Origin of the sequence: Streptomyces sp. NPDC046931, assembly GCF_040644655.1 — a bacterium.
Taxonomy (GTDB): domain Bacteria; phylum Actinomycetota; class Actinomycetes; order Streptomycetales; family Streptomycetaceae; genus Streptomyces.
The window spans coordinates 54,841-111,465 of sequence record NZ_JBEYWX010000006.1 but is presented as its reverse complement, the minus strand read 5'-3'; the positions used below and the strand labels follow the sequence as shown (position 1 = coordinate 111,465).

Annotated in this window: 54 protein-coding genes and 2 pseudogenes (2 of these 56 cut by a window edge); 21 read left to right on the top strand and 35 right to left on the bottom strand. The window is 72.1% G+C overall.

Going from position 1 to position 56,625, the window contains the following annotated elements; translation table 11 throughout:
- From ABZ876_RS14210 to ABZ876_RS14185, 6 genes are all read right to left on the bottom strand, one after another.
- Positions 1–162: the start of a universal stress protein gene (locus ABZ876_RS14210; RefSeq protein WP_361779370.1), read on the bottom strand. It extends 759 nt beyond the left edge of the window; only the first 162 of its 921 coding nucleotides appear in the window; its start codon is at positions 160–162; the stop codon falls past the left edge of the window.
- A 130-nt stretch (positions 163–292) separates the two neighbouring features.
- A complete protein-coding gene (locus tag ABZ876_RS14205) occupies positions 293–535 on the bottom strand; it encodes a DUF397 domain-containing protein (RefSeq protein WP_361779367.1) in 243 nt (80 codons plus the stop codon).
- 83 nt (positions 536–618) lie between these two features.
- On the bottom strand, positions 619–1,785 hold the full coding sequence (locus ABZ876_RS14200; protein ID WP_361779364.1) for a thiolase domain-containing protein: 1,167 nt from the start codon (positions 1,783–1,785) through the stop codon (positions 619–621).
- A complete protein-coding gene (locus ABZ876_RS14195) occupies positions 1,782–2,852 on the bottom strand; it encodes a thiolase domain-containing protein (RefSeq protein ID WP_361779361.1) in 1,071 nt (356 codons plus the stop codon). Before ABZ876_RS14195 ends, ABZ876_RS14200 begins: the two co-directional genes overlap by 4 nt.
- Positions 2,849–3,790 (bottom strand): OB-fold domain-containing protein, encoded by a 942-nt coding sequence (locus ABZ876_RS14190; RefSeq protein ID WP_361779358.1) that lies wholly within the window; start codon positions 3,788–3,790, stop codon positions 2,849–2,851. The genes ABZ876_RS14195 and ABZ876_RS14190 overlap by 4 nt, the downstream gene beginning before the upstream one ends.
- A 21-nt stretch (positions 3,791–3,811) precedes the next feature.
- Entirely contained in the window at positions 3,812–4,612 is an 801-nt protein-coding gene (locus ABZ876_RS14185) for a crotonase/enoyl-CoA hydratase family protein (protein WP_361779355.1), read from the bottom strand.
- Between the two features lie 186 nt (positions 4,613–4,798).
- Between ABZ876_RS14185 and ABZ876_RS14180 the strand changes: the two genes are divergently transcribed.
- On the top strand, positions 4,799–6,418 hold the full coding sequence (locus ABZ876_RS14180; RefSeq protein ID WP_361779352.1) for an acyl-CoA synthetase: 1,620 nt from the start codon (positions 4,799–4,801) through the stop codon (positions 6,416–6,418).
- Here the strand turns inward: ABZ876_RS14180 and ABZ876_RS14175 are convergent.
- Positions 6,412–7,117, bottom strand: a pseudogene (locus tag ABZ876_RS14175) (alpha/beta fold hydrolase). The gene ABZ876_RS14180 and the pseudogene ABZ876_RS14175 sit on opposite strands and share 7 nt — an antisense overlap.
- Positions 7,118–7,323: 206 nt before the next feature.
- On the opposite strand from ABZ876_RS14175, the gene paaK reads away from it, so the two are divergent.
- The gene (gene paaK / locus ABZ876_RS14170) at positions 7,324–8,619 is read left to right on the top strand and encodes a phenylacetate--CoA ligase PaaK (RefSeq protein WP_361779349.1); all 1,296 of its coding nucleotides are present in this window, start codon (positions 7,324–7,326) and stop codon (positions 8,617–8,619) included.
- A 6-nt stretch (positions 8,620–8,625) separates the two neighbouring features.
- Here the strand turns inward: paaK and ABZ876_RS14165 are convergent, their stop codons facing one another.
- Positions 8,626–10,125: an acyl-CoA synthetase gene (locus tag ABZ876_RS14165; RefSeq protein WP_361779346.1), complete on the bottom strand. Its 1,500-nt coding sequence runs from the start codon at positions 10,123–10,125 to the stop codon at positions 8,626–8,628.
- An 80-nt stretch (positions 10,126–10,205) separates the two neighbouring features.
- Positions 10,206–10,922, bottom strand: coding sequence for a MerR family transcriptional regulator (locus tag ABZ876_RS14160; RefSeq protein WP_361779343.1), 717 nt, complete (start codon positions 10,920–10,922; stop codon positions 10,206–10,208).
- A 201-nt stretch (positions 10,923–11,123) separates the two neighbouring features.
- On the opposite strand from ABZ876_RS14160, the gene ABZ876_RS14155 reads away from it, so the two are divergent.
- Complete coding sequence (locus ABZ876_RS14155) at positions 11,124–11,321, top strand: hypothetical protein (protein WP_361779340.1); 198 nt, start codon at positions 11,124–11,126, stop codon at positions 11,319–11,321.
- Between the two features lie 7 nt (positions 11,322–11,328).
- Here the strand turns inward: ABZ876_RS14155 and ABZ876_RS14150 are convergent, their stop codons facing one another.
- The 6 genes from ABZ876_RS14150 to ABZ876_RS14125 all read right to left on the bottom strand — a co-directional run bounded on the left by ABZ876_RS14150 (position 11,329) and on the right by ABZ876_RS14125 (position 18,367).
- On the bottom strand, positions 11,329–12,879 hold the full coding sequence (locus tag ABZ876_RS14150) for an acyl-CoA synthetase (protein ID WP_361779337.1): 1,551 nt from the start codon (positions 12,877–12,879) through the stop codon (positions 11,329–11,331).
- Positions 12,876–13,985, bottom strand: coding sequence for a nitronate monooxygenase family protein (locus ABZ876_RS14145; RefSeq protein WP_361779334.1), 1,110 nt, complete (start codon positions 13,983–13,985; stop codon positions 12,876–12,878). Before ABZ876_RS14145 ends, ABZ876_RS14150 begins: the two co-directional genes overlap by 4 nt.
- Before the next feature lie 60 nt (positions 13,986–14,045).
- Positions 14,046–15,623: an NAD(P)/FAD-dependent oxidoreductase gene (locus tag ABZ876_RS14140; RefSeq protein WP_361779331.1), complete on the bottom strand. Its 1,578-nt coding sequence runs from the start codon at positions 15,621–15,623 to the stop codon at positions 14,046–14,048.
- A gap of 103 nt (positions 15,624–15,726) precedes the next feature.
- Entirely contained in the window at positions 15,727–16,638 is a 912-nt protein-coding gene (locus tag ABZ876_RS14135; RefSeq protein ID WP_361779328.1) for an oxygenase MpaB family protein, read from the bottom strand.
- Positions 16,639–16,672: 34 nt separating this feature from the next.
- A complete protein-coding gene (locus tag ABZ876_RS14130) occupies positions 16,673–17,851 on the bottom strand; it encodes an acyl-CoA dehydrogenase family protein (RefSeq protein WP_361779325.1) in 1,179 nt (392 codons plus the stop codon).
- 147 nt (positions 17,852–17,998) lie between these two features.
- Positions 17,999–18,367, bottom strand: coding sequence for a ferredoxin (locus ABZ876_RS14125; protein ID WP_361779322.1), 369 nt, complete (start codon positions 18,365–18,367; stop codon positions 17,999–18,001).
- Between the two features lie 133 nt (positions 18,368–18,500).
- Here ABZ876_RS14125 and ABZ876_RS14120 point away from each other — a divergent pair, with 133 nt between their 5' ends.
- The 7 genes from ABZ876_RS14120 to ABZ876_RS14090 all read left to right on the top strand — a co-directional run bounded on the left by ABZ876_RS14120 (position 18,501) and on the right by ABZ876_RS14090 (position 22,521).
- Positions 18,501–18,902 (top strand): ChaB family protein, encoded by a 402-nt coding sequence (locus ABZ876_RS14120; RefSeq protein WP_361779319.1) that lies wholly within the window; start codon positions 18,501–18,503, stop codon positions 18,900–18,902.
- Positions 18,903–18,966: 64 nt separating this feature from the next.
- Positions 18,967–19,179 (top strand): DUF6479 family protein, encoded by a 213-nt coding sequence (locus ABZ876_RS14115; protein ID WP_361779316.1) that lies wholly within the window; start codon positions 18,967–18,969, stop codon positions 19,177–19,179.
- 10 nt (positions 19,180–19,189) lie between these two features.
- Entirely contained in the window at positions 19,190–19,357 is a 168-nt protein-coding gene (locus ABZ876_RS14110) for a hypothetical protein (protein ID WP_361779313.1), read from the top strand.
- Positions 19,358–19,362: 5 nt separating this feature from the next.
- A complete protein-coding gene (locus tag ABZ876_RS14105) occupies positions 19,363–19,719 on the top strand; it encodes a hypothetical protein (protein ID WP_361779310.1) in 357 nt (118 codons plus the stop codon).
- Positions 19,720–20,451: 732 nt separating this feature from the next.
- Complete coding sequence (gene dhaK, locus ABZ876_RS14100; RefSeq protein ID WP_361779307.1) at positions 20,452–21,444, top strand: dihydroxyacetone kinase subunit DhaK; 993 nt, start codon at positions 20,452–20,454, stop codon at positions 21,442–21,444.
- 68 nt (positions 21,445–21,512) lie between these two features.
- A complete protein-coding gene (gene dhaL / locus ABZ876_RS14095) occupies positions 21,513–22,112 on the top strand; it encodes a dihydroxyacetone kinase subunit DhaL (protein WP_361779304.1) in 600 nt (199 codons plus the stop codon).
- Positions 22,105–22,521, top strand: a complete 417-nt coding sequence (locus tag ABZ876_RS14090) for a PTS fructose transporter subunit IIA (RefSeq protein WP_361779301.1) — start codon at positions 22,105–22,107, stop codon at positions 22,519–22,521. Before dhaL ends, ABZ876_RS14090 begins: the two co-directional genes overlap by 8 nt.
- A 28-nt stretch (positions 22,522–22,549) precedes the next feature.
- On the opposite strand, the gene ABZ876_RS14085 is transcribed toward ABZ876_RS14090, so the two are convergent.
- Positions 22,550–23,227, bottom strand: a complete 678-nt coding sequence (locus ABZ876_RS14085; protein WP_361779298.1) for a glycoside hydrolase family 75 protein — start codon at positions 23,225–23,227, stop codon at positions 22,550–22,552.
- 517 nt (positions 23,228–23,744) lie between these two features.
- Here ABZ876_RS14085 and ABZ876_RS14080 point away from each other — a divergent pair.
- Positions 23,745–26,774, top strand: coding sequence for a SpoIIE family protein phosphatase (locus tag ABZ876_RS14080; RefSeq protein ID WP_361779295.1), 3,030 nt, complete (start codon positions 23,745–23,747; stop codon positions 26,772–26,774).
- 170 nt (positions 26,775–26,944) lie between these two features.
- Here ABZ876_RS14080 and ABZ876_RS14075 read toward each other — a convergent pair whose 3' ends face one another.
- The 3 genes from ABZ876_RS14075 to ABZ876_RS14065 form a co-directional block, all read right to left on the bottom strand.
- On the bottom strand, positions 26,945–27,490 hold the full coding sequence (locus ABZ876_RS14075) for a PadR family transcriptional regulator (protein WP_361779292.1): 546 nt from the start codon (positions 27,488–27,490) through the stop codon (positions 26,945–26,947).
- Between the two features lie 33 nt (positions 27,491–27,523).
- On the bottom strand, positions 27,524–29,539 hold the full coding sequence (locus tag ABZ876_RS14070; protein WP_361779290.1) for an NADPH-dependent 2,4-dienoyl-CoA reductase: 2,016 nt from the start codon (positions 29,537–29,539) through the stop codon (positions 27,524–27,526).
- Positions 29,540–29,708: 169 nt separating this feature from the next.
- Positions 29,709–30,485, bottom strand: a complete 777-nt coding sequence (locus tag ABZ876_RS14065) for a putative protein N(5)-glutamine methyltransferase (RefSeq protein WP_361779287.1) — start codon at positions 30,483–30,485, stop codon at positions 29,709–29,711.
- A gap of 356 nt (positions 30,486–30,841) precedes the next feature.
- Here ABZ876_RS14065 and ABZ876_RS14060 point away from each other — a divergent pair, with 356 nt between their 5' ends.
- Complete coding sequence (locus tag ABZ876_RS14060) at positions 30,842–31,246, top strand: MarR family winged helix-turn-helix transcriptional regulator (protein ID WP_361779937.1); 405 nt, start codon at positions 30,842–30,844, stop codon at positions 31,244–31,246.
- Between the two features lie 63 nt (positions 31,247–31,309).
- On the opposite strand, the gene ABZ876_RS14055 is transcribed toward ABZ876_RS14060, so the two are convergent.
- Both ABZ876_RS14055 and ABZ876_RS14050 read right to left on the bottom strand, forming a co-directional pair.
- Positions 31,310–32,029: a GNAT family N-acetyltransferase gene (locus ABZ876_RS14055; RefSeq protein ID WP_361779284.1), complete on the bottom strand. Its 720-nt coding sequence runs from the start codon at positions 32,027–32,029 to the stop codon at positions 31,310–31,312.
- Complete coding sequence (locus ABZ876_RS14050) at positions 32,026–32,949, bottom strand: NADP-dependent oxidoreductase (RefSeq protein ID WP_361779281.1); 924 nt, start codon at positions 32,947–32,949, stop codon at positions 32,026–32,028. Before ABZ876_RS14050 ends, ABZ876_RS14055 begins: the two co-directional genes overlap by 4 nt.
- A gap of 234 nt (positions 32,950–33,183) precedes the next feature.
- Between ABZ876_RS14050 and ABZ876_RS14045 the strand changes: the two genes are divergently transcribed.
- The 6 genes from ABZ876_RS14045 to ABZ876_RS14020 all read left to right on the top strand — a co-directional run bounded on the left by ABZ876_RS14045 (position 33,184) and on the right by ABZ876_RS14020 (position 38,880).
- Positions 33,184–33,789, top strand: coding sequence for a sulfite oxidase-like oxidoreductase (locus ABZ876_RS14045; RefSeq protein ID WP_361779278.1), 606 nt, complete (start codon positions 33,184–33,186; stop codon positions 33,787–33,789).
- 7 nt (positions 33,790–33,796) lie between these two features.
- The gene (locus ABZ876_RS14040) at positions 33,797–34,555 is read left to right on the top strand and encodes a ferredoxin reductase (RefSeq protein ID WP_361779934.1); all 759 of its coding nucleotides are present in this window, start codon (positions 33,797–33,799) and stop codon (positions 34,553–34,555) included.
- A 475-nt stretch (positions 34,556–35,030) separates the two neighbouring features.
- Entirely contained in the window at positions 35,031–35,615 is a 585-nt protein-coding gene (locus ABZ876_RS14035; RefSeq protein ID WP_361779275.1) for a hypothetical protein, read from the top strand.
- A gap of 103 nt (positions 35,616–35,718) precedes the next feature.
- On the top strand, positions 35,719–36,684 hold the full coding sequence (locus tag ABZ876_RS14030; protein ID WP_361779272.1) for an acetylxylan esterase: 966 nt from the start codon (positions 35,719–35,721) through the stop codon (positions 36,682–36,684).
- Positions 36,685–36,850: 166 nt separating this feature from the next.
- The gene (locus tag ABZ876_RS14025) at positions 36,851–38,017 is read left to right on the top strand and encodes a serine hydrolase domain-containing protein (RefSeq protein ID WP_361779269.1); all 1,167 of its coding nucleotides are present in this window, start codon (positions 36,851–36,853) and stop codon (positions 38,015–38,017) included.
- Positions 38,018–38,145: 128 nt separating this feature from the next.
- Positions 38,146–38,880, top strand: a complete 735-nt coding sequence (locus tag ABZ876_RS14020; RefSeq protein WP_361779266.1) for a GntR family transcriptional regulator — start codon at positions 38,146–38,148, stop codon at positions 38,878–38,880.
- Here the strand turns inward: ABZ876_RS14020 and ABZ876_RS14015 are convergent.
- Positions 38,858–39,625, bottom strand: coding sequence for a class I SAM-dependent methyltransferase (locus ABZ876_RS14015; protein WP_361779263.1), 768 nt, complete (start codon positions 39,623–39,625; stop codon positions 38,858–38,860). The two genes, ABZ876_RS14020 and ABZ876_RS14015, sit on opposite strands and share 23 nt — an antisense overlap.
- A 192-nt stretch (positions 39,626–39,817) precedes the next feature.
- Here ABZ876_RS14015 and ABZ876_RS14010 point away from each other — a divergent pair, with 192 nt between their 5' ends.
- Positions 39,818–40,966 (top strand): glycoside hydrolase family 19 protein, encoded by a 1,149-nt coding sequence (locus ABZ876_RS14010; RefSeq protein WP_361779260.1) that lies wholly within the window; start codon positions 39,818–39,820, stop codon positions 40,964–40,966.
- Positions 40,967–41,012: 46 nt separating this feature from the next.
- Here ABZ876_RS14010 and ABZ876_RS14005 read toward each other — a convergent pair whose 3' ends face one another.
- Positions 41,013–42,257, bottom strand: coding sequence for a cytochrome P450 (locus tag ABZ876_RS14005; protein WP_361779257.1), 1,245 nt, complete (start codon positions 42,255–42,257; stop codon positions 41,013–41,015).
- Between the two features lie 370 nt (positions 42,258–42,627).
- Here ABZ876_RS14005 and rho point away from each other — a divergent pair, with 370 nt between their 5' ends.
- Together rho and ABZ876_RS13995 are read left to right on the top strand one after the other, a co-directional pair.
- Complete coding sequence (gene rho, locus ABZ876_RS14000) at positions 42,628–43,767, top strand: transcription termination factor Rho (RefSeq protein ID WP_361779254.1); 1,140 nt, start codon at positions 42,628–42,630, stop codon at positions 43,765–43,767.
- A 106-nt stretch (positions 43,768–43,873) separates the two neighbouring features.
- Positions 43,874–44,749 (top strand): annotated as a pseudogene (locus tag ABZ876_RS13995) (serine hydrolase); the annotation flags it as partial.
- Positions 44,750–44,784: 35 nt separating this feature from the next.
- Here ABZ876_RS13995 and ABZ876_RS13990 read toward each other — a convergent pair.
- From ABZ876_RS13990 to ABZ876_RS13935, 12 genes are all read right to left on the bottom strand, one after another.
- Positions 44,785–46,143 carry a glycosyltransferase 87 family protein gene (locus ABZ876_RS13990; protein ID WP_361779251.1) on the bottom strand — a complete coding sequence of 453 codons (1,359 nt, stop codon included), beginning with the start codon at positions 46,141–46,143 and terminating at the stop codon, positions 44,785–44,787.
- Positions 46,140–47,528 (bottom strand): polyprenol phosphomannose-dependent alpha 1,6 mannosyltransferase MptB, encoded by a 1,389-nt coding sequence (gene mptB, locus ABZ876_RS13985; protein ID WP_361779248.1) that lies wholly within the window; start codon positions 47,526–47,528, stop codon positions 46,140–46,142. Before mptB ends, ABZ876_RS13990 begins: the two co-directional genes overlap by 4 nt.
- 173 nt (positions 47,529–47,701) lie before the next feature.
- Entirely contained in the window at positions 47,702–48,625 is a 924-nt protein-coding gene (locus tag ABZ876_RS13980; protein ID WP_361779246.1) for a glutaminase, read from the bottom strand.
- Between the two features lie 2 nt (positions 48,626–48,627).
- Complete coding sequence (gene aspA, locus ABZ876_RS13975; RefSeq protein WP_361779243.1) at positions 48,628–50,040, bottom strand: aspartate ammonia-lyase; 1,413 nt, start codon at positions 50,038–50,040, stop codon at positions 48,628–48,630.
- A complete protein-coding gene (locus tag ABZ876_RS13970; RefSeq protein WP_361779931.1) occupies positions 50,037–51,098 on the bottom strand; it encodes an asparaginase in 1,062 nt (353 codons plus the stop codon). Before ABZ876_RS13970 ends, aspA begins: the two co-directional genes overlap by 4 nt.
- An 11-nt stretch (positions 51,099–51,109) precedes the next feature.
- Complete coding sequence (locus ABZ876_RS13965) at positions 51,110–52,552, bottom strand: amino acid permease (RefSeq protein ID WP_361779241.1); 1,443 nt, start codon at positions 52,550–52,552, stop codon at positions 51,110–51,112.
- Positions 52,549–53,226, bottom strand: coding sequence for a FadR/GntR family transcriptional regulator (locus ABZ876_RS13960; RefSeq protein WP_361779928.1), 678 nt, complete (start codon positions 53,224–53,226; stop codon positions 52,549–52,551). The genes ABZ876_RS13965 and ABZ876_RS13960 overlap by 4 nt, the downstream gene beginning before the upstream one ends.
- Before the next feature lie 175 nt (positions 53,227–53,401).
- Positions 53,402–54,235 carry an undecaprenyl-diphosphate phosphatase gene (locus tag ABZ876_RS13955; RefSeq protein WP_361779238.1) on the bottom strand — a complete coding sequence of 278 codons (834 nt, stop codon included), beginning with the start codon at positions 54,233–54,235 and terminating at the stop codon, positions 53,402–53,404.
- Positions 54,236–54,317: 82 nt separating this feature from the next.
- A complete protein-coding gene (crcB, locus tag ABZ876_RS13950; RefSeq protein WP_361779235.1) occupies positions 54,318–54,695 on the bottom strand; it encodes a fluoride efflux transporter CrcB in 378 nt (125 codons plus the stop codon).
- Positions 54,692–55,084, bottom strand: a complete 393-nt coding sequence (locus ABZ876_RS13945; protein ID WP_361779232.1) for a DUF190 domain-containing protein — start codon at positions 55,082–55,084, stop codon at positions 54,692–54,694. The genes crcB (ABZ876_RS13950) and ABZ876_RS13945 overlap by 4 nt, the downstream gene beginning before the upstream one ends.
- Positions 55,085–55,118: 34 nt before the next feature.
- Entirely contained in the window at positions 55,119–55,595 is a 477-nt protein-coding gene (gene crcB / locus ABZ876_RS13940; RefSeq protein WP_361779229.1) for a fluoride efflux transporter CrcB, read from the bottom strand.
- Positions 55,596–55,807: 212 nt separating this feature from the next.
- Positions 55,808–56,625, bottom strand: partial view of an SMP-30/gluconolactonase/LRE family protein gene (locus tag ABZ876_RS13935; protein WP_361779226.1) — the 3' portion only. 148 nt of this gene lie beyond the right edge of the window; only the last 818 of its 966 coding nucleotides appear in the window; its start codon lies beyond the right edge, outside the window — the gene reads right to left on this strand; the stop codon is at positions 55,808–55,810.

Genomic DNA, 56,625 nt, shown 5'->3' with positions numbered 1-56,625 from the left:
GCCCGCCCTGGGCACGTCGGGCTGCGCCCAGGGCGCGTACTGGCGTGCGTGGACCACGCGCAGCGGCGCCTTGCGCAGCCGGGCCGCGGTCAGCGCCCAGTCCAGGGCGCGCAGGCTGTCGTCCGACCCGTCGACGGCCGCGACGACCGGCAGGGTGCTCATGGAATGTCGCCTCCGGCGCACAGCTGTGATCGTTCAGGTGCCAGCCTGGCGCAGACGGCGGCCCCGGGACGGTTTTCACGACCGCGTGTCCGGAAATTCCGGGCCGGGGGAGACAACCCGAGCGGCGGACTCAGGTGAGGTCGAACTCACCCTCCCGCGCCCCGGACACGAACGCGCCCCACTCGGCCGGGGTGAAGATCAGGGAAGGGCTCTCGGGGCGGCCGCTGTTGCGCATCGCGATGAAGCCCTCGACGAAGGCGATCTGGACATCTCCGAGCCCGCGGCTGCCGGACTGCCAGTCGGCGTTGCTCAGGTCCAGCTCCGGCTTGTCCCAGCCCGCGAGCGGGTGCTGCTGGGTGGTGGTCTCGGCCACGTCCGTGCTCCTCCCGGTTCGTCGTCCGCGGCCAGCCTAGCGAGCGTGTCCCCCGGCCGACAGGGCGTCGGGGTCCGATGCACTCAGGAGGTCGGCGGCCGGTCGCCGACCAGCCACATGGAGAAGAACTGCGAGCCGCCGCCATAGGCGTGCCCGAGCACCCTGCGGGCTCCCTCCACCTGGTGTTCTCCGGCCTGGCCGCGCGCCTGGAGGGCGGCTTCGGCGAAGCGGATCATGCCGGAGGCGCCGATGGGATTCGTGGAGAGCACCCCGCCGGACATGTTGACGGGCAGATCCCCGTCGAGTTCGGTGACCCCCGACTCGGTGAGCTTCCAGCCCTCGCCCTCCTCCGCGAAACCGAGATTCTCCAGCCACATCGGCTCGTACCAGGAGAAGGGCACGTACATCTCGACCGCGTCGATGTCCCGGCGCGGGTCGGCGATGCCCGCCTGACGGTAGACGTCGGCGGCGCAGTCCTTGCCGGCCTGCGGCGACACGAAGTCCTTGCCCGCGAACAGGGTCGGCTCGCTGCGCATCGCGCCGCCGAGCAGCCACGCGGGGGGCCGGGGGGAACGGGCGGCTCCGACGCGGTCGGTGAGCACCATGGCGCAGGCGCCGTCGGAGGACGGGCAGGTCTCGGAGTAGCGGATCGGGTCCCACAGCATGGGTGAGGACTGCACCTTCTCCAGGGTGATGTCGTGCTCGTGGAGGTGTGCGTACGGGTTCTTCAGCGCGTTGCGCCGGTCCTTGTAGGCGACCAGGGAGCCGATGGTGTCGGGGGCGCCGCTGCGCCGGATGTACGCGCGGACGTGCGGCGCGAAGAATCCGCCGGCGCCGGCCAGCAGCGGCTGCTGGAAGGGGATCGGCAAGGACAGGCCCCACATCGCGTTGGACTCGGACTGCTTCTCGTACGCGAGGGTCAGCACGGTGCCGTGGACGCGGGCCGCGACGAGGTTCGCGGCGACGAGCGTGGTGGAGCCGCCGACCGATCCGGCCGTGTGCACCCGGAGCATGGGCTTGCCGGCCGCGCCGAGCGCGTCGGCGAGGTACAGCTCCGGCATCATGACGCCCTCGAAGAAGTCCGGGGCCTTCCCGATGACCACGGCGTCGATGTCGGACCAGGTCAGCTCTGCGTCGTCCAGTGCCCTTCGGGCCGCCTCCCGGACGAGCCCGGCGATCGACACGTCCCGGCGCGCCGCGACGTGCCTCGTCTGGCCGATGCCGATGACGGCCACGGGCTCCTTGCTCATCGCGGGTCTCCTTCGAGTACGGCGACCAGGTTCTGTTGCAGGCACGGACCGGAGGTGGCGTGGGCGAGCGCGCGGTCGGAGTCGCCGCGGTGGACGCGGGCGGCGGCCTCGCCGATGCGGATCAGTCCGGTGGCCATGACCGGGTTGGCGGCGAGGGCTCCCCCGGAAGGGTTGACCGTGACGCCCGCGTCGAGCCGTAGCGCCTTGCGCAGGATCACCTCCTGTGCGGTGAACGGAGCATGCAACTCGGCGGTGTCCACGGGCCGTTCGAAGGCTCCGGCCCGCTCGGCGGCGAGCCGTGCGGACGGCGCGTCGGTCAGATCGCGCACCCCGGGCGCATGGGCTTCGATGCGGTGGTCCACCCCCCGGATCCAGGCGGGCCGTGCGCACAGCTCGCGCGCCCGCTCGCCCGCCGCGAGGATCACGGCGGCGGCGCCGTCACCGATCGGCGGGCAGTCTCCGGTGCGCAGGGGCCTTACGACGTAGTCCCCGGGCGGCACCGGACCCCTCAGCTGGGCGTGCGGGTTGGCGGCGGCGGCCTCGCGGTTGCGGGCCGCGATCCCGGCGAGGGCGCTCTCGTCGGCCTCGCCCGCGTCGATCAGCGCCTGTGCCTGCAAGGCGGCGAGCGCGACCGAGTCCGGCCACAGCGGTGCCAGGTAGTAGGGGTCGAGCTGGCGGGTGAGGACGTCGCGCACGGATCCGGGTGAGGACTTGCCGTACGCGTAGACCAGCGCGGTGTCCGCGTCGCCCGTGAGCAGCTTGGTCCATGCCTCGTACAGCGCCCAGGCGCCGTCCATCTCGACGTGCGACTCGGAGATCGGCGGCCAGGCACCCACTCCGTCGAGGGCGAGGGTGAAGGAGAAGGCGCGGCCGGCGAGATAGTCGCTGGAGCCGGAGCAGGTGAAGCCGATGTCGGCGGTCCTGAGACCGGTCTGGGCGAGGACGTCGTGCAGAACCGGCATGAGCATCTCCACCTCGGAGAGCTCGTCGCTGGTGCGGCGGTGTTCGGTCTGCGCGAATGCGACCACGGCGATCTCGCGGGCCCACGGCGTGCCGTCGCGTGTCACAGCAGCTCCTTGTAGGTGTCGTAGTCCGCGTCCGGTTCGCCGGTCGGCCGGTAGTGGTCGGGGTAGCGGGCCCCTTCGGTCCACACGGGCTCGACGCGCAGGCCCATGCGCACCTGGTCGTAGGGGATGCCGCCGATGCGCCCGTGCAGCGCGAGATCGGCGCCGTCGAGGGCGATGTGGGCGTACACGTACGGCACCTCGATGTCGAGGTTCCTGGCTTTGATGTTGACGATGCAGAAGGTGGTGACGGTGCCGCGGGGCCCGGCCTCGACCTGTTCGGAGGTGGCCACACCACAGGTGGGGCAGGCGCCCCGGGGCGGGACGTACACCTTGCGGCACGACGGGCAGCGCTCGCCGACGGTGCGCCGCCCGGACAGGGCGTTGATGTAGGCGGACTGGGCGCGGCCGGGCGCGTAGGTGTAGTCGAGGCGGGCGGGGGTGACGATGCCGGTGAGCGGGTCGTCGAACTCGCCGGTGTGGTCGCCCGGTTGCTCCGGTTCGCCGTCGTAGGGCTCGAAGCAGGCGATGTCGGTGATGGCGCCGGTGCGGTCGTCGGCCCAGCGGATGCGCACACGCATGCCGGTGTGGACGGCGTCGGGTCCGGGGGCGTCGAGGGCGTGCAGCAGGGCGGTGCCGGCTCCGTCGAGGCGGACCAGGACCCAGGCGAAGGGGGTGGCGAGGGGCTGGCCGCGGCGGGGTGCGTGGTTCCAGGCCCAGGTGGTGACCGTGCCCGTGGGGGCGACCTCGACGAGGTCGCGGATCTCCTCCGCGGTGACGGGGTCGTACTCGACGGGCGGGACGAGCGTGCGGTCGTCGGTGGTCTTGACCCCGAGGACGACGCGCTCGCGCAGACCGGTGAGGAAGGCGCTCTGCACGGGGCCGAGGGAGCGGGTGAAGGGGAACTCGACGACGAGGGGGGCTTTGAGGACTTCGGGCATGCCAAAGGCTCCTTCGACGGTTCAGGCGCGCTTGTAGGCGGGGGGCCGTTTCTCGGTGAAGGCACGGGCGCCTTCCTTGGCGTCGGCGGTGTCAAAGACGGGCCATCCGCGGGTGAGCTCGGCGGCGAGTCCATCGCTCTCGGTCATCTCGGCGGTCTCGTACACCGACGCCTTGACGGCTTCGACCGCGAGCGGTCCGCAGGCGTTGATCTGCTCGGCGATCTCCAATGCCCTGGCCAGTGCGGCGCCGTCGGGGACGACGTGCCCGATCAGCCCGATGCCGGCGGCCTCCCGGGCGCTGTACGGCCGTCCGGTGAGCAGCATCTCCAGGGCGTGCGTGCGGGGGATCTGACGCTGCAACCGGACGGTCGAGCCGCCGATCGGGAACAGGCCTCGGCGGACCTCGAACAGGCCGAAGGTCGCGGACTCACCCGCGACCCTGATGTCGGTCCCCTGGAGCATTTCGGTGCCGCCCGCGACGCAGTACCCCTCGACGGCGGCGATCACCGGTTTACGGGGGCGATGGTGCCGCAGCATGGCCTTCCAGTGCAGGTCGGGGTCGGCCTTGAGCCGGGCCCGGTGGTGCTGCCCGTCCATGCCGCCCCCCGCCAGCGCCTTGAGGTCCATTCCGGCACAGAAGGAACCGCCGGCGCCGGTGAGCACGATCGAGCGGATCGCGTCGTCCCCGTCGGCCTCGATCCAGCCGTCGTAGAGCCCCACCAGCATCGGCAACGAGAGCGCGTTCCTGGCCTCCGGCCTGTTGAGCGTGAGCACGAGTGTGGCGCCTTCGCGCCGTACGGAGAGGTGTTCCGTCCCGCCCATCGCTTCCTCCCGTCTCCGGAACGAGAACAGGTTGCAGGAGGCGCGGGGACAGGGCAAGGGTTTTCTGACAGTCAGTCAGATTTCTTGGCCCAGGGGCCTTCACAGTTGCGTCCGCCTTTGCTCTGATGACCGGCGAACCGATGGGCGCGCCTTTCTGCACAAGCCTCGCCGGGGACAGGAGGAGCGGTGGAGTACAACCTTGCCGACCTGTTCGAGTCGGTCGTCGACGTGGTCCCGCACCGCGAGGCGCTCGTCTACCTCGACCACCCGGGCACGGGAGCGGAGCGCCGCCTGACCTACGCGGAACTGGACGCGGCGGCCAACCGCATCGGACACCATCTGCTCGACCGCGGGATACGGCCGGGGGAACACCTCGGGCTGCACTTGTACAACGGGGTGGAGTACCTCCAGACGGTACTGGGGTGTCTGAAGGCGCGTATCGTGCCGGTCAACGTCAACTACCGCTACGTAGAGGACGAGCTGGTCTATCTCTACCGGGACGCGGACCTGGTGGCCCTGGTCTTCGACGCGGAGTTCACCGACCGGGTGGCGGCTGCGCTGCGCCGGGTCCCGGGGCTGCGGCACGTGCTGCGGGTGGGGACCCCGGCACCGGGCGCCGCCCCGATGCCCGCCGTGGACTTCGCCGGCGCCGATGCCGCCGGATCACGGGAGCGCGGATTCCCGGCCCGATCGGCGGACGACCGGTTCATCATCTACACCGGCGGCACGACCGGGATGCCGAAGGGGGTGATGTGGCGGCAGGAGGACCTTTTCTTCTCCGGGCTCGGCGGCGGCGCCCCGACCGGAGAGCCGGTCAGCAGTCCGGCGGAGCTGGCCCGGCGGGTCGCGGCCGGCGGTGAGGGCCTCACCTTCTTCCCGACCGCCCCGCTGATGCACGGCACGTCCACGCTCACGGCGTTCGTCGGCTTCAACTTCGGCCAGCGGCTCGTGCTGCACCGCAAGTTCGTGGCCGAGGAGGTGCTGCGGACCGTGGAGAGGGAGAGGGTCACCAGCATCTCGCTGGTGGGCGACGCGATGCTCCGGCCGGTGATCGACGCGCTGAGCGGACCGATGAAGGGCACGGACTGCTCGTCCCTGCTCAGTGTGTCGTCGTCGGGGGCGATCATGTCGGACACCGTGCGCGCCCAGCTCCAGGAGCTGGTGCCGAACGCGCTGCTGCTGAACAACTTCGGTTCCTCGGAGTCGGGCTTCAACGGCACCGCGACCCCCGACTCGGGACCGGACAAGGGCTTTCGCATCCGGGTCAACTCCCGTACCCGTGTGGTGGATCCGGTCACCCGCGAACCGGTCGCGGCCGGGGAGCCGGGCCGGCTCGCACAGCGGGGGCACGTGCCTCTCGGCTACTACAACGACCCCGCGAAGACCGCCGAGACGTTCTTCCGGAAGGACGGCGAGCGGTGGGTGCTGCTCGGCGACATGGCGACGGTCGACGAGGAGGGCGTGGTCACGGTCCTCGGCCGCGGCTCGCAGTGCATCAACACCGGTGGTGAGAAGGTCTACCCGGAGGAGGTGGAGCAGGCCCTGAAGTCACATCCGGACGTGTACGACGCGCTGGTCGCCGGGGTGCCGGACGCGACCTGGGGCCATCGTGTGGCGGCGGTGGTGCAACTCCGCAAGGGCGCGCCCCGGCCGACCCTGGAGGACATCCAGGCGCACTGCCGGCCGCGTCTGGCGGGCTACAAGGTGCCCCGTCAGCTGGTGATCACCGACACCGTCCGCCGCTCGCCCAGCGGCAAGGCGGACTACCGCTGGGCCAAGGAGGTGGCGGTGGCGGCGGCTCACTGAACGCCCCGCACGGAGGTGAAGAAGTCGCCGGCCCGGGCGGTGAACCCAGCGGGATCGTCCAGCCACGGGTAGTGGCCGGCGGACGGCTGGACGACGAACTCGATATGCGGGACACACTCGGTGACTCGCCGGGCCAGTCCGGGGCGCGGACCGCCGTCGAGTTCGCCCGCGTACATCAGGACCGGACCGGCCAGACCGGCGAGCGCCGCGCGGGTCGCGGGCGGGTCGTAGGCGCCCGGCGTCCTGAAACCAGGGTTCGCCCTTGCGCAGCCGGGCCGCGGTCAGCCGGTGTTCGGGGGCGGCGGGCATGCCGAGGGCCCAGGGGGTGGTGGTGATCAGGGCCGGCGCGGACACACGCTCCGGGTACCGGGCGGCGTGGAGCAGAGCGAGGCTCCCGCCCGCCGAGTGACCGAGCAGGTCCATCCGGTCGAGGCCGAGGTGCGCGCGGAGCGCCTCCACGTCCTCGACGAGCCGGTCGCATCGGTACGACCCGGGGTCCGCCGGGGCGCCGAGTCCCCGGTGCCGCGCAGATCGAGCAGCACCAGCCGGCGCCGGGCCACCAGCCCGCCGAGATCCCCGAGATCCCCGAGATCCCCGAGATAGTTGTCAGGCCCGAATGGGCCCTGCGGGCAGCACGATGAGCGGCTCCCCTTCTCCCCGCAGGTGGTACGCGAGTCGGGTCCCGTCGTACGCGATCAAAGCTCGGCATGTACCTGACCCTCGCGGCGGGGCGACTCGGGCCGCAACGAGGATTCCAGGAGCGTGGGGGGGGAGCGCGGACATGCCGCAGAAAGTCGAAACCGTCCCCTTGCCTTCGACCCGGTGAGCTGAATTACTAATGCCCACATGATCCGACCGAATGATCGGTCGCCCGGAATGATGTGACTGACGAGGGAGATGCCCTCATGGCGAACGTGCACGATCTGCTGGACGCGGGAGAACGGCTCGACCCGAAGGCGCTGCGGGACCTCCAGCTCGAGCGGTTGCGGGCCTCGCTGCGGCACGCGTACGCGCATGTGCCCTTCTACCGGGAGGCCTTCGACAAGGCAGGGGTTCACCCGGACGACTGCCGGTCGCTCGCCGATCTCGCCCGGTTCCCGTTCACCGTGAAGGCCGATCTGCGGGAGAACTACCCGTACGGCATGTTCGCCGTGCCCCGCGAGCGGATCCGGCGTATCCATGCCTCCAGCGGCACCACCGGGCGCCCCACCGTCGTCGGGTACACCGACAACGACCTGTCGCTGTGGGCGGACATGGTGGCCCGGTCGATCCGCGCGGCGGGCGGGCGCCCCGGCGACACGGTGCACGTGGCCTACGGCTACGGCCTCTTCACCGGCGGGCTCGGCGCCCACTACGGCGCCGAACGCCTCGGATGTACGGTGATCCCCGCCTCCGGCGGCATGACCGCACGGCAGGTGCAGCTGATCCAGGACCTCAAGCCGGGCGTCATCATGGTGACCCCGTCGTACATGCTCACCCTCCTCGACGAGTTCGAACGCCGGGGCGTCGACCCGCGCTCCACCTCTCTGCGCGTCGGCATCTTCGGCGCCGAGCCGTGGACCGAGGAGATGCGGCACGAGATCGAGGAGCGGTTCGCCATCGACGCCGTCGACATCTACGGACTGTCGGAGGTCGTCGGACCCGGCGTGGCACAGGAGTGCGTCGAGACCAAGGACGGCCTGCATGTGTGGGAGGACCACTTCTACCCCGAGGTCGTCGACCCCCTCACGGGTGAGGTGCTGCCCGACGGTGAGGAGGGCGAGCTGGTGTTCACCTCCCTGACCAAGGAGGCCATGCCTGTCATCCGCTACCGGACCCGGGACCTGACCCGCCTGCTGCCCGGCACCGCCCGGGCCTTCCGGCGGATCGAGAAGATCACGGGCCGCAGCGACGACATGGTCATCCTGCGCGGGGTCAACCTCTTCCCCACCCAGATCGAGGAGATCGTGCTGCGCACCGCGGGCGTGGCACCGCACTTCCAGCTGCGGCTGACCCGCGAGGGGCGGCTCGACGCGCTGACCGTGCGAGCCGAGGCCCGGGCCGGTGCCACCCCCGGGCAGCGGGATGCGGCGGCGCTCGCCATCGCCGCGGCCGTGAAGGACGGGATCGGCCTCACGGTCGGCGTGGAGATCGTCGAGCCGGAGTCGCTGGAGAGGTCGGTGGGCAAGATCCGGCGGATCGTGGATCTACGGCCGCGTTGACCCGGCTCAGGCCTGTGCGAAGCGTTCCCGCAGCTCCCGCTTGAGGATCTTTCCGCTTGCGTTGCGTGGCAGCTCGTCCACGAACAGCACTCGCTTGGGAGCCTTGAAGTGGGCGAGCCTCTCGCGCGCGTGCGCGAGGAGTTCGGCCTCGGTCACCTCCCCGCACGGCACGACCACGGCGGTGACCGCCTCGATCCACCGCTCGTCGGGCAGGCCGATCACCGCCACCTCGGCGACCCGCTCATGCGTGTACAGAGCGTCCTCGACCTGCCGCGAGGCGATCAGCACACCACCGGAGTTGATGACGTCCTTGACCCGGTCCACGACCGTGAAGTAGCCCCGGGTGTCGCGCACCGCGAGATCGCCGGAGTGGAACCAGCCGTCGCGGAAGGCCTCGGCGGTCTCCTCGGGTTTGTCCCAGTACCCCTCGCACAACTGCGGTGACCGGTAGACGATCTCGCCCCGCTCCCCGTCGGGCACGTCCTGGCCGGCCTCGTCGACGAGCTTGGCCTCCACGAACAGCACCGGGCGCCCGCACGAGTCCATGCGACCCTTGTGCTCATCGGGCCCGAGGACCATGGCCAGCGGGCCGATCTCGCTCTGCCCGAAGCAGTTGTAGAACGCGAGCTTCGGCAGCCGCTCCTTCAGGCGCTCCAGGACGGGCACGGGCATGATCGAGGCACCGTAGTAGGCCTTGCGCAGCCCGCTCAGGTCGCGGGTGGCGAAGTCGGGGCGGTTCGCGAGGCCGATCCACACAGTGGGCGGCGCGAACAGGCTGTCCACGCCGCCGGTCTCGATCAGGTCGAAGAGCCGGTCGCCGTCGGGCGCGCCGAGGATGATGTTCTGCGCGCCGACGGCGAGACAGGGCAGCAGGAACACGTGCATCTGCGCCGAGTGGTAGAGCGGCAGTGCGTGCACGGGCCGGTCACCCGCGCTCAGGTCGAGTGCGGTGATCGCGCTGAGGTACTCGTGCACCAGCGCCCGGTGCGTCATCATCGCGCCCTTGGGCAGCGCGGTCGTACCGGATGTGTAGAGCAGTTGCACCAGATCCTCGCCGCGCGGCTCCTCGCCGTCGTAAGGCTCGGTGACGGCGAGACGGGCGAGCAGGGAGTCGTCCGCGTCACGCAGCGGCCGCACACGTACGCCGCCGGGGAGGTTCCCGGCGAGGTCCGGATCGGCGAGGACAAGGGCGCAGCCGGACTGGTCGACGAGGTACGCCAGGTCCTCGCCGGTCAGGTTCTGGTTGACCGGCACATGCACCAGCCCTGCGCGTGCGCAGGCCAGGAAGCCGATCAGATACGCGTCGGAGTTGTGACCGTAGGCGCCGACCCGGTCCCCGGGGCCGAGCCCGCTCTCGCGCAGGACGCGGGCGGCGCGGGAGACTGCGTCGTCGAGTTCGGCATAGGTCCACGACCGGTCCTCGTACCGGATCGCGACGCGCTCCGGGGTGCGCCGGGCGCTGCGCCGCAGTGTGCCGTCGACCGTGACGCTTCGTCCCGCCGTCATGAACCGCCCCTTCGTCCGCCCCTGGTCCTGGCGCGATCCTCGTGGCCTCGCGCGCGGCGGGTCAAGCCCGTCGCGCGGTGTCACGGGGCCTGTCCGAGGTACCGCAGATAGGCGTACAGGGCCGCGGACGCCTTGAGCCGGTGAAGGCTGCGGCGGTGCAGGTCCTGTTCCCGGTGGGTCAGTTCCTCCAGGACGCGCTCGGGGCTGCCCGTCGCCCGCAGTTCGTCCAGGACCGCGTCGATGGTGGCGAGCGGGTGGTGGCCCCGGCGCAGCAGCGCGACGACGTGCGCGGCGATCTGCTCGGAGCGGGGGTAGAGGCGGTATCCGGTGGCGGGCTCCCGGTCGGGCCGCAGCAGACCGCGGGTTTCCCAGAGCCGGAGTACGGGCGGTTTGACGCCGACGGCACGGGCGACCTGGCCGATGCGCAGGTGCCGATGCCCGGTGGCCGGGAGGGTCGTGTGGTCCGTCAGGAAGGTCTTCAGGGCGTCGTGGACGGCCGCCAGTTCACCGCGTTCCCGGTCCAGCCGGGCATGGCTTGCGTCCAGCGCCGCCAGTGCGGCCTCCGGGTCACCGGTGTGCACGGCACGCAGAACGAGACGGGCGGTGCCCCAGCCGTGGCCGGCGGCCAACTGGCGTGCGGCCGCCAGGGCTTCGGCGTGTGCGCCGGTGAAGACGCGGTAGCCGCCCGCCGTCCGTTCGACCGGGGGCAGCACCCCTGTGTCCGCATAGGTGCGGATCTGCTGGACCGAGATCCCAGCCGAACGCGCCAGATCGCTGACGCGCAGCCGGTCCGCCACGCTGCCCTCCCCCGCCGTCGGCTTCCGGGCGCACTCACCCTAACGCCTCACCCCCGGTTGAGACTTTTCCGGCAACGTGAAGGGACGACCCGTGGTGATGCTCGTCAAAGTCTCTGGTAGCACTTGAATGAAACAATTGAAGCCGCAGGTCCCGCCCGGCGGCCCCGGGCGGAACGGATCCATGAGCGGAAGGCGGCGTAGATGAAGTTTCTTCTTGAAGTGAACATGGTTGAGGGGTGGTCCTCGGAGGATGCCGCGCGCGAACTGGGGCGCATCCTCCGCTACTGGGGTGGCAATCTCGGCCACTACGCCCTGAAGCCCGGCGACGGCGCGGCCGTCTACGACTCGGGCCACCGGGAGGCCGGCCGGTGGCGCATCGTCGCGGCCACCGGGGCCTGACCCCGCCTCACACCGGGCGGGTGCGGTTCTCCCAGTAGGGTTCGCGCAGTCGGCGCTTGTACAGCTTGCCGTTCGGATCGCGGGGCATCGTCTCGATGAAGTCGACGCTCCTGGGCCGCTTATAGCCGGCGAGCCGACGGGCGCAGTGCTCCAGGATGTCCGCGGCGAGGGCGGGGCCGGGCTCATGCCCGGGGGCGGGCTCGACGACCGCCTTCACCTCCTCGCCCCAGTCGTCGTGCGGAATACCGAAGGCGGCGGCGTCGGCCACGGCGGGGTGCCCCAGCAGGGCGGCCTCGACCTCCGCCGGATAGACGTTGACCCCACCGGAGATGATCAGGTCGATCTTGCGGTCGCGCAGGAAGAGGTAGCCGTCCTCGTCGAGACAGCCGAGGTCGCCGACGGTGAAGAAGTCGCCGATGCGGTTCTTCCGGGTCTTGGCCTCGTCCTTGTGGTACGAGAATCCGCCGGTGCTCATCTTCATGTAGACGGTGCCGAGTTCACCGGGCGGCAGCCGGTTGGCGTCGTCGTCGAAGATCGCCAGTTCGCTGATGGGCCAGGCCCTGCCTACCGTGCCGGGCTTCTTCAGCCAGTCCTCGGCGGTCGCGAAGGCGCCGCCGCCCTCGCTCGCCGCGTAGTACTCCTCGACGCATTCGCCCCACCACTCGATCATCGCCCGCTTCACATGGTCGGGACAGGGCGCGGCGCCGTGGATGGCGTGCCGCATGGAGGAGACGTCGTAGCGCGCCTTCACGTCGTCGGGCAGGGCGAGCAGGCGGTGGAACTGGGTGGGGACCATGTGCGTGTGCGTGCACGCGTGGGTGTCGATGAGACGGAGCATCTCCTCCGGCGTCCACTTGTCCATCAGGACCAGCCGGTGCCCGAGGTGCAGGGAGGCGCCCGCGAACTGGAGCACGGCGGTGTGGTAGAGCGGCGAGCAGACGAGGTGGACGTTGTCGTCGTACGGCCTGATGCCGAAGATGCCGAGGAAGCCCCCGAGGTAGGTCTCCTCGGGGGGTATGCCGGGCAGCGGGCGGCGGATGCCGCGCGGGCGGCCCGTGGTGCCCGAGGTGTAGTTCATCACCCACCCGAGGGTGCGTCCCTCGGGCGCCGACCCGGGCTGTCCGGCGAGGAGTTCGGCGTACGGGCAAAAGCCCTCCGCCTCGCCGACCGCGTACCGGCGGCCGGCCGGCAGCTCCGCCTGGTCGGCGGCGCTCCGGGCCGCGTCGGCGAACCGCTCGTGCGCGATGAGCACCTTGGCGCCGGAGTCGGCGACGATCCAGGCGATCTCGGGCCCGACGAGGTGGTGGTTGACCGGCACGAGGTAGAGGCCGGCCTGGGTGGCGGCCAGGTACGCGGTGAGGAACTCGACGCCGTTGGGCAGCACGACGGCGAAGGAGTCACCGCGTTCGAGCCCCGCGGCGCGCAGCCCGTGCACCAGTTGGTGGGCCGAGGCCAGCAACCGCCCGGCGCTCCACTCCTGCCCGTCGGGAGCGACGAGGACCGTGCGCTCGGGGTCCGCCGCTGCCTGGGCCCAGAAACCGTTGGCGGCCTGGCTCACTGCTGGCTCCTTCCGGCGATCCGGTTGATGCGGTCGACGGCCTGCTCAAACCCTCGGGTGAGGTCGTCGACGACGGCCTGGACACTGCGTTCGCTGTTCATACGGCCGACGATCTGGCCGACGGGCGTGCCGAGCAGGGGGTCCACCTCGTACTTCTGGATGCGGCTGACGGCCTCGGCGACCAGCAGCCCCTGCAACGGCATGGGCAGGGCGCCGGGCCCCTCCGGGTCGTCCCAGGCGTCGGTCCACGCGGTACGCAGCTGCCGGGCCGGCTTGCCGGTCAGCGCCCGCGAGCGGACCGTGTCGCCGGATCCTGCGGCGAGCAGCTTCCGCACCAGGAGGGGCGAGGGGAGTCCGGCCTCCGTGGTGGTCAGCCAGACCGAGCCGAGCCAGACACCCTGCGCGCCGAGCGCCAGGGCGGCGGCCGCCTGCTCGCCGCTGCCGATGCCTCCGGCGGCCAGCACGGGCAACGGGTGCACGGCGTCCACCACTTCGGGAGTGAGCACCATCGTGGTGATCTCCCCGGTGTGGCCGCCCGCCTCGTATCCCTGGGCGACGACGACGTCGATGCCCGCCTCCCGGTGCTTGCGGGCGTGCCGGGCGCTGCCGGCGAGCGCTGCGACCAGGATGCCCTTGTCGTGGGCGCGGGCCACGACGTCGGCCGGTGGGGAGCCGAGAGCGTTGGCGAGCAGCCTGATCGGGTGGTCGAAGGCGACGTCGAGCTGGGTGCGGGCCACCTGCTCCATCCAGCCGGTGATCCGCCACCCGGCCGCCTCGCCCTCGGCCAGTTCGGGCACCCCGTACGCGGCGAGGGTGTTCTCGACGAACTGGCGGTGCCCTTCCGGGATCATCGCCTCGACATCGGCCTCCGTGACGCCGTCGACCTTCTTCGCGGGCATGACGACGTCGAGGCCGTAGGGCCTGCCGTCCGCGTGCTCCTCGATCCAGTCGAGATCGCGCTCGAGTTCGTCGGGGGCGGTGTAGCGGACCGCGCCGAGCACCCCCAATCCGCCCGCTCTGCTGATGGCCGCGGCGACGGCGGGAAACGGGGTGAAGCCGAAGAGTGCGTGCTCGACGCCCAGCCGCTTGCTCAGCTCCGTCTGCATGCGCGCAGGATGCCGCAGCGGCCGGAAGGTGGGAAGAGCTTTCCTGATAGTGCGTCAGATTTACCGGGCGGCGGCGTCGGGCCCCTCGAGGACCGCCATCGCCGCGTTGTGCCCCGGCACCCCGCTCACACCGCCACCGCGCACCGCGCCCGCGCCGCACAGCAGGACGTTGGCGTGGCGCGTCTCCACGCCCCAGCGGCCCGTGCCCTGCTGTGCGTACGGCCAGGCCAGCTCACGGTGGAAGATGTTGCCGCCGGGCAGCCGCAGCTCCCGCTCCAGGTCGAGCGGGGTCTTCGCCTCGATACAGGGGCGCCCTTGCGCGTCCGTGGCGAGGCAGTCCTCGAGCGGCTCGGCGAGGTGGGCGTCCAACTGGGCCAGCGTCGACTTCACCAGTTCCTCCCGCACCCCGTCGTTGTCGCGTTCGAAGAGCCGTGCGGGCGTGTGCAGGCCGAAGAGGGTGAGGGTCTGGTAGCCCCGCTCGACGAGGTCGGGGCCGAGGATGGTCGGGTCGGTGAGCGAGTGGCAGTAGATCTCCGAGGGCGGCGCGGTGGGCGGCGCCCCCGCGGCCGCCTCGGCATACGCGGTGGCCAGCTGCTCGTACCCCTCGGCGATGTGGAAGGTCCCGGAGAAGGCCTCGCGCGGATCGACGGAGGGGTCGCGCAGCGCGGGCAGCCGGGTGAGCAGCATGTTCACCTTCAGCTGGGCGCCCTCGGCCGGCGCGGGAGGGGTGCCGCCGGTGAGCTGGGCCAGGGCCTGCGGCGAGGCGTTCACAAGGACGTGCCGGGCGGAGACGGTGCCGTCGCCGTCCTCGGTGCGGAACGCGACCTCTGCGGTGTGCCCGTCGCTCTCGATCCGAACCGCCTCGTGTCCGGTGGCGATCACCACGCCCGCGGCACGCGCTGCCCTCACCAGCGCGTCGGTCAGCGCCCCCATGCCGCCGACCGGGACGTCCCAGGCGCCCGTGCCGCCGCCGATCACGTGGTAGAGGAAGCAGCGGTTCTGCCGCAGCGAGGCGTCGTGGGCGTCGGCGAAGGTGCCGATGAGCGCGTCGGTCAGGACGGCCCCGCGGACCAGGTCGTCGGCGAAGTACTCCTCGACGGCGGCGCCGATCGGCTCCTCGAACAGCACCCGCCACGCCTCCTCGTCGTCGACACGGCGCCGCAGCTCGTCCCGGGTGGGCAGAGGCTCGGTGAGGGTGGGGAAGACACGCTGGGCGACCCGGCCGGTCATCCCGTAGAAGCGCTGCCACGCCTCGTACTCACGGCCGGAACCGGTGAGCCGGGCGAACGCCTCCCGGGTGCGCCGTTCGCCGCCGCCGACGAGGAGGCCGGTGGGGCGTCCGCCGCGCTCGACGGGGGTGTACGAGGACACGGTGCGCCCACGCACCCGGAAGTCCAGGTCCAGATCCCGGACGATCTTCCGTGGCAACAGGCTGACCAGGTACGAGTAGCGCGACAGCCGCGCGTCGACTCCGTCGAACGGGCGGGTGGAGACGGCGGCTCCCCCGGTGTGGTCCAGCCGCTCCAGCACCAGTACGGATAGCCCGGCCCGGGCGAGATAGGCGGCGGCAACCAGCCCGTTGTGCCCGCCGCCGACGATCACAGCGTCGTATTCCTCGCGTCCCTCGTGTGCAGCCATGTCTCTTGGTAGCACGCCATGATCCGCCCGGGCCAGAGCGGGGCCGCACAGGACCCGGTCGAGGCGGGAGACCGCTCGGCCGGGTGCCGCCCAGGGGTGCCCGTCATGTGTCCGCCGGCGGCGGCGAGGCCATACGGCGCTGCGCGGCGGCGTGGATTTCGGAGGGACCGCGTGCCCACTCGAGCGTGCGTCCGACCGCCGTCGCCACCGGCCGGTCCCAGCAGGAGCGAACGGCGGTCGGACGATGAATGCCGAGTTCGGCCCGCGCCCAGTCGGGAAGGAGCCCGACCGAGGCATTCATCAGCACGTCCACGACCATCCGCTCCCGTGCGCTGCGGCCGAAGCGGCGCAGAAACCGCACGGAGTCCAGCGCGGCCGGAGTGGCACGGAGTTGGGGGCGGATCCGGGACAGATAACGCTCGATCTCCCGCGAGCTGCGCGGCACCCTCCGTGCGCCCAGTGCCTCGGCCACCGGGGCGACCTGGCGGTAGTAGGTGTCGCACTCGGCGGGCGTGAGCCGGGCCCTCCGGGACGCGTACGTCTGATAGCCCGCCAGGAAGCTGCGCGCCTCGGCGGTGTGCACCCAGGTCAGCAGCTCGGGGTCGTCCGCGCGGTACGGCCGGCCGTCCGGAGCGGTGCCGCGCACCCGGGTGTGGATACGGCGGACCAGAGCGATCTCCTGCCGCGCGGCCGGCTCGGAGCCGAAGGTCGTCGTGGTGATGAACCGGGCGGTGCCGATGAGCCGGCCGACCGGGTCGGAGCGGAAGTCGGAGTGCTGGTCGACCCCCGCCATGGCCAGGGGATGCAGGGACTGGAGCATCAGCGCCGCGAACCCGCCGGTGAGCATGCCGGTCGGATGGCCGTGCACCCGCCAGGCGGGATCGCCCGGGGCGATCCCGAGCAGCCCGGGATCACCGGCCGGCCCCTCGTACCGTTCCAGTCTGAGGTCTCCTCCGTGCACGGTCGCCTTGAGCTCGTCGGCGATCCGGGCGCGCAACCCCACCAGCACCTCCACGGTCCGACCCTGTCACTCCTGCGAGCAGAGCGCATCAGCGCCGCACACGGGGCATCCCCAGGCCGATCCAGGAGATGATCTCGCGTTGGATCTCGTTGTTGCCGCCGCCGAAGGTGAAGATCACGGCCGAGCGGTAGCCGCGCTCCAGTTCGCCGTGGAGCACGGCGCCCGCCGATCCCTCCTTCAGTGCGCCGGCGGCGGCGACGATCTCCATCAGCCAGGCGTAGGCGTCGCGGCGGGCCTCGGAACCGTAGACCTTCACGGCGGAGGCCTCCTGCGGGGTGAGCGTGCCGTCCTGGACCGCGCTCACCATCCGCCAGTTGAGGAGTTTCATCGCGTCCAGCCTGGTGTGGGTCCGGGCGAGCAGACGCCGGACCCAGGGCAGGTCGATCACCCGGCGGCCGTCGGCGAGCTTGGTCTCCATGGCCCAGCGCTGCACATCGTGCAGGGCGCGGATCGCCATGGTGCCGTGCGCGGCCAGGGTGACGCGCTCGTGGTTGAGCTGGTTGGTGATCAGTCGCCAGCCCTGGTTCTCCTCGCCGACGCGGTGGAAGACGGGGACGCGGACGTTCTCGTAGTGGCTCGCGGTGGTGTCGTGGGAGGCGAGGGTGCGGATCAGGGTGCAGGAGTAGCCGGGGTCGGTGGTCGGCACGAGCAGCATGGTGATGCCCTGGTGCGGCGGGGCGCCGGGGTCGGTGCGCACGGCGAGCCACACCCAGTCCGCGGTGTCGCCGTTGGTGGTCCAGATCTTCTGGCCGTTGACGACGTACGTGTCACCGTCCCGCACCGCGCGGGTCTTCAGGGACGCCAGGTCCGTGCCCGCGTCGGGCTCGCTGTAGCCGATCGCGAAGTCGATCTCGCCCGAGAGGATCGCGGGCAGGAAGCGTGTCTTCTGTTCCTCCGTACCGAACCGCATGAGCGTGGGGCCCACCGTGTTGAGCGCCATCAGCGGCAGCGGTACGCCCGCCTGCGCGGCCTCGTCGAAGAAGATGAACTGCTCCATCGCGCCCAGTCCGCGCCCGCCGTACTCCTTCGGCCAGCCGACGCCGAGCCAGCCGTCGCGGCCCAGGCGGCGGATGGTGTCGCGGTAGAAGCGCTTCTGGGCGGCCGGTTCGCCGTGGCGGGCGTAGGCGTTGTCCGGCACGAGGTCGGCGAAGTAGCGGCGTAATTCGGTGCGCAACCGCTGCTGCTCGGGCGTGTAGTCGAGATGCACGGCGCCTCCAGGCTCCCCAAGGCCGGTCCTGACGGCGCACACCGTAGAACGTGTTTCAGAAATTGGGAATGCCGGTGCACCGGCCCCACAAGGGGCCGCCCTCCCGCCGGCGCGGGAGCGCCCCGCCCGGCCGTCCCGCTCGTCCCGTCAGCGGAGCGTCGCCAGGAAGCCGGAACAGGCCCGGGCGCACTCCCGGCAGGACCGCGCGGCCTGCTCGCCACCGGGGTCCGCGTCGAAGAGGTGCGCGCTCTCCAGGCAGACGGCCAGGCACCACTCCACCTCGCCGCGGATACGAGCCTCGTCCTGGGGCCCCTGATCGGACAGAACCCGGCAGGTCGAGTCGCAGACCTCCGCGCACATGATTCCCTTGCGCCGCAGGAATTCCTGGTCGTAGGGCCCCTCCGCCTCCGCGAGGCTCGCGCGCAGGGCGCACGCCCGCGCACATTCGGTGCAGGCCAGCGCACAGGCGAAGCGATCCTCCAGGAAGCGGTAGACCTCCTGTTGGGATGTGGTCACGGCCGAGCGGGTAGCCGGTGCCGGGCCCGTCAAACCCGTGTCCCGGGGCGGCCGTCGTTTTTCCGCCCCCGTGCGGGGCACTCGGGGCCCGGGTGAGCGACGACATACGGGGTCCTACGGACGGAGGTGGACCGTGCCCGGACGACAGGAGCTGCCGTCGACGCTGGAGCGCTCTCCCAAGGACGCCCAGCATACCTGGATCAAGGCCCATGACTCGGCGGTGGAGCAGTACGGCGAGGGTGAACGGGCGCACCGGGTGGCATTCGGCGCGCTCAAGCACAAGTACGAGAAGATCGGCGACCACTGGGAGCGCAAGGAGGGCGGCCGCAAGGGCCCCTCGGACCCCCGCTCGGCGCGGCCCCGGCAGCAGGGCGGGCGCAGCGGCGAGGGCGTCGACGAGCAGGCGTCGAAGGAGCACCTCTACGGCGTGGCCAAGCGCCTCGGCGTCGACGGGCGGTCCCGGATGTCGAAGGCGGAGCTGCTGGACGCCATCCGCAAGGCGAACCGCTCGAAGACCCGGGCCGCGCGCTCGTGAGGGGGCCGGGTGAGCCGGTCCGGATGTGCGGGTTCACCGAAGGGACCAGGGGTACCCGCGTGCCGTGAGAACCGAGTCGGTGGACCTCGCCGTGACCCGTGACCTGCTGGACGGTATCGGGCCGTTCGCCGTGGGCCTCATCGTGGTGGCGCTCCTGGCCGGCGCCTTCCGGATGGGCGCCCGCATCCGGCGCCGGGAGCCCGCGCCGCCCCGCCCCGAGGAGCAGCCGAAGCCGCCCGAAGGGGGGCCGGTGCCCGAGGTCAGCGAGCACCCGTGAACCCGACGAGGTGCTCAGGAACCGTCGCCGTCTCACGTCGCAGCAGCTGAAGACTCGCGGCGATCTCGGGTCCCGGACGAGCGCGCCCGCCGGGCGACCCCGCTGGGACGGGCGCGGCAGCGGCGGGCCGGGCTGCCGCCGCCGGCCCCCGTCTGTGGTCGATGTACAGAGGAAGTGAGATCCATGGCCGACCACGGCCACGGCACCCTGCCGCTGCCCGACTACGACCATCTGCCGGTCGGCAGCCTGGACAGCCGCATACGTTCCCTGACCGCCGGTGAGGTGGAGGAGCTGCTGGCGCACGAGCGGGCGCACGCCGACCGGGCGCAAGTGACCGCGTTGCTGTCGGCCCGCGTGGAGCAGTTGCACTCCGGCGCCGGGCCGACCTCCGGCGACCCCGGCGCGCTGCGCCCGGAGGAGAGCCGGTCCAGCGCGGGCTCCCCGGTGTCGCCCGCCACCTCGCCCGAGCCCATGAGCCCCCCGCCGCACGGGACTCCCGACCAGCGGGGGAAGCCGAAGGGCAACCGCCCGAGGGGCTGAACGGCGGTGGGCGGACCGACGGGCGTCGTGTGGGCGCGGTGTCCGTCGGTCCGTCGTCCCCGGCGCCGTGTGGGAGCTGATCAGGTCCGGCGTGAGGTAGGCGTGGGGCCGTTCGAAGCCCTTGAGCGTGGCCGGACGGCCGGTCGGGCCCGTGCGGACGAAGTCGTAGCCCGTCAGCACGTTGAGCGTCCAGTTCGTCATGGTGCGCATGCGGGCCGGAACCGGGTCTCCAAGCCTGTCGGGCATGCCGCTCACCGGTGCCGCCCGCGCAGTTCGTCGCACGCGGCTACCACCTCGGTGCCCTGCGCACGGGGCGGCGACGCTGCACGGCACACCGCGCACCGCCTGCCGCCTGCCGCCTGCCGCCTGCCGCCTGCCGCCTGCCGCCTGCCGCCTGCCGAGACTCGCCATCCTCAAGGGGCGCGGTCTCGACGTCTCCCTCCGAGACCGACGGCGGCCGGCTGTTCGTCCGCCCCGACCTCACCGACGGGTGATTGCGCCGATCGGGTCGTACACGCGGGATCTCCCGAACCCGGCGCGGCGGGGCCCCTGTTGGGCGGGGGTGATGCCGGAGAGGCAGCCGCATCCACCACGGCCCGTCCCCGTACACGCCCGGGAACGTCCACGCACGTGACCAGCGCCCCTCGAACACGGATACTGCCGACAGTGGCTCACCGCCGACCGCTCACGGCCACCGAGACCGAAGACTGCCAGGCATGTCAGGAGGCTCCCATGAAGATGCTGATCAACGTCCCGGAGACGGTGGTCTCGGACGCGCTGCGGGGCATGGCGGCCGCGCATCCCGAACTGACCATCGACGTGGAGAACCGGGTGATCGTGCGGCGGGACGCCCCGGTCGCGGGCAAGGTCGCACTGGTCTCGGGCGGCGGCTCGGGGCACGAGCCGCTGCACGGCGGCTTCGTGGGCCCGGGGATGCTCTCGGCGGCGTGCCCCGGCGAGGTGTTCACCTCCCCGGTGCCGGATCAGATGGTGCGCGCCGCCGCGGCCGTGGACAGCGGCGCGGGCGTGCTGTTCATCGTGAAGAACTACACCGGTGACGTGCTCAACTTCGACATGGCCGCCGAGCTCGCCGAGGACGAGGGCATCCAGGTCGCGAAGGTGCTGGTGAACGATGACGTCGCCGTCACCGACAGCCTCTACACTGCGGGCCGGCGCGGCACCGGTGCCACTCTGTTCGTGGAGAAGATCGCGGGGGCGGCCGCGGACGAGGGGCAGCGGCTGGAGCGGGTGGAGTCCATCGCCCGGCAGGTCAACGAGAACTCGCGCAGTTTCGGTGTGGCCCTCGGCGCGTGCACCACGCCCGCCAAGGGCACCCCTACCTTCGATCTCCCGCCGGGCGAGCTGGAGTTGGGCATCGGCATCCACGGTGAGCCGGGGCGTGAGCGGCGGCCGATGATGACCTCGCGCGAGATCGCCGACTTCTCGGTGAACGCCATCCTCGACGACATGGAGCCACACAATCCCGTACTGGTCCTGGTCAACGGGATGGGCGCCACCCCGCTGCTGGAGCTGTACGGCTACAACGCCGAGGTGCAGCGGGTGCTGGCCGAGCGCGGTGTCGCCGTCGCCCGCACCCTCGTGGGCAACTACGTCACCTCCCTCGACATGGCGGGCGCGTCGGTCACCCTGTGCCAGGTCGACGAGGAGCTGCTGCGGCTGTGGGACGCGCCGGTCAGCACGCCGGGCCTGCGCTGGGGCAGCTGAGGCTCCCGGCGCGCGCGTGCCACGGAACTGTGAGTGAGGTCAACCTCCATACCACGCAAGGAGATGCAGTGCTCGACGCCGACTTCTTCCGCCGCTGGATGACGGCGGCCGCCGTGTCCGTCGACCGCGAGGCGGAGCGACTGACCGCGCTCGACTCGCCGATCGGCGACGCCGACCACGGCGCCAATATGCAACGCGGCTTCCGTGCGGTCACGGCCACGCTGGAGAAGGAGGCGCCGGCCACTCCGGGCGCGGTCCTCCAGCTGGCGGGCAGGCAGCTGATCTCGACGGTCGGCGGCGCCTCCGGTCCGCTGTACGGCACACTGCTGCGGCGCGCCGGCAAGGCGCTCGGGGACGACGGGGAGGTGACCGAGGAGCAGCTGGCTCAGGCGCTGCGGGCCGGCGTGGACGGGGTCATGGCGCTCGGCGGAGCGGCACCCGGCGACAAGACCATGGTGGACGCCCTGGTACCCGCGGTGGACGCGCTGGCCACCTCGTTCGGGGCGGCCGCGGCGGCCGCAGAGGAGGGAGCGGTCGCGACGACGCCGTTGCAGGCCCGCAAGGGCCGGGCGAGTTATCTGGGCGAGCGCAGCATCGGGCACCAGGACCCCGGTGCCACGTCCTCGGCCCTGCTGATCGCCGCACTCGTGGAGGCCGCCGGTGAGTGACACCTCCGACAAGCTGGTCGGCATCGTGCTCGTCTCGCACAGTGCCGCCGTCGCCGAGTCGGTCGCGGAACTGGCGAAGGGCCTGGCGGGCGGCTCCACGACGGTGCCCGTCGCCCCGGCGGGCGGCACGCTCGACGGTGGGCTCGGCACCAGTTCCGAGCTGGTCTCCGCGGCGGCCGCCGCCGTGGACCGGGGGGCCGGGGTGGCCGTGCTCGCGGACCTGGGCAGCGCCGTACTCACCGTGAAGGCGCTGCTCGCCGAGGGCGACGAACTCCCCGAGAACACCCGGCTGGTCGACGCCCCCTTCGTGGAGGGCGCGGTCGCCGCGGTAGTCACGGCCTCGGCGGGCGCCGATCTGACGGCGGTGGCGGCTGCGGCCGCGGAGGCGTACACGTACCGCAAGGAGTGACGCGGACGCCTCCGCCGGTCCGTCGGGGTCAGTTCTCCGCCAGGAACTTGAGCGCCAGTGCGTGCCCTTGGGCCGCGGCCACCCGGTGGTTCTCGAGCGGGACGGCCTGGGAGCCGCGAAAGACGATGTACGTGACCGGGCCGTCCGTTCCGCCGCTGCGCGGGTCGGGGTTGATGCCGAGGGCCCGTGCGGCGGCGTAGGAGGCCTCTCCGATGACCTCTTTGGGGCCGGTGTCGGCGACGACCGTGTACTCGATGCGCCCCCCGTGTACGACGGCGGCGACGGAACCCCCTCCGATGCCGTACGCCCGGTGGTCCCAGATGCTGCTCGCCCCGGGCACCACGAGGTACGGCAGGGTCTCGGCGCTCGGGTACCGCCCGTCGGACTGCCGGTGGGTGGTGGCGGGGGTGAAGTACGGGTCGGTCCGGGAGTTGCAGTGGATGCCGGGGCGACCGTCGCAGTCGATGTCCATGTCGGCCGTCCAGAACACGGCACCGCGGGCGCCGCAGACGGGTATGTCGGCCGGGGCTCCCTGGTCGCTGCGGTAGCGGCCGTGGGATATGCGGAGGCAGTTGCGTACCTTGGCCAGCAGGTCGGCGGCGCGGACGACGCCCTCCCGGCGTTCGTGGGGGTGGGCGGGGGGAAGCGTGGCGGGGACGAGCAGGGCGGCGCCGGCGACGGCCAGCGCGAGTGACGGGACGAGCACGGTGCGGGCCCCTCTCCTGGGGGTGGACGATCACCCTCCCACCGTGGTGCCGCCGTCCGGCGCGCGTCCAGCGGAGAGGGCCGGACGGAGCACGTGCCCGTGGTGCGGCCGAGCGCCGGGACCGGACGGGGACCCGGCGCTCGACCGCGCTCGCCGGCGCGGGATCAGCGACGACAGCGGACCGCGCCGTCGGCACGAACTGCCTTGGAAGACAAGCGAGTTCAAGCCGCTTCGGGGTCCAGCATACGTATCCGGGCCGGGGGCGCCGGACATCGCCCCTCACTTCCACCGTATGCATGGGCAACGTCCGGCCGGCGGATAAGGCTTATCGATAACGAAGAGTGAGCTAATGCTACATACAGTTTATAAAATGCGAAAAACTCCTCAGAGTGGATGAAATCGCCTAAGTTGTTCAAATTACGATGGATTCGACGGATGTAGATCGCGACAGGTCCACGTCTGATTACATGCGGCCCAGCGGTATCCAAGCGGTGAGCGGAGGCGACAGTCGGCAGTGGTGAATACCCGAAGCGGCGATGCGGACAACACCGGCGCGTCCGTGCCCCGCGCCCCCCATCCGCTGCACCAACCGCAGGGCCTGCGGACCGTACAGACCGAACGGCCCCTGGAGCGACACCGCATGCGGATGTCGCTGCTCGACGCCGTGGGCGAGGACCGGCGCGATGTCGAAGTGCTGCTGACCGCCCTCCAGCAGGCGGTGGCCGAGGTGCACGGCCTGGGCGGCATGGTGCATCTCCCGGGCGGCGGCATGAGCGGCATCCTCTACCTGGTCGCCGACAGTGGCCTGCCGGAGTCGATGACCCGGCCCTGGCTGATCATCCCGGCACGGGGCATGGCGCCGCCCAGCAGGGCCGCCCACAACGACACCCTCGCCTGGCAGCCCGAGCTGGCCCCGCCCGACCCGGTGCCGGGACGGGACCCCGCCGCCCTGTGGCCTTCCCGGTTCCCCGCCGGTATCGGTCACCTGGCCGTCCCCATTCCTGGCAATGGCCGGCGACGCGGCGCGCTCTCGATCCTCTTCGCCCCGGGCACCGAGCCCGGCGCGGCGGAGCGCGCGTTTCTGAACGAGGTGGCGGCCTGGATGTCCGGGAGGCTCAAGTCGTCCGGGATCCTCAATCCGTCCCCCGCCCTGCTGCGCGCCCTGGAGAACGAGCCGGGACCGCAGAAGGCCGCCCCCCTGTGGGACGTGAAAGGGATGCCCTCCATCACGTACACCTGGGACCTGCGCACCGGCGAGCTGACCTCCGACCGGCCCGTCGAGGAAGTGCTGGCCGGCGTCGATCCGGACGTGATGAGCGGCGGCATCGAGGCGTGGGCAGCGCTGATCCACCCGGACGACCTGCCAAGGGCGGTAGCCGGCTTCGACACGGGCATCCAGCTGCGCGGCGGCTTCCAGGGCGAGTACCGGATCCGGCGCGAGGACGGCACCTACCTGTGGATCGAGGCCCGTGCCCGGACGATCACGGACGAAGAGGGGGCGCCGGTGAAGGTGATCGGCACCCTCCGGGACAGCAGCGAGACGCACGCCGCCGCCGAGTCGGTGGGGCGGGCGCTGCGACACCTGAGCGACGGCTTCGTCTCTCTGGACACGGACTGGCGCATCGGATTTCTCAATCAGGCCGCCGAGCGGCTCCTCGGCTCAGCGGAAGATGTGGCCGGAGCCCTGCTCTGGAACATTCCCGCCGTACGTGCCGTGCCGGGGCTGGAGCAACGGTGCCGGGCCACGGCGGCCGAAGGCCAGCCGGCCGGATTCGACATACCGGGGCCGGACGGGACGTCCTGGTACCACCTGCGGCTGGTGCCGGTGCCGGAAGGCCTGACGGTCTATATCACCGACACCACCGAGCGGCATCTGCGGGAGGCCGAGCGGGCCGCCGCGGAGCGGGCGGCCGCCGAGCGGGCGGCCCTTGTGCAGCGGATTACGCGGGAGCTGGCCGAGGCTGTCACGGCCCAGGACGTGATGGCGGCGGTGGCCGACGGCGTGATGACACCCCTCGGGGCCACCGGACTCGTCATGCTCGGCGTGGTCCGCGACCGGCTGACCGTGGTCGGCTCCCGGGGATATCCGGAACGCTTCACCCGACTGCTGGACAGGCAGTGGACGGTGAGGGACAGCACGAACCCCGTGGGGGAAGCCCTGCGCACCCGCACCTCCCTCTGCATCTCCTCCCCCGAGGAGTTCCTGAAGCGTTACCCGGAGGCCGAGAACCTGATCCGGGAGGGCGGCAAGCAGGCGTGGGCCTTTCTGCCGCTGACGGTCTCGGGGCGCGGGATCGGCGCGGCGGCGATCGGCTTCGGCCGACCGCGGGTGCTGGACGATGACGAACGAACGCTGCTGACCGCGCTCAGCGGACTGATCGCACAGGCCCTGGAGCGGGCCGGGCTCTACGACGAGGCGACGACCCGGGCCCATACGCTCCAGCGCAGCCTGCTGCCGCAGGCGCTGCCCAAGCTGCCCGAGGTGACGACGGCGGCGCGCTACCAGTCGGCCAAGCAGGGAGCCGACGTGGGCGGCGACTGGTACGACGTGATCCCGCTCTCCGCGGCCCGGGTGGCGCTCGTGATCGGCGACGTCATGGGCCACGGCATGGCCGAGGCCGCCACCATGGGCAGGCTGCGCACGGCCGTCCGTACCCTCTCGGAGCTGGAGCTGCCGCCCGACGAAATCCTCAACCACCTCAACGACATCGTCGGCGAGCTCGGCACCGATACCTTCGCAACCTGCCTGTACGGCATCTACGACCCGGTGACCCGGCTTCTGTCGTACGCCAACGCCGGTCAACCACCCCCGGCGGTGGCCCAACCCGACGGCACCGTCACCTTCCTGCCCATGGCCTCGGACCCGCCACTGGGGGTGGCCGCTCCGCCGTTCGAAACCCTCGAGACCCGGCTGCCCGCCGACAGTCTGCTGGCCCTCTACAGCGACGGCCTGGTCGAGAGCAAGGACAGGGACGTCACGAACGGCATGAGCCGCCTCGCCGAGGTCCTCCTTCAGTCCGTGAAAGCCACGTCGGCCTCACCGGCGGACGCCTCCGACCTGGACGCCCTCTGCGCCACCCTCACCTCCGCCCTCCTCCCCACCCATGACGCGCTGATAGACGACGCCGCCCTGCTGCTGGCCCGCACCCACCCGCTGGACGCGGAGAACGTCGCCGAGTGGCCGTTGCCGGAGGATCCGGTGGCGGCGAGCCAGGCCCGCGACCTGGTCCGCGCCCAGCTCACCCGTTGGGACCTGGCCGACGAGGACCTGATCATGACCACCGAACTCCTGGTCAGCGAGCTGGTCGGGAACGTCATCCGGCACGCCTACGGCCCCATCCGGCTGCGCATGCTCCGCAGCCGCGCACTGATCTGCGAGGTCTCCGACGCCAGCCTGACCACGCCGCACATCCGCCACACTTCCGCCACCGACGAGGGGGGCCGCGGCCTGCAGCTCATCTCCGCGCTCTGCCAGCGCTGGGGCACCCGCCACACCCGCACCGGCAAGTCCATCTGGACCGAACAGCCCCTCCCCTCGCCCAGCTAGGCGCCCGAACCGGCCGGGTCGGCCGGATGCCGGGATCACGCATCGGGTGCGGGATCCGGGCGAAACCGCCGGACGGCAGCCGGGGCGCTTTCCCGCCCGAGCGGACGGTGACGACAGGCCCGTGACGCGGCCCTGCGGCCGTTGCGACGGGGCGGTGGCCGCGGGGACTGCTATTCGGGAGCGGGCAGCCTTGCGAACTCGTCCAGGGCATGGGACAGCCACTGGATCCAGAAGGTCTCCAGATCGATGCCGGCCCGCAGCACGAGGTGCTGGATGCGGTCCTGCGCCGAGTCCCTGCCGGGTCCGAAGTCGCGCTTCTCGATCTCCTGGTACTCGGCCAGCTGACGCTGGTGCAGGGTGAGATGGTGGCGCAGGTCGGCCTCGATGCCCTCGGTCCCCACCACGGCCGCGGCACGCAGCCGCAGCAGCAGCACATCACGCATCGGCTTGGGGTCCTGCGACATGGCCGCCCAGCGGGCGAGTTCTGCGCGGCCCGCGGGCAGAACCTCGTAGGACTTCTTCTGCCCGCGGGCCGGCTGCTCGGTCGGCAGGGCACGGATCAGGCCGTCGTGTTCGAGCCGCCCCAGCTCGCGATAGATCTGCTGGTGGGTCGCCGACCAGAAGTAGCCGATCGACCTGTCGAACCGGCGGGTGAGTTCGAGACCTGAGGACGGCTTCTCCAGCAGGGCGGTCAGGATCGCGTGCGGGAGTGACATGGGGCCATCCTAGGTAGGCGGTGCACGGCGCTCCTACAGCGCCGCCGCCAGCTCCGTGCCCTGCTTGATGGCCCGCTTGGCGTCCAGTTCGGCCGCAACGTCGGCGCCGCCGATCAGGTGCGGTGTCCGGCCCGCGGCCGTCAGCTCCTCGTACAGGTCGCGGCGCGGCTCCTGCCCCGTGCACAGCACGACCGTGTCCACCTCCAGGACCAGGCTCTCGCCGTCCACGGTGATGTGGAGCCCCTGGTCGTCGATGCGGTCGTAGCGCACGCCCGGCACCATGGTGACGCCGCGGTGCTTCAGCTCGGTGCGGTGGATCCAGCCGGTGGTCTTGCCGAGTCCCGCGCCGACCTTGGAGGTCTTGCGCTGGAGGAGGTGGACGGTGCGCGGCGGGGCGGGCCGCTCGGGCGCCGCGAGGCCGCCGGGGGCCCGGTAGTCCATGTCGACGCCCCAGTGGCGGAAGTAGGCCGCCGGGTCCTCGCTCGCCTTGTCACCGGCGTCGGTGAGGTACTCGGCGACATCGAAGCCGATGCCGCCCGCGCCGAGGATGGCGACGCGGTCACCGACGGGCGCGCCGTCACGCAGTACGTCGAGGTAGCCGAGGACGCGGGGGTGGTCGATGCCGGGGATCTCGGGGGAGCGCGGGGTGACGCCGGTCGCGACGACGATCTCGTCGAAGCCGTCGAGGTCCGCGGCGGCGACGCGGGTGTCCAGCCGGACGTCCACGCCGTGCAGGTCGAGCTGGGTGCGGAAGTAGCGGAGCGTCTCGTCGAACTCCTGCTTGCCCGGGACCTTGCGGGCGACGTTGAGCTGGCCGCCGATCTCGCTCGCCGCGTCGTACAGCGTGACGTCGTGCCCGCGCTCGGCGGCGGACACCGCGCAGGCGAGCCCGGCCGGACCGGCGCCCACCACGGCGACGCGCTTGCGCAGCCGGGTCGGGGACAGCACCAGCTCGGTCTCGTGGCAGGCACGCGGGTTGACCAGGCAGGAGGTGATCTTTCCGCTGAAGGTGTGGTCGAGGCAGGCCTGGTTGCAGCCGATACAGGTGTTGATGGCCTCGGGGCGCCCGGCCCGCGCCTTGGCGACGAAGTCGGGGTCGGCGAGCATCGGACGGGCCAGGGAGACCATGTCGGCGTATCCGTCGGCGAGCAACTGCTCCGCCAGCTCGGGGGTGTTGATGCGGTTGGTGGTCACGAGGGGGACCGAGACGGCACCCATGACCTTCTTGGTCACCCATGCGTACGCGCCGCGCGGCACGGAGGTGGCGATGGTCGGGATACGGGCCTCGTGCCAGCCGATGCCGGTGTTGATGATGGTCGCTCCGGCGGCCTCGACGGCCCTGGCAAGGGCGATGACCTCCTCGAGGGAGGAGCCGCCGGGGACCAGGTCGAGCATGGACAGCCGGTAGATGACGATGAAGTCCTCGCCGGCGGCCTCGCGTACCCGGCGCACGATCTCCACGGGGAACCGCATCCGGTTCTCGTACGAGCCGCCCCAGCGGTCCTCGCGCCGGTTGGTCCCCGCGGTGATGAACTCGTTGATGAGGTAGCCCTCGGAGCCCATGATCTCCACGCCGTCGTAGCCCGCCTGCCGGGCCAGGCGGGCGGCGCGCGCGTAGTCGTCGATCGTCCGCTCGACCTCTTCGTCGGTGAGCGCGTGCGGGACGAACGGGCTGATCGGGGCCTGGAGCGCGCTGGGCGCGACCAGATCCTGGTGGTAGGCGTACCGGCCGAAGTGGAGGATCTGCATCGCGATCCGTCCGCCCGCCTCGTGCACGGCCTCGGTGATGACCGAGTGCTGCTCGGCCTCCGCCTCGGTGGTGAGCTTGGCACCGCCCTCGTAGGGGCGTCCGGCCTCGTTGGGCGCGATGCCGCCGGTGACGATGAGACCGGCTCCGCCGCGCGCCCGGGCGGCATAGAACTCGGCCATGCGCTCGAAGCCGCGCTCCGCCTCCTCCAGGCCCACGTGCATAGAGCCCATGAGCACGCGGTTGGGCAGGGTGGTGAAGCCCAGGTCGAGCGGGGTCAGCAGATGGGGGTAGCGGCTCATGGGGCCCTCCGTCCGGCGTGTCGTGCGTCTGTTGTAGACGACGAGGGCCCCTTTATGCAACTAGTTGCACAAGGCTGAGGGCAGGGCGCGGGGCCACCTCGGCCACCGTGAGGAGGGGCGGGCCATCCCGGTGGACACCGGACCGGACCGGCCCGCTCCCCCCGTCACGTCAGGGCCGGGTTCCGATCAGGACGTTGGCGTACCACTCGTTTGAAACCGCGAGCCGGGTCCGCAGCCCTCCCCGGGTGAACGCCTCCACGGCGGGGGGAACCTGGTGTTCGCTCGTCTCGACGAGCAGCGAGCCCCCGGGGGCCAGCCATCCCGCCGCCTCCGCGGCGACCCGGCGCAGGACCTCCAGGCCGTCCGAGCCCCCGTCGAGGGCGACCAGGGGCTCGTGCTCCCGGGCCTCGGACGGCAGCAGCGCCACCTCGTCCGTGGGCACATAGGGCACGTTCGCGGCCAGCAGGTCGATACGGCCCCGCAGTTCGTCCGGGAGCGCGGCGAACAGATCGCCCTCGTGCACCCGGCCACCGTAGGCGGCGACGTTGCCGCGGGCGCAGCGGACCGCGGCCGGCTCGATGTCGGCCGCGTGCAGTTCCGGGCCGTCGAGTGCGGCGGCGAGCGCGGCGCCGACCGCCCCGGAGCCGCAGCACAGGTCCACCACGACGCGGGCGTCCGGCCCGGCGGCGAGGGCCTGCCGGACCAGGAACTCGGTGCGGCGGCGCGGCACGAAGACGCCCGGTTCCACGGTGATGCGCAGTCCGTGGAACTCCGCCCAGCCCAGAACCTGTTCGAGGGGCAGGCCCGCGACCCGCCGGCCGACCATGGCGGCGGCCTCGTCGGGTGTTCGGGCGGTCTGGAGGATCAGCTCCGCCTCGTCCTCGGCGAAGACACAGCCGGCGGAGCGCAGAGCGGTAACGACGCGGGAGCGCGACATGGGTGGCATGGAGCCGAGAAGCCTTTCGGTTGACCGAAAGGGCGCTCTCGCGGTCACCTAGCGGCGGTGATCCGCGCTGCCTCGAGGTGAGAGCGCCCGAGCCGACACAGCGGAAATGGGTCTCACCTCCCTTGCCAACACCGGCCGGGACGATCCGCGGCAGGGACGGTCACCCTAGCAGGAGCAGTGGTGACCGGCCGCCTGCCGGTGCGGACGGGGCCGGAGGCCGCCTTCACAATCCGGTTGTACTCTACAACTGAGTAGCCACCGAGGGAGGCCCCGTGCAGGCAGTCGAGGCGTCCGGCGCAGCCGCCGGCACCGAGCGGGACGCCGCCGCTCCCGCGGCGGACGCGGCCGTCGAGACCATTCACCGTGAACTCACCGCGTTCGCCCGGCGCGCCCGCGCCTCGGCCGCCCGCATGCACCCGGAACTCTCGCTGGTCTCCTACACGCTGCTCGGGCACCTGGAGCAGAGCGGCGGCTGCCGCGCCACCGACCTGGCCGACCACTACGCGCTGGACAAGTCGACGGTCAGCCGCCAGGTGACCGCGCTGGAGCGGGCCGGACTGCTCGAACGGCGGCCCGATCCGGGTGATCACCGGGTCCAGGTGCTGCATCTGACTCAGGCGGGCACCCGGATCCTGGCCCAGGTCACCGAGAGCCGCCGGGAGGCGTTCCGGGAGCGGCTCGCAGGCTGGCCGGAAGAGGACCTGCGGCGTTTCGCGGGGTATCTGCTGCGCTACAACTCCACCACGCCGGCCGATCTGTGACACGGCTGAGCGGCGCCGGCATCGGAGAACCGTCTGCCCGGCGCCGCTCTCGTTCCCCGTGGGTCACATGCCCACGGTCTGCTCGTCCGCCGAGGGCTCCGGTACCCGTGCCGACAGGAACCTCGTCCTGCGGCGGATCCTGAACCCCAGGGACTCGTAGAGCCGGATGGCACCGGTGTTGCCCGCGCCCGTGTGCAGGAAGGGTGTCTCGCCGCGCTCGCGGATGCCGTGCGCGACCGCCAGGATCAGCCGGGTCGCCAGTCCCTCGCCACGGACGGCCGGATCGGTGCACACGGCGCTGATCTCGGTCCACCCCGGCGGATGCAGCCGCTCGCCGGCCATGGCGACCAGGGCGCCGTCCCGGCGGATGCCGAGGTAGGTGCCCAGTTCGATGGTGCGCGGCAGGAACGGCCCCGGCCGTGTGCGCTCGACCAGGTCCAGCATCTCCGGCACGTCGGCGGCGGTGAGCCGGACGGCCTCCCGGTCGGGGCCGGCTACCACCCCCTCGTCGACCAGTTGCACACCGTCCAGGTCGAAGGTGATCTCCCACCCCTCCGGCAGCGCGCCCCGGAAACCGGCCAGCGGAGCCTCCCCGCCCGGACCCGCGAGCGCCGCGAGGTCGTCCCAGTCGTCGGTGTCGGGATCGTCGGGCAGGCCCACCCAGGGGGAGACGTCCGTCGGGTAACGCAGGATGCGGCCCCGACGCTCGGCGAAGTGGGCGTGCGGGCCGGTGAGTGAGGCGAGTGCCGGATTGTCGAGGACGTGCGGGGTGCCGCTCCTCATGCGCCGGCCTCGATCACGAGCTTGCCCCGGACGTGGCCCTCCTCGACCGCGCGGAGCGCCTCCCCGGCACGCTCCGACGGGAAGGTCCGGCCGACATGGGGGTCCAGATCTCCGTGCACCACCAGGCGCGCGACCTCGTCGAGCACGGCGGCGGTGCGGGCCCGTGCCACGCGTGCGCCGCCCAGCCGCTCGATCTCCCGGGGCGCCCCGGCGGAGAGCAGCTTCGACCGGTCGGTCAGCAGGGTCGCGGCCTCCTGAAGGGCCTCACCGCCCACGAGGTCGTAGACGCCGTCCACACCCTCGGGGGCGACGGCCCGCACCCGCGCGGCCAGTTCCGCGCCCGGCGCGACGTGCACGGCGCCGAGCTGCTCGACGAACTCCTTCTTGCCCTCGCTCGCCGTGCCGATCACACGCAGCCCGAAGGCACGGGCGATCCTCACGGCGGCGACCCCGGCTCCCCCGCCGGCACCGGTCACCAGCAGAGTCGCGCCGGCGGGCAGGCCGAGCCGGCGGATCCCGTCGTACGCGGTCGCCGCGGCGACCGGCAGGACCGCGGCGTCCGTGAAGGACAGCTTCTGCGGCAGGCGCGCGCTCCCCGCGGCGGGCAGCGGGGCGTACTCCGCGTATCCGCCGGCCACGGTGTTACCGAAGACCGCGTCACCGGCGGCGAACCCGGTCACGCCCTCGCCGACTTCCTCGCCGACTCCGGTGGCCTCGTTGCCGAGGACGATGGGGAACTCCGGCTCGCCCGTGTCGCCGGGGCCTCTCATGCTCCTACGGAGCTTCCCGTCGACGGGGTTCACGCCCGCCGCGCGTACCGCGGCGAGGATCTGCCCGGGGCCGGGACTCGGCCCGTCCACGTGCACGAAGGTCTCGGTATCCGGGCCGCCGTACCGCGTGTACGCGTACGCCTTGGGCATGGTCTGCCTCACTCTCCTTCGCTGTCGCCGGACCGCCGGTCCTCGAGGTCTCCGGCAGCGGCCACTACTCGCCAAGGAAGACCGGATGGCGGCTATTCCCGGCTGCCGGCAACTTCATCCGCACGCAATGGCCGGGGTCGGGGCACGGTCCGCGGGCGCGTACGGTGGAGTGCGCACCCTGATCACGCACGGCCGGCGGTCCCGTCCGGCCGCCCGGAGAGGTACCGCCCCGCCATGCACGTCACCCGAGGCTTCACCGGGCGCCCACGCGTCCCCGACCCCGGGCTTCCGCCCGGCCAGTACGACGCGGGCGACGACTGGCCCGTTCTGTCCGCGGAGGTCACACCCGATCTGGCGGCGTCGGACTGGTCGTTCCGGATCGACGGCCGGGTGGCGGAACCACGCACCTGGACCTGGGCGGAGGCACACGCACTGCCCGCGTCGGCGTACGACGGCGACATCCACTGCGTGACCGGCTGGTCGAAGTTCGGGGTGCGGTTCGGGGGTGTGTCGCTGGACGCGTTCCTGGACATCGCCCGGCCCGGGGCGACGGCCACCCACGCCGTCGCCTACTCCCACACCGGATACACGGCCAATCTCCCGCTGGCCGACCTCACCGGGGGGCGCGCCTGGATCGCCTTCGAGTACGACGGGAAGCCGCTGCCGGCCGAGCACGGGGGTCCGGCGCGGCTGCTGGTGCCTCATCTGTACTTCTGGAAGAGCGCCAAGTGGATCGCGGGGCTGCGGATCCTCGATCACGACGAGCCGGGGTTCTGGGAGCAGAACGGCTATCACCCGCGGGGCAACCCGTGGGAGGAGCAGCGGTACTCCGGTGACTGAGACGACCATGGCCTCCGGCCGTTTCCGGCCTCCCACCCGGTTCGCCGTGCCCGGGCGGATCGCCGTGAGCGGGAGCACCGCCGCGGTGTGGCGGACCGCGACGCTGACCGGGATCCGCCGGGAGACAGCGCGTGCGGCGACGTTCCGGTTCGCGGTCCCCGGCTGGGCGGCCCATCTGCCCGGGCAGCACCTGATGCTGCGGCTGACCGCCGGGGACGGTTACGTGGCCCAGCGGCACTACTCGATCGCGTCGCCGCCCGGCGACAGCGGGCACATCGAGCTGACCCTGGACCATGTCGAGGGCGGCGAGGTCTCCGGCTGGTTCCACACCGTGGCCAGGCCCGGGGACCGGATCGAGGTGCGGGGCCCGCTGAGCGGCTTCTTCGCCTGGCCCGGTGACCGGCCCGCGCTGCTCGTCGGCGCCGGCTCGGGGGTGGTCCCGCTGATGTCGATGGTGCGCCACCATCGTGCGTACGGCCTGGACGTGCCGCTACGGCTGCTGGTCTCGGCACGCGGACCGCGGGATCTGATCTACGCGGACGAGTACGGCGCCGAGACCGCTCCCGTCTTCACCCGCAGCGCACCCGAAGGTGTGCCGGTGGGCCGTATGTCCGCCGCCCATGTGGCGCCTCTCATGGCCGAGGCGCCTCCCGGTGGTTGGGAGGCCTATGTGTGCGGTTCCAACGCGTTCGCCGAGCACGCCTCGCGGCTGCTGGTCGAGGCCGGGCAGCCGGTGGACCGTATCCGTATCGAACGTTTCGGCTGACCCGTCGAACGATGCCGGCCGACGGTCCCGCCGCGCCTCGCCGGGAGCCCCGGCCGCGCGGCGCCGCCGTACCGGCCCCAGGTTTCGGGGCCACATGGCCGGGAACTTCGCCGGGGAGGAGAATCGGCATAAAAGGCCGTTTCATGTCGGAAGCATCCAGTGCCGCGTCCGCGTCGCCTCCGTGGCGCGTCCGCGCCGGTCCGTGAGCGGCCGTCCCCGGGTCAGGGGTCGGCGGGTGCGGCCGGTCCGGCGGGAACGGACCCCTGATGCGGGGCTCAAGGGGCCACCGCCGTCGTGGACCGCGGGCGGCGGGGTTCCGTGTCGGCCTGCCCCTTCGGTGGCGGGCCGGTGCATCGCGGGCGCCGTCACGCGGTGCTTCGCCGAGGGGCTCCTTGTTCGTGGCCGGGGGCGATGTGCGGGTTCCCCAGGGGGCTCGACCCCTCCACGAGCGGGACGTGGCGGCAAGGAGGTCGAGATGCGAACCCGGATGCGCGGCTGGCGCTGGCGGCGCAATCCGCTGCGCCGGCGATCGGATGTCGTCGAGGCGTGGACGGCGCTTCTCGTCGCCCTCCTGCTGTGCGTCGGAGCGCCGCTCGTCGGCGCGGCCGTGGGCTGGTGGGCGTACGGCGACGCGCGCGCGACGCAGACCGGCCAACTCTCCCAGCGCCACCAGGTGACCGCGGTTCTCGTCGAGGACGCCCCGGCCGTGGCGCCCTCGAGTCAGGGTGCCAAGCAGCCCCTGTACCGGGTCCAGGTGCGCTGGACCGAGCCCGGCAAGGGCACCCGGACGACGTTCGCGCAGGTGCCTGCGGGCTCGGTGCACGGCGACCGGGTGCGGGTGTGGCTGGACGCGAAGGGCCACGGCGTCGCCGCGCCTCCCAGCGACGCCGCGGTGTGGCAGCACGGTGTGACGGCCGGTGTGTGGGCGGCGGGCGGCATGGCCGGGGCGGTGTTCCTGGGCCGCGCCGTGGTCGGCCGGGTCGCCGAGCGGCACCGCATGGCGGAATGGGAAGCGGAGTGGGCCCGGACCGGCCCGGACTGGCGGCGGCGCACGGCGTGACGGGCCGAGGCCCCAGTGCCGGGCCGATTCGGCATCTGGCGGCTCCCCGGACGTCACCGTACGGTGTGATCATCCACATCCGTGACGTCAAAGGCGGTCCCCCATGGCCCTGTTCGACCTGCCGCTCGACCAGCTCCGTGAGTACCGCAGCGCCTCCGTGGAACCCTCGGACTTCGACACGTTCTGGGCGAAGACGCTCCAGGAGGCCCGCGAGCACGACCTGGACGCCCGCTTCGAGCCCGTCGAGACGGGCCTGAGGACGGTCCAGGTCCTCGACGTGACGTTCGCCGGCTTCGGCGGCCACCCGGTCAAGGGCTGGCTGACCGTGCCGGCCTCCGCGGACGGGCCGCTCCCCGTCGTGGTGGAGTTCGTCGGCTACGGCGGCGGGCGCGCGCTTCCGCACACGCATCTGCTGTGGGCGTCGGCGGGGTTCGCGCACTTCGTGATGGACACGCGCGGGCAGGGCAGCGCCTGGGGCGGCGGAGACACCCCCGACCCGGTCGGCAGTGCGCCGGCCTTCCCCGGGTTCATGACGCGCGGCGTCGAGGAGCCCGAAACGTACTACTACCGGCGGCTGTTCACGGATGGAGTGCGGGCCGTCGAGGCGGCCCGGGCGCATCCGCTGACCGATGCCTCCCGCACCGCGGCCGTCGGCGCGAGCCAGGGCGGCGGCATCACGATCGCGGTCGGCGGGCTCGTACCGGATCTGGTGGCGATCGCGCCCGACGTGCCGTTCCTGTGCGACTTCCCGCGCGCGGCCACACTCACGGACCGGCACCCGTACCGGGAGATCGGCAGCTACCTCAAGACGCACCGCGGCCGCGCCGAGCGGGTGCTGCGGACCCTGTCCTATTTCGACGGCGTGCACTTCGCCGCGCGCGGCCGGGCACCCGCGTTGTTCTCCGCGGCGCTGGAGGACCAGACGTGCCCGCCCTCCACGGTCTTCGCCGCGTTCAACGCCTGGGCGCACGAGGACAAGACGATCGAGGTCTACGACTTCAACGACCACGAGGGCGGCGGCCCCCACCAGGAGGCGGTCAAACTGCGCTGGCTGCCGGCCCGCTTCTGAGGGGGCCGGGGACGGGCCGAACTCGCCGCGTATCTCCGCTGGTCGTTTCCCAGCCGAGTGCACCCTCGACGGTGGTCCGCCGGGTACCGCGCGGTCCGACCAGTCGGTATGTTCATGGTGCCCGGCCCCCCGGCCGGGTACATCCACGACGGATCACGGAGGGCCCATGTCCCGGAACGTGCCACGGATCGACGGCTACTGCGATTCGCGATTCGCCGCGGTGCGCGCGGCGTTCGAAGACAACTTCCGCGGGCGCGAGGAGTTGGGCGCGGCGGTCACCGTCACGCTGGACGGGCGGACGGTGGTGGACCTGTGGGGCGGCTGGGCGGACGCGGCACGCACCCGGGCCTGGGAGCGCGACACGGTGGTCAACGTCTGGTCCACGACCAAGGGTCCGGCCGCGCTGTGCCTGCACATCCTGGCCGACCGTGGTCTGCTCGACCTGGACGCCCCGGTGGCCGCGTACTGGCCGGAGTTCGCAGCCTCGGGCAAGGAGGCGGTCCTCGTACGGCATCTGCTGTCGCATCGCGCCGGTCTCGCCGGTCTGCGCGAGCCGCACTCGGTGGACCAGCTCTACGACTGGGAGCTGACCGTCGCGCGACTCGCGGCGGCCGAGCCGTGGTGGGAGCCGGGCACGCGGAGCGGATATCACGCGCTGACCTACGGCTTCCTGGTCGGTGAGGTGGTCCGGCGGGTTTCGGGAGAGCTGCCGGGCGCGTTCCTTGAGCGCGAGGTGACAGGGCCCCTCGGTATCGACTTCACCATCGGGCTGCCGGAGAAGGAGGCCGGGCGGGCCGCCGAGCTGGCACAGCCGCGGGCCGCGGAGCGCGGAGAACAGGCGGCGCTGCTCGCCGGGTTGACGCCCGTGGCGCTGGCCGCGCTGACCAATCCCGCCGTCGGTGCCGCGGAGGCCAACAGTCCGCGGTGGCGGGCCGCCGAACTGCCCGCGCTCAACGGCCACGGAACGGCCCGCGCGGTCGCCGCGCTGTACGGGATCCTCGCCCGGCGCGGTGACTGGGGCGGCCTGCGGGTGCTGTCTCCCGCGGCCGTGGAGCGGGTGCGCGAAGGGCAGGGCAGCTGTCGTGACCTGGTGCTGGGCGCCGGGTTCGGCAGGGACACGGAGGTCGGGCTGGGCCTCTGGCTCAGCGGCCGCGAGGGTTCCTACGGGCCCAATCCGCGGGCTTTCGGGCACGACGGCCTCGGCGGCTCCTGCGGTCTCGCGGATCCGGAGGCGGGCGTCTCGATGGGGTATGTGATGAACCGCATGGGCCCGCACATCGCCGACGATCCGAGGAAGACCGCACTCGTCGACGCCGTGTACGGCGCGCTCTAGGGGAGGCGGGGCACGGGCCGGATTCGGCCGAAGTGCCGGACCACCCTTTCCTGGTGGTTTAGACCAATGCTAGACCTGGTCGCGCAACGATTCCGCATGGCTACGTCTTGTCACCAGGAGGCGCGGACATGGCCCGCACCATCCCATCCGACCATCCTCTTCCCCACCCGCGGGAAGAGCCGCTCTACTGGAGGGTCGCCACCCAGCTGCTCGGCGAGTTACGCGACGGCGGCATCCCGCCCGGGGAACGGCTGCCCGGGGAACGGCAGTTGGCCGAGCGCTTCCGGGTCAGCCGGGAGACCGTGCGCCAGGCCCTGCAGATTCTGCGCCGCGCCGGGCTGGTCACCACCGACCGGCGCGGCAGCCACGCGGTGCTGCCCGGCGCCCCGGCCGAGCACATCCCCTCGCTGGCCTTTCCGGTGGGCGCGCAGGGCGCGGAGCCCGGCCGCGCGACCGTCACCTGGGAGGTCCCCTCCCCGGAGCACGCCCGGGAGCTGGGCCTCGCGCCACGGCGGCCCACACTCGTCCACCGCTACGCGTCGGCCGCGCCGGACGGCAGCGGGATGCGCACGGCCGTCACCTCGTTCTCCGCGGTCGCCGTCGCCGAGGTGCCGGAACTGAACCGCTACCGTGACCGGGCGGACGGCAGGGCCTCGGCCGAACTCGGGCGTGCCTACGACTGGATGCGCACGGCCGGCCTGACCCTGCACCACCGCGACGCGATCACTCCGCTGCCGCCGACCGTGCGGGTGACCCGGCGCGTGCACGACCAGTGGGACCGGCCCCTGGAGATCACCGATCTCGTGGTGGAGGCCCAACGCGACGCGCTTGTCTACGAGTTCACCCTGCCGGCGGCCGACTGAACCCCGTCGGGACGCCGCCGCTCGCCCGCGTGGCCACGAGCAGCCGGCAGCGCGGACTGCCGTCGGGGCGGCGGCCGAAGTCCGGCAGCGCCTGATGCTCCACCGTGAACCCGGCGCGGATCAGCTCACGCCGTACGTCGCCGAAGCGGAACGCGCGGTAGTACATCACGAACGGCGGCCGCCACAGGGTGTTGCGGACACGCATCGCGGTGTCGAAGCCGAGCAGCACCCAGTACCAGGGCGAGGCCGGGCGCGACGGGGCCCCGATCGGGAACACGAACCGTCCGCCCGGCCGCAGCACCGAGTGGATCTGCGCGAACAGTCCGGGCAGCTCGCCCGGCAGGAAGTGACCGAAGGCGCCGAAGCTGACGACCAGGTCGAAGACGGGGCCGAAGGGCAGGGCACGGGCGTCGCCACGCACCCAGGCGACCCGGGGCCGGCCGTCAACCCGCACCTGCCGCCGCCCGACGGCCAGCATGCCCGCGCTGAAATCGACCCCGGTGACGCTCTCGCGGCAGACCGTGCGCAGGACGTCCACGCCCGCCCCCGTACCGCAGCACAGGTCGAGTCCGTGGTCGAAGGGCCCCATCGCGTCCAGGGCGTGCTGGACGGCGTCCAGCACCGTGTCCGGGGTCCGGAAGGGGGTGTGGTCGAACTTGGGTGCGAGCAGATCGTATCCGCGCTGGACCGAGGACAGTGCCTGAACGGCCAGCTCGCGGAGGCTGGGGCCGTGCGGGGAGAACATGCTGTCAGCTTAGGCACGACTGCGGGCGTACGGGGAGGTTCGGCTTCTGAGTGCATGGCCTCACTGACAACGTTGTTCCGCTTCACCTCTTGACGCGATTGGTCCAGACCTTTAGCTTTCGGGTCGTCAAGTCGGGCTCCATACACCGGCGTTCACGTCCGCCTGGCCAACCCCCACGAGGTGTCGACAACGATGACCACGGCCCAGCTTCCCTTCAGAGGATTCCCTCTCATACGCGCCGTCCTCGGCCGGTTCACGGTCGGCGCCGTCCTGGCGGTCCTCGCGGCCGCCCTGTTCTCCGCCGCGCCCGCGCACGCCGCCGACGGCCGGATCACCGGCCTGGCCGGAAAGTGCGTCGACGTGGCGGGAGCCAACAGCACCAACGGCACCGCCGTGCAGCTCTACGGCTGCAACGGGACCGGTGCCCAGCTCTGGTCCAACCCCGGCGACGGCACCCTGCGGGCGCTCGGCAAGTGTCTGGACGTCGTCGACCGCAGTACGGCCGACGGGGCGGCGGTGCAGCTGTGGGACTGCTCGGGCGGCGCCAACCAGCAGTGGGTGGTCTCCGCGGCCCACGACATCGTCAATCCGGCCTCGAACAAGTGCCTGGACGTCCGTGACAACAACCCGGCCGACAGCACCCGCCTTCAGATCTGGAGCTGCTCGGGCGCGGCCAACCAGAAGTGGAACGCCCCCGCGAGCGGCGGCAACCCGGCCCCCTCCGGATTCGTGGTCACCGAAGCCCAGTTCAACCAGATGTTCCCGAACCGGAATGGGTTCTACACCTACAGCGGTCTCGTACAGGCCCTCAGCTCCTACCCCGGTTTCGCCAACACGGGCAGCGACACCGTGAAGAAGCAGGAGGCCGCGGCCTTCCTGGCCAATGTCAGCCACGAGACCGGCGGTCTGGTCTACGTGGTGGAGCAGAACACCGCCAACTACCCCACCTACTGCGACTGGAGCCGGCCCTACGGCTGCCCGGCCGGACAGGCCGCCTACTACGGGCGTGGCCCCATCCAGCTCAGCTGGAACTTCAACTACAAGGCCGCGGGTGACGCGCTCGGCATCGACCTTCTGCACAACCCCTGGCTGGTGCAGAACGACCCGGCCGTGGCCTGGCGCACCGGACTGTGGTACTGGAACACGCAGTCCGGCCCCGGCACCATGACCCCCCACAACGCCATGGTCGGCCAGGCCGGCTTCGGGCAGACCATCCGCAGCATCAACGGCTCCCTGGAGTGCGACGGACGGAACCCCGCCCAGGTGCAGAGCCGTGTGGACGCCTATCAGCGGTTCACCGCCATCCTCGGCGTCAGCCCCGGGTCCAACCTGTACTGCTGAGCACGCTGAGGGGGCCGGGGTGCCATCCCGGCCCCCTCAGCCCGTCTCAGGGCCGCGGGCGCACGGGCAGCGTGCGTACGCTGTTGCTCACAAAGCTCGCATGGCGGGTCAGCCCGGCCGCGGGAACGGCGAGTTCCAGGTCCGGGAAGCGGGTGAACAGGCGCTCCAGCGCGATCCCGGCCTCGAGGCGCGCCAGGGGCGCTCCCAGGCAGTAGTGCGCACCGTGCCCGAGCGAGAGATGCCGCACGGTGCCGTCCCGCCCGGGCCGGGTCACATCGAACCGTTCGGCGTCCGCACCGTGCACGGCCGGGTCGCGCCCGGCGGCCGAGTATGCGGCGATCACGGGTGTGCCCTTGGGGATGACCGTCCCGTCCACGGTCAGGTCGCGCAGGGGGTACCGGAAGGGAAAGTAGCTGACGGGCGCGTCCCAGCGCAGGGTCTCCTCGACGACGTCGTCCCAGCCCGCCTGCCCCTTGCGGACGAGTTCCAGCTGGTCGCGGTGGCCGCACAGGGCCCGTACGGCGTTGGTGATCAGGTTCAGTGTCGTCTCGTGTCCGGCGACGATCATCAGAGTCAGCGTGCCGATCAGTTCCTGCTCGCTGAGCCGGTCGCCGTCCTCGTCGCGGGCTGCGATGAGCGCGCTGGTGAGGTCGTCACCGGGACGCCCGGCCTTGGCGGCCGCGATCTCCCCGAGCACGGTGACCAGTTCCCGGTTGGCGGCGATGGCCTGGCGGGGACCTATGTCGGTGGCGACGATCTGGCTGGACAGCCGGTGCAGCCGGTCCCGGTAGCGGTCCTCCACACCGAGCAGCTCGCAGATCACCCCCATCGGCAGGGGCATCGCGAAGTGCCGCCGCAGATCGGCCACTCCACCGCCGGACGCGGCCGCCCGCTCCAGCTCGTCGAGCAGGGACTCGGTCAACTCCTCGACGCGCGGGCGCAGTTCCGCGACCCGCCGGGCCGTGAACGCCCGGCTGACGAGCGACCGCAGCCGCCGGTGGTCGTCGCCGTCCGCGGTGGTCATCCCCTGGACGACCGTGAAGGTCATGAGCGGCCAGCCCTCGGCGATCCGCCCCTCGCGCAGGGCGGTGAAGTGCCGTGCGTTCTTCGCGACATCCGGATGCGCGAGGAATTCCCTGAGCGCCTCGTGCCCCAGGACGGCCATCCCCTCGACCTCCCCGGGCAGCAGGACCGGCGTGACCGCCCCGCGCGCGAGCAGACGCGCATTGTCGGCGTGCGGGCAGCCGCCGGAAGGGTCGGGGCGGTGTGGTGCGGCGGAGGAGATGTCCACCGGTGACTCCTTGTCGCGGGGAACGGGCTGACGCCGTACGACGAGCGATTCTGCCCGGGATCGGGAGGCGGGAACAGATGGCACCGCCCATACGTTGAGAGCAGTGCATGGACCCGCACCCGCCCGTCGAGTGCTACAGTGCGGTCAGCACCTGTGTACGCCCGGTTCCGGGCGCCGGTGCCTTTCTCCTGGGTCCGCCGATCCGTCCGCCGTCGCCCACGACCGGCGCACCGGCATTCCTGCACATCTCGCGGACAGTGCGGTGACCGCCGTGTCCGAAGTGATGTTCCCCGCCGAGCGAGGCGTGAGCATGCCACCTCCCGGCTTCTTCCCCCTCCTTCCTCCAGTGTTCCTTCTGAAAGGACCTCATATGACCACCACACTCGAACGCCCTCCCATGGAGCGCCAGCGCACCCCGCAGACCGTCACCGGAGTCCTCGACATCGACCACGGCGGGAAGGGGCATCTGCGTGCCGGCAGCTGCCAGGCCTCGCCCGCCGACCTCCAGGTCTCCCCCGCCCTCATCCGCCGCCACGGTCTGCGCAAGGGCGACACGCTCGTCGGCGAGGGCGTCGGGCGAGCCCTCACCGAGGTGGCGCGGATCAACGGCCGTTCCCCCGACGAACTGCGCGGACGCCCGCACTTCCCGGACCTCACCCCGCTGCACCCTCGCGAGCGGCTGCGGCTCGAACATCCCGCGGCGGGTCTGTCCGGGCGCGTCGTCGACCTCCTCTCGCCCGTCGGCAAGGGTCAGCGCGGGCTGATCGTCGCCCCGCCGAGGACCGGCAAGACCGTGCTGCTCCAGCAGATCGCCGCGGCCGTCGCCGGGAACCACCCCGAATGCCGTCTGATGGTGGTGCTGCTGGACGAGCGGCCCGAGGAGGTGACCGACATGCGGCGCTCGGTACGCGGCGAGGTGTACGCCTCGACGTTCGACCGGACGCCCAAGGAGCACATCGCGCTCGCGGAACTGGTCGTCGAGCGCGCCAAGCGGCTCGTCGAGCAGGGGCAGGACGTCGTCGTCCTGCTCGACTCGCTGACCCGGCTGTGCCGGGCGCACAACAACGCGGCCGCCGCCGGTGGCCGCACGCTCAGCGGCGGTGTCGACGCCGCCGCCCTCCAGGGCCCCAAGCGGCTCTTCGGCGCCGCCCGTCTGGCCGAGGAGGGCGGCTCCCTCACCATCCTCGCCACCGCCCTGGTCGAGACCGGTTCCCGCGCCGACGACTTCTTCTTCGAGGAGCTCAAGAGCACGGGCAACATGGAGCTCCGGCTGGACCGGGCCCTTGCCTCCCACCGGATCCACCCGGCCGTGGACATCGCCGCATCCGGCACCCGCCGCGAGGAACTCCTGCTGTCCACGGCCGAGCTGACGGCCGTACGAGGACTGCGGCGCGCCCTGAAGTCGCGTGACGGCCAGGCGAATCTGGAGACCCTGCTGGAGCGGATGCGGGCCACCCCCGACAACGCGACGTTCCTGCGCCGGGTCCAGCCCACGCTGCCGGCCGGATGACGGCCCGCCGGGCGGGCCCCGGCGTGCGGCATCCGGGTGCCCCGGCCCCCCACTCGGCCCACGCTGCCGGGGCACGGGCCCCGTAACCGTTCCTACGGTGGCGAGTATGACCATCGGATTCACGTCCCGCGTCGTCGTCTCCTGCTGCGCTCTCGGCGCGGCCTGGACGGCGGCCCTCCCGCCTCCCTCCGCCGTCGCCGTCGCGGGAACCGACTACGGATCTCCACGGCCCCCGGCCCCCGGGCCCTCCCTCCTGTACACGTCCGGAACACAGGTACGGCAGCGCCCCGGCGTACCCCGACTCCCGGAGGTCTCGGCGCTGTCGTGGCTGGTCGCCGACGCCGGCACCGGCGAGGTGCTGGCCGCGCACGACGCGCACCGCCCGCTGCCGCCGGCCAGCACCTTGAAGACGCTGTTCGCCCTCACCGTGCTGCCGGGCCTGCCCGCCGACACCCGGCACACCGTCAGCGCGCGGGAGCTGGCGGACGTCGGACCCGGCAGCAGCCTCGTCGGGATCAGGGAGGGGGACACCTACCGGGTCAGCGACCTGTGGAGGGGCGTCTTCCTGAACTCCGGCAACGACGCCGTGCACGTACTGGCCGCCCTCAACGGCGGTGTGCGCACCACGGTCAGCCAGATGCAGGCCAAGGCCCGCGCGCTGGGCGCATATGACACCCATGTGGTCTCTCCCGACGGGTACGACGCCGACGGACAGGTCTCGTCCGCGTACGACCTCGCGGTGTTCGGGCGAACCGGGCTGAAGAACCCGGAGTTCGCACGCTACTGTGCCACCGCCGAGTCGAGCTTCCCCGGCGACGGCGGCGGCACGTACGAGATCGCCAACACCAACCGGCTGCTGACCGGCCGCAACGGCGTCCAGCCGTACCCGGGCCTGATCGGCATCAAGAACGGCTACACGAGCCGCGCCGGCAACACCCTCGTGGCCGCCGCGCACCGCGCCGGACGCACCCTCGTGGTGACGGTGATGAACCCTCAGGAGGGCGGCGGTTTCGCGGTCTACGAGGAGGCGCGCTCGCTGCTCGACTGGGGGTTCGCCGCCGCCGGACGGGTGACACCGGTCGGCTCGCTGCCGGCCGACCGGCCGGCCGTGTCGCGCGCCGGTCCGTTGCCGAGGACGGCCCCGGCGGCGGCCCGCGAGGCGGCCGGGCCCGTGAGCGTGGTGCTGGCGGGTGCGGCGGGCGCGAGCGTGGGCGCGGCGGTCGCGCTGGCGCTGTGGCTCAGACGCTGGCGCTCGCCCTTCGATTGACCGGCCGGCAGCCCCAGCAGCAGCCCGAGGGTGATCCATGTGTAGGTGTTGCTGCCGAGGAAGCCGTCGATGCCGGACGCGTCGTCGAACCACAGCCAGACCACACTGCTGCACAGCACCGCGTACAGGGCGGCCGCGATCCGCAGCCGGCGTCCGCGCAGCAGCACGGCGAAGGACGGCAGCAGCCAGACGAGATGGTGCACCCAGGTGATGGGACTGACCAGGCAGGCGGCCAGCCCGGTGAGAGCGAAGGCGGCCTGCCAGTCGCCGGCCCGCAGCGCACGGCGCGTGCGCCGGCCCCAGACCGCCAGGACCAGCACCACGGCCAGCGCCCAGGCCGCCCGGCTCGGTGCGTCGGGCGCCGCGAGCCGGGCGAGGATGCCCTGGAGGGACTGGTTGGAGACGTAGTCGAGGCGGCCCACGCGGCTGGTGTCCCAGAGAGCGTGCGTCCAGTAGAAGCGGGAAGCGTCCGGTGCCGCCCAGGCCGCGACCGCCGTCGCCGCGCCGGCGACGGCGGTCGCCAGCGCCGCGGCCCGCCAGCGCCGTGCGAGCAGCAGCAGGCCGATGAAGAGGGCGGGCGTCAGTTTCACGGCCGCCGCGAGTCCGATCGCGGCCCCGGCCCAGCGCCCGCGCCCGGTGGACAGCAGCCAGGCGTCGGTGAGCACGAGCGCCAGCAGCAGCAGGTTGACCTGGCCGAAGCTGACGGTGTCGCGGACGGGTTCCAGCAGCGCCAGGGCACAGGCGGCCAGTGCCCAGCCGAACCAGCCGTGGACGCGCAGTTCCCGGCCGGCGAGGATCCACAGCACAAAGGCGGCGGCCGCGAGGTTCAGCAGCAGTGCCAGGGCGATGGCGGTGCCCAGCCCGACGAACGCCATGGGCAGCATGCTCAGGGCGGCGAACGGCGGATAGGTGAAGCCGTATGTGGTCCCCGGCACCCGGTAGTCGTAGATGCGCCCGCCGTGGTGGATCCAGGTGTGCACGGTCCCGTAGTAGACGCGCAGGTCGAACCAGCCGCGCAGCAGCGGGACCGTGGCGGTGAAGACGGCGACGGCGGCGGCGAGGACGAGCACGAGGGCGAGCCGGCCCCGCTCGGTGCGCGGCGCTCTCACGCGGTCCGTCCGAGCACCGGCGCCTGGGCGGCCTGATGCGCCTGCCAGAGCACCACGACCGCGAGTGCGCCTCCGGAGACGGCCAGCAGTACCTGGGCGAGGTCCGGGGGTCCGCCGCTCGGCAGCACGGCGAGCGCGAGGACCGCGGTGGCGGCGGCCACCCGGTGGCGTACGGAGGTGCTGGGGGCGGCGGCGGCGATGAGGAACAGCCCCCACAGGGCGTACCAGGGGCGGATCGCGGGGCCGAGAACGGCCACGACGGCGAGGCTGAGGCCGAGCGCGTACACCGGGGCGGGCCGCAGCCGCAGCCAGATGAACAGCACGGCGATCATTGTCGCCAGCAGCCCGGCCGCGTGCCAGACCGGTGTCGCGAGGGGCGCGAGGCCGCTGCCGAGGTCGTCGAGCAGACGTCCGGTGACCCGGCCGAGGACGCTGGTGGGTGACCAGTTGTGCGGGGAGATGGGCGTCTTCAGGGCCGCCACCCAGCCGTAGCCCGTACCGGCGACCGCCGTGGCCACCACCGTCGTGAAGAGCGCGGCGGCCGCCGTCGTCGCCACCGCCCGCACGACGCCGACGTGCCGGCGCAACGCGACCACGGCCAGCAGACCCAGCGCGGCCGGGGCCTTGACCAGTGCGGCGAGCGTGATCAGCACGACACCGAGGAGGTGCAGCCGGCCGCGGGCGGCCAGCAGGCCGACACCGAGCAGGCCCAGCATGATGGCGTCGTTGTGGGCGCCGGCGACCAGATGCAGCAGCACCAGGGGGTTGAGGGCCCCGAGCCACAGCGCGGCGGCCGGGTCGGCCCCGCACTGCCGGGCCAGCCGGGGCAGCGCCGCCGCCATCAGGCCCACGCCGAGGAGCGCGACGAGCCGCATGCCCAGCAGCCCGGCCGGCAGCTGGCCGCGGGTCAGGCCGGAGAGTGCGGAGGCGACGACGAGGAAGACCGGCCCGTACGGGGCCGCGGTGTCCCGCCACACCGGCGCGACCTCGTTGGCCAGCGGTCCGCCGAGCTGTGCGGGTCCGTGTGCGTAGACGTCGATATGGGCGTCGACCATGGCTCCCTGCGCGAGGTAGCTGTAGACGTCCCGGCTGAACAGGGGCGGTGCGAGCAGCAGCGGTGCCGCCCAGACGGCGAGGACCAGCAGCAGGGCGCGCGGCGTCGGCGGCTCGGGTCCGCGGATCACCCGGCCGAGCAGCGCCCACGCCGCGATCAGCAGCACCACACCGAAGTAGACCCCCACCAGCCCGAGGGCGGCGCGCCCGGACTCCGGGGAGACCAGATCCGCGACCGGCAGGGCCCCGGCGGTCTCACCGCCCAACGCTAGAAAGGCGGTACCGGCCAGACCGAGAGCCTGGCAGCGGCGGAGATCGACGGGGAAAGCCATGGCCAACACTCGGCAAGCGTGTCAACACCGGATGGCCGGTAGGCGACGCCCGCCCCTCGTGGCGGCGACTCGCGTGTGACCGGCGTGTAACCGGTGCCACCGTGGACCGGGGCGCTACGGGAGACGAGGGAGCCGGAGGACACCGCGCGCGGTCCGGGATATGGACGGCACGCTCAGAACACGGACAGTCCGGTGAGTGTGGTGAACCGGTCCAGTGCCGCCACCCCTGCCACCGAGTTTCCGCGCTCGTCCAGGCCCGGGCTCCACACGCACAGCGTGCAGCGGCCGGGCACGACCGCGATGATCCCGCCGCCGACGCCGCTCTTGCCGGGCAGGCCGACCCGGTAGGCGAACTCGCCCGCCGCGTCGTAGGTGCCGCAGGTCAGCATCACCGCGTTGACCTGCTTGGCCTGGCTGCGGGTGAGCAGCCGGGTGCCGTCGGCGCGGACACCGTGCCGGGCCAGGAAGCCGGTGGCGAGGGCGAGGTCCGCGCAGGACGCCTCGATGGAGCACTGCTGGAAGTACTGGCCGAGGAGGACCGGCACCGGGTTGTCGATGTTGCCGTAGGACGCCATGAAATGGGCGAGGGCGGCGTTGCGGTCACCGTGCGCGGTCTCGGAGGCGGCGACCGCCTGGTCGAAGGTCAGCTCCGGGTTGCCGCTCTCCGCCCGCAGGAAGTCGAGCAGGGTGCCGGCCGCGTCGCCGGTACGGGTGTGCAGCCGGTCGGTGACGACGAGGGCGCCCGCGTTGATGAAGGGATTGCGCGGGATGCCGTTCTCGTACTCCAGCTGGACCAGGGAGTTGAACGGGTTGCCGGAGGGCTCCCGGCCCACGTGCTCCCACAGCTCGTCGCCCTCGCGGGCCAGTTGCAGGGCGAGGGTGAAGACCTTGGTGACGGACTGCGCGGAGAACGGCTGCCGCCACTCCCCCACTCCGTAGACCGTGCCGTCCGGCTCGGCGATCGCCATGCCGAAGCGGTTGGGGTCGTAGGCGGCGAGCGCGGGGATGTAGTCGGCGGTCCTTCCGCGCCCGGGCTGCCGCTCCATCTCTTCTGCGATGCGCTCCAGCACGGGCTGGAAGGTCGGCGAGGGGGCCATGGTCAGTCCTTCGGCGAGCCGCTGCCCGCGAGGACCTCGGGCCGCAGCAGGGCCTGCAGCCGCTCGGCCGGGAGCAGGCCTTTCTCGAGGACGAGTTCGGCGACACCCCGTCCGCCGGCGAGTGCCTCCTTGGCGATATCGGTGGCCGCCTCGTACCCGATGTACGGGTTGAGGGCGGTGACCAGGCCGATGGAGTTCTCCACCGCGGCCCGCAGCTCCGCCTCGTTGGCCGTGATCCCGGCGACACACCGTTCGGCCAGGGTCAGGCAGGCGCGCTCCAGGTGCGTGACGCTCTCGGAGAGGGAGTGCAGGATGATCGGCTCGAAGGCGTTCAGCTGAAGCTGTCCGGCCTCGGCGGCCATGGTGATGGTGACGTCGTTGCCGATCACCTCGAAGGCGACCTGGTTGACGACTTCGGGGATCACCGGGTTGACCTTGCCCGGCATGATGCTCGAACCGGCCTGCACCGGCGGCAGGTTGATCTCGTTCAGGCCCGCGCGCGGTCCGGAGGACAGAAGGCGCAGATCGTTGCAGCTCTTGGAGAGCTTGACGGCGATCCGCTTGAGCACACCGGACACCTGCACGAAGGCCCCGCAGTCCTGAGTGGCCTCCACCAGGTTGGCGGCCGTCACCAGCGGAAGGCCGGTGATCCCGGCGAGGTGGCGGCGGGCCGACTCGGCGTATCCGGCGGGGGCGTTGAGGCCGGTGCCGATGGCCGTGGCGCCGAGGTTGATCTCGTGGATCAGCTCGACGGCCTCGGCAAGCCTGCTGCGGTCCTCGTCGAGCATGACGGCGTACGCCGAGAACTCCTGCCCCAGCGTCATCGGCACCGCGTCCTGGAGCTGGGTGCGGCCCATCTTCAGCACGTCGCGGAACTCGACGGCCTTGCGCGCGAAGGCGTCCTGGAGCACGGCCATGGCCTTCAGCAGACCGCGTACGGCGAAAACCGTGGCGATCTTGACGGCGGTCGGGTAGACGTCGTTGGTGGACTGGCCGAGGTTGACGTCCTCGTTGGGGTGCAGGTACCGGTACTCGCCCTTGACGTGGCCGAGCAGCTCCAGCGCGCGGTTGGCGACGACCTCGTTGGCGTTCATGTTGGTCGAGGTGCCGGCGCCGCCCTGGATGACGTCGACGACGAACTGGTCGTGCAGTTTGCCGTCCCGGATCTCCCGGCACGCCTCCACGATGGCGGCGGCCTTCCCCGGCTCCAGCAGACCGAGTTCCTCATTCGCGAGGGCGGCGGCCTCCTTGACGGCGGCGAGGGCCTCGATCAGGTGCGGGTAGGCGGAGATCGGTGTTCCCGTGATGGGGAAGTTCTCCGTGGCGCGCAGGGAGTGGATGCCCCAGTACGCCTCGGCGGGTACGTCGCGGTGGCCGAGCAGATCGTGCTCGCTGCGGTGGGCTGCGGCGGTCATGGCTGTGCGGGTCCTCTTCCGGAGGTGGTGTGGTGCGGGGGCCGGGCGTGGTCGCCGGGCGGGAGCGTGTCGAGGGCGCGGACCGGGCGGACGCTGCCGACCGGCCGGCCACCGCCGAGCAGGGGTTCGCCCGCGAACTCGGCGAACGCGGCCGGGTCGACCCCGGCCCGGGCGAGAGCTGCCGCGGCGACCGGGATCCGCGCCCGGTTCGCCCCGTCGGCGATCTTCACGGCGACGGCCCGGCCGTCCGGCAGGGCGGCGACCTGGACACCCTCGAAGCCGTCCTTGGCCAGCAGCCCGGGCACGGCGCGCATCAGCGCGGCGACGTCGCGCCCGGAGCCGGAGGCCATCTCCGCGTGCTCACGCATCGCGTCGGCCACCCGCGCCTCGGGGGTGCCGGCCGGCGCGGTGGTGATCCGGGCCGCGGCGCGCGCGAGCCCGTGCAGCGAGACGGAGAACAGCGGGGCGCCGCAGCCGTCCACGGTCACCCGGGCGATCGCCTGGCCGGTGAGGTCCTCGACGATCTCGGCGACGGCCTGCTGGAGGGGGTGCCCCGGGTCGAGGTACCCGTCGAGCGGCCAGCCGTTGAGCTTGCAGGTGTAGAGCATGGCCGCGTGCTTGCCGGAGCAGTTCTGCGCGAGCCGGGACGGCAGCCGTCCCTCGCGCACCCAGGCGTCGCGCACGACCGGGTCGTACGGCAGGTCGGGGACGTTGCCGAGGTCGCCCTCGGTCGCGCCGGCCAGCTCCAGGATGCGCCGGGCGCCGGCCAGGTGCCGTTCCTCGCCGGAGTGACTGGCCGCGGTCAGCGACAGCAGCTCCCCGTCGAGCGGCAGCCCGGCCCGCACCATCGCCACCGCCTGCACCGGCTTGAGCGCCGAGCGCGGGTAGAAGGCGGCCTCGGTGTCGCCGAGTTGGAGCTCCGGGGCCCCGTCGGCGCCGAGGACGACGACCGAGCCGTAGTGGATGCCCTCGATGACGCCACCGCGGACGACATGGGCGACCGGTGCGTGCAGGGGCTCCCGGATCACAGGAGCCTCGGCCACCGGACTTCCGTACAGGACTGCGTGGTTCACGGATTCACCTTGGGTGACTTGCTACGGGCGACCCGGCCGCGTACGGCGTACCAGCCGGCCACCAGGGCCGCCGCGATCGGCGGCAGGCACAGCACGGTGGTGCGGCCGGCGCCGCCGTCGGCGTACATCAGGACGAAAACGGAGGCGAGGAAGCCGAGCGTGACGATCTCGGTCCACGGGGAGCCGGGCAGGCGGTAACTCGGCCGGGACAGCTCGCCGTTCCGCGTCTTCCGCCAGAAGAGCAGGTGGCAGACCATGATCATGCCCCAGGTGGACAGGATGCCGATCGCCGCGAAGTTCAGCACGATTTCGAACGCGTCGGCCGGGACCACGAAGTTGAGGCCCACACCGAGGACGCAGATGCCGCCGGTGAGCAGGATGCCGCCGTACGGGACCTGGCTGCGGCTCATGACCGTGGTGAACTTGGGCGCGGACCCGGACATCGCCATGGAGCGCAGGATGCGGCCGGTCGAGTACAGGCCGGAGTTGAGGGAGGACATGGCCGCGGTGAGGACGACGAGGTTCATGACCCCGCCGGCCGCGGGGATGCCGATGTGGGACAGGACCGTCACGAAGGGGCTCTGGCCGGCCGAGTACTTGTTCCAGGGCAGCAGCATCGACAGCAGGACGACCGAGCCGACGTAGAAGAGGCCGACGCGCCACATGATCGAGTTGATCGCCTTCGGCATGATCTTCTCGGGGTTCTCGGTCTCACCGGCGGCGACGCCGACCAGTTCGACGGAGGCGTAGGCGAAGACGACGCCCTGGATGATCAGCAGCATCGGCAGCACGCCGTGGGGGAAGACGCCGCCGTGGTCGGTGATCAGGGACGGACCGGGGGTGTGGCCGTCCACCGGGTGCCGTGTCATCAGGAGGTAGACGGCGATCGTCATGAACACCACGAGGGCACCGACCTTGACGATGGCGAACCAGAACTCCAGTTCGCCGAAGATCTTCACCGAGATGAGGTTCACGGTGAGGACCGCGGCCAGGGCGACCAGTGCGATCACCCACTGCGGGATGTCCGAGAACATGCCCCAGTAGTGGGTGTAGGTGGCCACCGCGGTGATGTCGGCGATGCCGGTGGTGGCCCAGTTGAGGAAGTACATCCAGCCCGCGGTGTAGGCGCCCTTCTCGCCGAGGAACTCGCGGGCGTACGACACGAACGCACCGGAGGAGGGGCGGTACAGGACCAGCTCGCCCAGCGCCCGCACGACGAGGAAGGCGAAGACGCCGCAGACCGCGTAGGCGACGAAGAGGGAGGGACCGGCGTCGGCGAGGCGGCCGCCGGCGCCGAGGAACAGGCCGGTGCCGATGGCGCCGCCGATGGCGATCATGTTGACGTGCCGGGACTTCAGGGACTTGCTGTAGCCCGCGTCACCGGCGTCGACATGACCGGACGACGGGCGTGTCTCTTCTTTGAGGTGCTGCTCGCTCACGCCTCTGGTACGCCTTCCGTGGGGGGATCCGTGCGCCCGGGGCGCAGGATGTCGGTGAGGGTCGTCTCGACGCGGTCGAGGTGGTGGGCCATGGCCTCCACGGCGTCGTGCTCGGAACCGTCGGTCAGCGCCTCCACGATCGCCCGGTGCTCGCGGTTGGACTGCTCACGCCGGCCGCCCAGCTCGTTGAGGAAGGCCGACTGACGCGCCAGTGCGTCGCGGATCTCCTCGATCACCCGGCGGAAGACCGGGTTCTGGGCGGCCTCGGCCACCGCGAGATGGAAGAGGGTGTCCATCGCGACCCACGCGGTGGTGTCCGTCTCCCGCTCCATCCGGTCCAGGAGGTGGGCCAGGTGGTCGAGGTCCTCCGGGGTGCGGCGCACCGCCGCGTACCCGGCGACCGGGATCTCGATATGGCGGCGCACCTCCAGCAGATCGCTGGCCGCGTAGTCGCCGAAGGTCGGGTCCTCGACGGCGCTCGCGACGACGAAGGTGCCCTTGCCGGTCCTCGAGACGGTCAGCCCCAGGGTCTGAAGGGCCCGCAGGGCCTCGCGCAGGACGGGGCGGCTGACCTCGAGGGTGCGGCACAGCTCCGCCTCGGAGGGGAGCTTGTCACCGATCGCGTACTCGCCGCGCTCGATGGCGCCGCGGAGGTGGAGGAGCACCGCTTCCATCGCGCTGACGCGCCGCGGGGCCCGACCACCTGTCTGGCTGTCTGACAGGTTCACGGGGCGATCTTCCGCGTAACGATCGGGACTGTCAAGGGGTGACGGTAAGGAAACTTACAGAGGGCGGGAAGCCTGAATACCGGCTACCCGCCCCCGGGTGATCAGCGACGACGGGCGTTGATCAGCTCAGTACACCGGCCGAGAGCAGGCCCAGCAGAATCACACCGACGACGATCCGGTAGATCACGAACGCGTTGAAGGAGTGCTTGGCGACGAACTTCAGCAGCCAGGCGATGGACGCGTAGGCGACCACGAACGAGACGATGGTGCCGACGGCGAGCGGGGCGGCGCCCACCCCGGTGCCCAGGGCGTCCTTCAGCTCGTAGATTCCGGCGCCGGTGAGGGCCGGGATGCCGAGGAAGAAGGACAGACGGGTGGCGGCGACCCGGTCCAGGTCGAGGATGAGGGCGGTGGACATCGTGGCGCCGGAGCGGGAGAAGCCGGGGAAGAGCAGGGCGAGGATCTGCGAGCTGCCGACCAGCATCGCGTCCTTGAACGAGGTGTCGTCCTCACCCCGCTTGTGCCGGCCCATCTGGTCGGCCACCCACATCACGCCGGAACCGATGATCAGCGAGGCCGCGACCACCCACAGGGAGGCGAGCGGGCCGTCGATCAGCGGTTTGGCGGCAAGGCCCACCACGACGATCGGCACCGTCGCGGCGATCACCCACCACGCGAACTTGTAGTCGTGGTGGTACCGCTCGCGCTTGTCGAACAGACCCCGGAACCAGGCGGAGACGATCCGCACGATGTCCTTGAAGAAGTACAGGAGCACGGCCGCGATCGCGCCGACCTGGATGACGGCCGAGAAGCCGACGACGGCCTGGTCGTCGACGGGAATCCCCATGAGGCCCTCAGTGATCTTGAGATGCCCGGTCGAGGACACGGGGAGGAATTCGGTCACCCCCTCGACGACTCCGAGGACGACGGCCTGACCGACGTTGATGACGCTCATGGGATCCAGTTCTGAGAAGTTGGTCGACAGTGCTGTAGACGGTGGTGCTCTGGAAGTTGTACTACGCGCGGGTGACGTCCGCCTACCCGGGCCACACCGCCCCGGCGACCGAGACCCCCGCGAAGGCCGCCCCGAGGCCCGCCGTCACGCTCGCGACGACATTGGCGGCAGCGTAGAACCCCGCGCCGGTCTCGGTGAGCCGCAGGGTCTCGTACGAGAAGGTCGAGTAGGTGGACAGCGCGCCGCACAGGCCCGTGCCGACCAGGAGCTGCACATGGGGCGAGGCGTGACCGGACGCTGCGGCCCCGGTCAACAGGCCGAGGATCAGGCATCCCCCGACGTTCACGGCCAGGGTGCCCCACGGGAAGACGGTGTCATGTCTGAGCTGCACCGCCCGGTCGGTCAGATAGCGCAGGGGTGCTCCGACCATGGCGCCGATGATCACCAGCAGCCAATTCACAATGACTTCTCACCTTCCCCGTCCACTGTTCCCTCTGCCGTGGCCGGGGCTTCCCCGCGCCCCGCGTACCTCATCACCTCGCAGTCGTCGAGGGTCACCAGCCCCTCGGTGACGAGTTCGTCGAGCTGCGGAAGAAAGGCGCGGACGCGCTCCTCCGTGTCGACGACGACCACGGCCACCGGCAGGTCCTCGCTCAGTGACAGCAGCCGCGAGGTGTGGATGAGGGAGGACGCGCCGAAGCCCTCGATGCCGCGGAAGACACTGGCGCCGGCCAGGCCGGCGGCGTGCGCGCGGTGCACGATCTCGGTGTAGAGGGGCTTGTGGTGCCAGCGGTCGTGCTCGCCGATGAAGACGGTCAGCCGCAGGGCCCTGCCGGTCAGTCGTGTCATCGCCGCCTCCGCGGGGCGTCGTCTCGTGGTTCGTTCACCCTTGCCGCCACGCCAGGAGCCTGCGCGCGGCCGTCATCGCGAGCCATACCGCCGTCAGGGCCCCGGCCGGGGTCGCGGCCAGGTAGGCGAACGCGATGCGTGGCTCTCCCGCGTCGACCAGTTTCTGGATCTCGACGGCGTAGGTCGAGAAGGTGGTGAAACCGCCCAGCACGCCGGTGCCGAAGAAGGGCCGCACCAGCCGGTGTGCGGCCCACACATCGGTGATCACGACCATGAACACGCCGATCACGGCACATCCGACGATGTTGACCGCGAAGGTGGTCCAGGGGAATCCGCCGGTCCGCGCGGGCCAGAGCAGTGACGCCGCGTAGCGGGCCGTGGCGCCGACGCCGCCGCCGAGGGCGACGACCGCGACCACGGGCCCCTGCCGGCGGTGGAGCGACGGCCCCCGCGCGGGGCGGGGCACGGTGCCACCGGCCCGGTCGGCGCTCTTGGGGTGCGGGACTCTCATGGACGTGCGTCTCCTACTCGCCGGGGCCCTGCCGAACGGGCACGCTCGATCGCAAGTAGGGACCGTTGGCGGCGGCACTGCCGCGGTTCGGGTACGGCGGGCCCCACCACCGCGCCGCGGACGTGACCGCGGCCGGGGAACAGGGTAACCCGGTGCGCGACGGGCCCGCACCCAGTCGGGCGGGGCACCGGGCGCACCGGGCCGCGACCCGGTCAGCCGGCGTCGGGCGGCAGCTCGCACACCGCGACGCCCCGTTCCCAGAGGCTGCCGAGCACCAGCCGTCCCCCGGCGACACACACGCTGGTGGTCATCCGGAAGCCGGAACGGCGGCGGACAAGACGGTGACGGATGCGGCCCTCGTCGTCGACCGCGAGCGCGCCGGCCATGGCGGCGGGGCGGTACGGGGCGCGCACCGCGAGCCGGGCGGCGGCACGGCGCACATCCGGAGCGGCACGGTGCAGCAGGTCCAGGGCGGGGACGCGGGGTCCGGCGAGGGCCACCCAGAGCGGCCCGTCGGCCCCTGCGCGCCACAGGTTGTCGGGCATGCCCGGCAGATCCTCGACGAAGGGCTCGCAGCGGCCGGCGCGCGGTCCGGCCAGCCAGTAGCGGCTCAGCCGGCGGGCGGCGGTCTCGGCCACGACCAGGAAGGACCCGTCCTTGCCGCAAGCGAGGCCGTTGGCGAACTGCAAGCCCTCCACCAGCACCTCCGGACGGTCGGAGCCGGGGGCGAGGCGCAGCAGCCGTCCCGTTCCGGAGTGCTCGACCACATCGCCGATCCAGTGTTCCAGGGGATGGCGGCGGCTGGAGACGGTGAAGAAGACCGTGCCGTCGGACAGGGCGACCACATTGCTGCAGAACCGCAGCGGCTCCCCCGCCACCGAGTCGGCGAGGACGCGCACGGTGCCGTCGTCGGGCGCCACGCGCAGCAGTCCACGACGGGCATCGCACACCAACAGGCCGCCGTCCGGCAGAAGTTCGAGTCCGAGGGGCCGGCCGCCGGTCTCGGCGAGCACCTCGACGCGGGTGCGCG

Bases quoted from the DNA above. Each gene is read 5' to 3' on its own strand.
- ABZ876_RS14200 (WP_361779364.1), bottom strand. From the start codon at position 1,785: ATGAGCAAGGAGCCCGTGGCCGTCATCGGCATCGGCCAGACGAGGCAC.
- ABZ876_RS14190 (WP_361779358.1), bottom strand. From the start codon at position 3,790: ATGCCCGAAGTCCTCAAAGCCCCCCTCGTCGTCGAGTTCCCCTTCACC.
- ABZ876_RS14185 (WP_361779355.1), bottom strand. From the start codon at position 4,612: ATGGGCGGGACGGAACACCTCTCCGTACGGCGCGAAGGCGCCACACTC.
- paaK (WP_361779349.1), top strand. From the start codon at position 7,324: ATGGCGAACGTGCACGATCTGCTGGACGCGGGAGAACGGCTCGACCCG.
- ABZ876_RS14165 (WP_361779346.1), bottom strand. From the start codon at position 10,125: ATGACGGCGGGACGAAGCGTCACGGTCGACGGCACACTGCGGCGCAGC.
- ABZ876_RS14155 (WP_361779340.1), top strand. From the start codon at position 11,124: ATGAAGTTTCTTCTTGAAGTGAACATGGTTGAGGGGTGGTCCTCGGAG.
- ABZ876_RS14145 (WP_361779334.1), bottom strand. From the start codon at position 13,985: ATGCAGACGGAGCTGAGCAAGCGGCTGGGCGTCGAGCACGCACTCTTC.
- ABZ876_RS14140 (WP_361779331.1), bottom strand. From the start codon at position 15,623: ATGGCTGCACACGAGGGACGCGAGGAATACGACGCTGTGATCGTCGGC.
- ABZ876_RS14105 (WP_361779310.1), top strand. From the start codon at position 19,363: ATGGCCGACCACGGCCACGGCACCCTGCCGCTGCCCGACTACGACCAT.
- dhaK (WP_361779307.1), top strand. From the start codon at position 20,452: ATGAAGATGCTGATCAACGTCCCGGAGACGGTGGTCTCGGACGCGCTG.
- ABZ876_RS14075 (WP_361779292.1), bottom strand. From the start codon at position 27,490: ATGTCACTCCCGCACGCGATCCTGACCGCCCTGCTGGAGAAGCCGTCC.
- ABZ876_RS14070 (WP_361779290.1), bottom strand. From the start codon at position 29,539: ATGAGCCGCTACCCCCATCTGCTGACCCCGCTCGACCTGGGCTTCACC.
- ABZ876_RS14065 (WP_361779287.1), bottom strand. From the start codon at position 30,485: ATGCCACCCATGTCGCGCTCCCGCGTCGTTACCGCTCTGCGCTCCGCC.
- ABZ876_RS14055 (WP_361779284.1), bottom strand. From the start codon at position 32,029: ATGAGGAGCGGCACCCCGCACGTCCTCGACAATCCGGCACTCGCCTCA.
- ABZ876_RS14050 (WP_361779281.1), bottom strand. From the start codon at position 32,949: ATGCCCAAGGCGTACGCGTACACGCGGTACGGCGGCCCGGATACCGAG.
- ABZ876_RS14045 (WP_361779278.1), top strand. From the start codon at position 33,184: ATGCACGTCACCCGAGGCTTCACCGGGCGCCCACGCGTCCCCGACCCC.
- ABZ876_RS14040 (WP_361779934.1), top strand. From the start codon at position 33,797: ATGGCCTCCGGCCGTTTCCGGCCTCCCACCCGGTTCGCCGTGCCCGGG.
- ABZ876_RS14035 (WP_361779275.1), top strand. From the start codon at position 35,031: ATGCGAACCCGGATGCGCGGCTGGCGCTGGCGGCGCAATCCGCTGCGC.
- ABZ876_RS14030 (WP_361779272.1), top strand. From the start codon at position 35,719: ATGGCCCTGTTCGACCTGCCGCTCGACCAGCTCCGTGAGTACCGCAGC.
- ABZ876_RS14025 (WP_361779269.1), top strand. From the start codon at position 36,851: ATGTCCCGGAACGTGCCACGGATCGACGGCTACTGCGATTCGCGATTC.
- ABZ876_RS14020 (WP_361779266.1), top strand. From the start codon at position 38,146: ATGGCCCGCACCATCCCATCCGACCATCCTCTTCCCCACCCGCGGGAA.
- ABZ876_RS14015 (WP_361779263.1), bottom strand. From the start codon at position 39,625: ATGTTCTCCCCGCACGGCCCCAGCCTCCGCGAGCTGGCCGTTCAGGCA.
- ABZ876_RS14010 (WP_361779260.1), top strand. From the start codon at position 39,818: ATGACCACGGCCCAGCTTCCCTTCAGAGGATTCCCTCTCATACGCGCC.
- rho (WP_361779254.1), top strand. From the start codon at position 42,628: ATGACCACCACACTCGAACGCCCTCCCATGGAGCGCCAGCGCACCCCG.
- mptB (WP_361779248.1), bottom strand. From the start codon at position 47,528: ATGGCTTTCCCCGTCGATCTCCGCCGCTGCCAGGCTCTCGGTCTGGCC.
- ABZ876_RS13980 (WP_361779246.1), bottom strand. From the start codon at position 48,625: ATGGCCCCCTCGCCGACCTTCCAGCCCGTGCTGGAGCGCATCGCAGAA.
- aspA (WP_361779243.1), bottom strand. From the start codon at position 50,040: ATGACCGCCGCAGCCCACCGCAGCGAGCACGATCTGCTCGGCCACCGC.
- ABZ876_RS13960 (WP_361779928.1), bottom strand. From the start codon at position 53,226: ATGGAAGCGGTGCTCCTCCACCTCCGCGGCGCCATCGAGCGCGGCGAG.
- ABZ876_RS13955 (WP_361779238.1), bottom strand. From the start codon at position 54,235: ATGAGCGTCATCAACGTCGGTCAGGCCGTCGTCCTCGGAGTCGTCGAG.
- ABZ876_RS13945 (WP_361779232.1), bottom strand. From the start codon at position 55,084: ATGACACGACTGACCGGCAGGGCCCTGCGGCTGACCGTCTTCATCGGC.
- crcB (WP_361779229.1), bottom strand. From the start codon at position 55,595: ATGAGAGTCCCGCACCCCAAGAGCGCCGACCGGGCCGGTGGCACCGTG.